Here is a 57,671-nt window from a genome sequence, read left to right as displayed (position 1 = left end):
TCTTCGCGCCGCGGGCGACCGCGTGCTCGTAGGTCTCCAGGACCAGGACGCCGGCGCCCTCGCCGAGCAGGAAGCCGTCGCGGTCGACGTCCCACGGACGCGACGCGCGCTCCGGGTCGTCGTTGCGCTTGCTGAGCGCCATCATCTGGCCGAACGCGGCCAGCGGCAGCCCGGCGATCGACCCCTCGGCGCCACCGGCGACGACGATGTCGGCGCGGCCGAGCCGGATCTGGTCGGCGGCCAGCGAGATCGCCTCGTTGCTGGAGGCGCAGGCCGAGACCGGGGTCTGGACACCGGCGAGCGCGCCGAGCTCGAGGCCGACGTTCGCGGCGGCGGAGTTCGGCATCAGCATCGGGATCGCCAGCGGCGAGACCCGGCGCGGGCCGTTGCGCAGCGCGTCGTAGTTGGTCAGCGTGGTGAGCAGGCCGCCGATCCCGGTCGCGATCGCGACGCCCAGGCGGGTCTTGTCCAGCTCGACGTCGGCCAGGCCGGAGTCCTTCCAGGCCTCCCGGGCGGCGACCACGGCGAACTGCGCGTTGCGGTCCAGGCGGCGGGCCTTGACCCGCTCGATGATCTCGGTCGGCTCGACCGCGGCCGGCGCCGCGATCTTCACCGGCAGTTCCTCGACCCAGTCGGCGGTCAGCAGCTTGGCGCCGGACCGGCCGGCCAGCAGGCCTTCCCAGGTACTGGCGACGTCGCCCCCGACCGGGGTCGTCGCTCCGAGCCCGGTGATCACGACTCGGGTCTTCGACATGGTTACCTCATCCTTCGGCGAGAGAACTGGGTGCGGGACGCCGGCGTACGGGCTCGGCGGTGGTGCGAGGGAGCCGGCCGGCGCTCACCGGACCCCGCGAGGGGCCGGTGAGCGCACACGGCCAGCACGATCGAGAAGGACTCGATCAGCCGTTCTGGGCGCGCTCGATGAACGCGACCGCGTCGCCGACGGTCTTCAGGTTCTTGACCTCGTCGTCGGGGATCTTCACGCTGAACTTCTCCTCGGCGGCCACCACGACCTCCACCATGGAGAGCGAGTCGACGTCGAGGTCGTCGGTGAAGGACTTGTCCAGCTGGACGTCCTCGACCGGGATCCCCGCGATCTCGTTGACGATCTCGGCGAGGTTGCTGCGGATCTCTTCGGTGCTGGCCATCTGTGTGGTTTCCCTTTCGGATTCTGCTACTGCTGGTACGCCGGGACCGGGGCCCCGGACATCTGAGGGGTACTACGGGATCCGGATCACCTGGCCGGCGTAGACCAGCCCGGCTCCGAAGCCGATGATGAGCGCCAGGTCGCCGCTCTTCGCCTCGCCACTCTCGCGCATCGCGCTGATCGCGAGCGGGATCGACGCGGCCGAGGTGTTGCCCTGGCGCTCGATGTCGCGGGCCACCTTGACGTGGTCGGGCAGCTTCAGCGAGCGGTGCATCGCGTCGGTGATCCGCATGTTGGCCTGGTGCGGCACGAACAGGTCCAGGTCGTCGGCGGTCACGCCGGCCACGTCCAGCGCCTGCTGCGCGGTCTTGGCCATCTCGAACGCCGCCCACCGGAAGACCGGGTTGCCGTCCATCGTCAGGTGCGGCCAGTTGAAGCTGCCGGCCGCCTCCTGCCAGGACTCCTTCTGGCTGATCAGCTCGTGCTGCGTGCCGTCGGAGCCCCACACCACCGGGCCGATGCCGGCCTCGTCGGACGGGCCGATCACGGCCGCACCGGCGCCGTCGGCGAAGATGAACGCCGTACTGCGGTCGGTCCGGTCGGTGATGTCGCTGAGCCGCTCGACGCCGATCGCCAGCACGTACTTCGCGCTGCCGCCGCGGACCAGGTCGCTGGCCATCGCGACGCCGTAGCAGAAGCCTGCGCAGGCGGCCGAGATGTCGAACGCAGCGGCGGTCGGGGCGCCGACCTCGACCGCGATCCGGGTCGCGATCGCCGGGGTCTGGTACAGGTGCGTGACGGTGGCGACCACGACGCAGCCGATCTGGGCCGGGTCGATCCCGGAGTCGCGCAGCGCCTCCTTGGCGGCCTCGACCGACATCATCAGCACGGTCTCGTCCGGCTCGGCCCAGCGCCGCTCGCGGATCCCGGACCGGGTCCGGATCCACTCGTCGCTGGAGTCGATCTGCTCCAGGATCACCGAGTTCGGCACGACCGTGCGCGGCCGGTACGAGCCGAGGCCCAGGACGGCGGTGTGCTGCGCACCCTGAACGGTGCTGATCGTGCCGGTCATGTCAGTTCCCTCCGCTGGGGTGCAACCGGACCAGCGGCTGACCGGGGGCGACCGGGTCGCCCTCCTCGACCAGCCACTCCACCACGATGCCGCCGTGCGGCGCGCGGACCTCGAGCTCGTCGCGCAGGCTCTTCACCGTCGCCACCACCTCGCCGGCCTCGACCGCGTCGCCGGTCTCCCGCTTGACCTGCGCCTCACGGGTGAAGGTGCCCTTCATCGGCGCGACCAGCAGCCGCCAGGTCGGCGAGGCGTCGATCTCCGACGGGCTGCCGTGCTTGTCGACGAACGCGCGCGCGTCGTCGAGCTGGTCCGGCGTCTTCAGCGCGAACGTCTCGACACCCTTCAGCGCCCGCTTCGCGATCCCGGTCAGCGTGCCGGCCGGGGTCATCTCCAGGATGCCGGTGACCTGCAGGTCGGCCATCGTCTGCATGCACAGGTCCCAGCGGACCGGCGCGTTGACCTGCTGGACCAGCCGCTGCAGCACGTCGCGGCCGTCGTGCACGACCTGGCCGTCGCGGTTCGAGATCAGCCGCGTCCGCGGGTCGTGCGTGGTGATCGAGTTGGCGTACCCGGCCAGGGTCTGGACAGCGGGCTCCATGTGCCGGGTGTGGAAGGCGCCGGCCACCGACAGCGGGATCAGCCGGGCCTTGGCCGGCGGGTCCGCGGCCAGCGCGGCCAGCTCCTCGACGGTGCCCGCGGCAACGATCTGACCGGGGCCGTTGTCGTTGGCCGGGGTCAGCCCGTACTGGTCGAGCTTGGCCAGGATCTCGTCCCGGTCACCGCCCAGGACGGCGGTCATCGACGTCGGGGTCAGCGCGGCCGCCGAGGCCATCGCCTTGCCGCGCTCGCGGACCAGGACCATCGCCTGCTCGGCGCTGATCACGCCGGCGCCGACCGCCGCGGCGATCTCGCCGACGCTGTGCCCGGCCAGCGCGCCCATCTTCTGGAACGCGTCACCGGGGTGCGGGAAGACGGCCAGCGCGGCCAGCATGCTGGAGGCGACCAGCAGCGGCTGCGCGATCGCGGTGTCGCGGATGGTGTCCGCGTCGGCCTTGGTGCCGTAGTGGGCGAGGTCGAGACCGGCGACCGCGGACAGCCAGTGCAGCCGGTTCTCGAAGACTGGGTCCTCCAGCCACGGCTCGAGGAAACCTGGGGCTTGAGCGCCCTGACCGGGCGCGACGATGACGAGCACGTGACAACTCTCCCTGAGCCGAGCCGTTCGTGGGCTACAAAGCAGCACGAATTCTACTGCCTGGACTTTGTGGAGATCCTACAAAACGTGCGAACCGGGCTCGGGGTTGAGCAGGCGGCCCAGTGCCAGTGCGACACGTAACGTGAAAGCGTCGCGGGGGTTGCCCGGCGCGTAGCCCGTGATCTCGCCCACACGCTTCAGCCGGTACCGGACAGTATTGGCGTGGATGAACATCGTCCGGGCGGTCGCCTCGATCGATCCGCCGGAGTCGAGGTACGCGCTGACGGTGTCGAGCAGGACCCCGTCGCCCAACGTGAGCGGGCCGTAGACGTCGGTCGCGAGCTGGCGGCGGGCGTGACCGTCACCGGACAAGGAGCGCTCGGGCAACAGCTCGTCGGCCTGCACCGGCCGCGGAGCGCCCGGCCAGGCAGGTGCGGCGCGGAGCCCGGCGACGGCCGCCCGCGCCGACGTGACCGCCGACATCAGGTCCTTGACAACCGGCCCGACGACGATCGGGCCGGGTCCGAACCAGCCGGCCAGATTTTGTACGATCTCCACAGGTTTACTCGTACCACCGAGTACCACGACCAGCCGGTCGCCCTGCATCGCGCACAACGCGTCCGCGCCGGCCTCCCGCGCCGCCGCCCGCACGGAGTCCGCGACGTTCGCCGTACCGGACTCACCTTCGAGCGCGCGCCCCACCACGACGGCGACCTCGGACGACCCACTGGCCCCGGTCCACCCGAGCGCCGAAGCCCGCGACCTGACCGACTCGTCGGCCTCCCCACGAATGACCGAGTCGACCACCAGCGCTTCCAGCCGAGCGTCCCACGCCCCCCGCATCTCAGCGGCCTGCGCGTAAACGGTCGCCGCCGCGAACGCCACCTCCCGCGCATACCGCTGCATCGCCTCCCGCACCGCCGGCACATCATCCTCCGGCAGCAGATCCCCGATGGTGTTCTCGATCATCTCGATCGTCGTCCGCAGCAACTCCACGGTCTGATGCAGGCTGATCACCCGCGTGAACTCCCGCGGCGCCGACCCGAACATCCGCGTCGGCATCGAAGAGTTCGCCTCCGGATCCCGAAACCAGTCCACGAACGCCGTGATCCCCGACTGCGCCACCAGCCCGATCCACGACCGATCCTGAGCCGAAAGCGTCCGAAACCAGGGCAGCTCCTCGTCCATGGCAGCCATCGCCGCAGTGGCCAGAGCCCCGGTCGCCCCTTGCAACCGCTCAGCCCGCGCTGTGTGCCCCTTCACCTTCGCCACGCCCCGACGATAACCGCCGCCCGCACGGGCTGACCCGCGGCCACCACCCGACGACTAGGCAATCCCGCCGCCCGACATGAAGCCCCCACCCGGCCCACGGACCCAACGCGACGATCAGGCGCAACCGTGCCGCCCGACACGCAGCCGCCACCCGACCCCAACGCGACGATCAGGCGCAACCGTGCCGCCCGACACGCAGCCGCCACCCGGCCCACGGACCCAACGCGACGATCAGGCGCAACCGTGCCGCCCGACACGCAGCCGCCACCCGGCCTACGGACCCAACTCGACGATCAGGTGCAAGCCCGCCGCCGCGACACGGAACCGCCATCCGGCCCACCCGGCGAACCGCCGCCCACTCACCGCCGAGCATCCGACACCCACCACTGACCATCCCCCGCCGGTCGCCTCGCCGCCCGGCGTGTCGACGGCGTGCCGCCGCCGCACTGCTGGTTGGACAGTGGTGCAGGTCGCGAGTCCCCGGGTTCCACCTGCGCCAGACACCGCGCTGCCCGACGTCCTCCGCCTGCGCCAGACACTGCGCAGCTCCACGTCCTCAGGCTGCCGCCCAGCGCCGCCCCCCGAGGCCCCTCACGACACGGCGATCAGGCGGACGCCCACCACCCACCACCCTCCGCCGGTCGCGTCGCCGACCGGCGTGTCGACGGGGTGTCGCCGCTGTGCTGCTGGTTAGTGGATGCTGCACGTCGCGAACCTTCGGGACTCCGCCTGCGACAGGTGGCGCAGCGCGCAACACCTGTCGCGCCAGGCCGACACCGTCGGCCGCACCCGCGCCCGCCACACCGTGCCTTCGCCGCGCCCACGTTCCCAACGCACCCGCGCCACCTCTTGCGCCGCAACGCCGCTCCACACGACGCCCCTACCTCGCGACGCCACGCCGCGCCCGCGCGCCCACGCGGCGCCCACCGCGCCATGCGACGCCCACACCGTGCACGCGCGGCACCCCGCGCGACGCCTGCACCACGCCACGCCCACACCACCCCATGCCCACGACGCGCGCCACCCGACGCCCACGGCGCGCCACCCCACGCCCGCGCCGTGCCACGCCGCCAGACCACGCGACGCCCGCACACGCCACGCGCACTACCCACAAGACGCCCGCACCACACCACGCGACACCCGCACCACGCCACGCGACCCCACACCGCGGTGCGTCCGGGTGCGCCAGTTCACCGCGCTCTGCCCCGCGGGCAACCTCGCCGTGCTTCGCGCTCTCGCGCTCAAGCGCGCCGTGCCCGGCGCTCGACTGGTGTGGCTCGCGCGACGCGGCGGACATCCACCACTCACCAACCACCACCCGGCACCCCGCCGACCGGCGTGTCGGCGGCGTGTCGGCCGCTGTGCGGCTGGTTGGTCAGTGATGCAGGTCCGCGAGTTGCTGCACTGCGGGGTGGCCGCCCGTGCTGCAGGTCTGCTGCTTGGTGTGGTGCGGGGTCGCCGCCCGCTGGCACGCAGCCGATCTGCAGCACTGATCAACGCCACCTGGCATGCAGTAGAGCGCGTGTCGACCGGCGTGTCGCACGCTGCACGCGCGGTTGATCAGTGGTGCAGGTCGGCAAGGTGGTGCGGTGCGGGGTGGCCGGCCCGTGGATTGGCGTCGAACCGGTCGCCGCGTGGGTTGGCGTCGGTGTGGTAGAAACCGCCTGCCACATGGGCCATCTCGACCTGCTGCCGGCCGCCGCCCAAGCGCAGGCGCCGGCGCCTCGGGGTGGGCTGGTTGCGCGGGAATGGTCCGTGGGACCCGCCATGATGGGGGGATGAGTGACAAGGCTGGGGTGGTGGCGGCGGTTGAGGCGCTGCGGGCGATCGGGTACTTCCTGGAGCGGGACCGGCAGCCGACTCATCGGGTGAAGGCTTACCGGCGGGCGGCGGACACGATCGAGGCGTTGCCGGCGTCGGAGGTGCGGGCGCGGAAGCGGGCGGGGACGTTGACCGAGTTGCCGGGGATCGGGCCGAAGACCGAGGCGGTGATTCTCGAGGCGATGGACGGGGCGGTGCCGTCGTACCTGACGAAGCTGGAGCAGGGCGCGTCGGCGTTGACCGAGGAGGGGACGGCGATGCGGACGGCGTTGAAGGCCGATCTGCATCTGCATTCGGACTGGTCCGACGGTGGCAGCCCGATCGAGGAGATGGCGCGGACTGCCGCGCGGCTCGGGCACTCGTACATCGCGCTCACTGACCACTCGCCGCGGCTGACGGTCGCGAACGGGCTGTCGCGGGAGCGGCGGTTGCAGCAGCTCGACGTGGTCGCGGAGATCAACAAGAAGCTCGCCGACGAGTACGACGGGTTCCGGATCCTGAACGGGATCGAGGTCGACATTCTCGACGACGGTTCGCTGGACTGCGACACCGAGATCCTGGCTCGCCTCGACGTCGTCGTCGCGAGCGTGCACTCCAAGCTCCGGATGGCGTCCGAGCCGATGACCGAGCGGATGGTGAAGGCGATCGCCAACCCGCACGTCGACATCCTCGGCCACTGCACCGGGCGCCTGGTCACCGGCGGGCGGGGGACCCGCCCGGAGTCGGACTTCGACGCCGAGGTGGTGTTCGAGGCGTGCCGCCAGTTCGGTACGGCGGTGGAGATCAACTCGCGGCCCGAGCGGCTCGATCCGCCGCGGCGGTTGCTGACGCTGGCGGTCGAAACGGGGTGTCAGTTCTCGATCGACACCGATGCGCACGCGCCCGGGCAGCTTGATTGGCAGCCGTACGGGTGTGAGCGCGCGGAGGAGTGCGGGGTCGAGCCGGAGAACGTGGTGAACACCTGGGACATGGATCAGTTGTTGGAGTGGACGAACAGCTGAGGACCGCCCGGACGCCGGTTGGGTCGCCGGTGCGCACGAGGCGCAACGTGCGGGCGGCCGGAAGATCCGGTTGGTGACTCGACGTATCGGTGATGAGCTGCGGGCGAGTGTGGCTAGCCGGTCAGGGCGATCGTTCGGTCGACGAGTTCGTCGATGGTGATGCGGTCGAAGCCTCGGACGGCTGAGCGGACCACGCCGTTGCCTGCGGTCGCCAGCTCTTCTGGGATCGCCGCCGCGCCGTGGAGGGCGCCGAAGACCGAGCCGACCGTCGCGCCGTTGGAGTCGGTGTCGCGGCCCGCGCCAACGCACAGCGCGAGCGTGCGGACGTAGTCGCCGCCGCCCCAGAGCAGCGCCGTCGTGATGATCGCCGCGTTGTTGATCGTGTGGACCCAGTTGTACGGGAGGGTCTCGTCGATCCAGTCGAGGGCGTCGTCCGACGTACAGCCCTGTTCGTGCAGGTCGAGGAGGGCGCGCTGACTGTCGGCCAGGCGGGAGCGTGGCGGGATGACGGTCAGCGCGGTGCCGAGCGCGTCGGTGATCGAGTCGGCGACGAGCGCTTGGGCGACGAGGGCGGCGGCCCACTGGGCGCCGTACAGGCCGTTCGCCGTGTGCGACAGGCTCGCGTCGACCAGCGCCAGGCGGGCGGCTTCGGTCGGGTTGCCGGGGTTGGTGTAGCCGTAGGCGTCGACGCGGATGAGGGCGCCGATCCACTCGCGGTACGGGTTTCGGGTGGTCGCCGTGTCCGGTGGGCGGAGGCCGTGGACGAGATTGCGGTACGCCGCGCGCTCGGCGGTGTACGTCTGCGTGAACGGCATCCGGTCGAGCCACTCGCGGGCGACGTCCTCGGTGTGCAGCTCGCGGCCGTAGGTCTCGAGCAGGTGGAGGCCGAGCATCGTCCAGTCGAGGTCGTCGTCGCGCGGTACGGCGGTGAAGCGGCCGGCGGAGGCCTCGACGGCGGACGGGTGGAGAGTGATGCCGGGCGGGGGTGCGGCGACGTACGGGACGAAGCCGGTGAGGGGCCAGTCGCCGGCGGCCTCGAGGTAGGTGCGGACGTCGGCGCGACTGAGGCCTTCGACGGGTTTGCCCATGGTGTTGCCGACGCACCGGCCGAGCCAGGCGCCACGGATCTTGTCGGCCAGAGCCTGGGGCGAGTGCGCGCGACTTGGCGCCTCCACCATTTGGAACGCGCCTGCGGCGTCGCCCGACCTGGCTGGGCCGCGCTCGGCGGGCTCGTCCTGTACGGCGGCATCGAGGGCCAGTGCGCCTGCGGCCTCGCCCGTGCTGGCCGATGCCCGCGCGGCCTCGCCCGGGCTGGCCGGGGTCAGCAGCGTGGGTTCTGGTTCTTCGTGCGGCCAGTCCGGGTCCCGGCGCAGGGCTGCTAGATCCGCTTCGATGGCCGCCAGTTGAGTGAGGTCTCCTGCGGCCGCGGCGAGGCGGGCTCTCGCCTGGAGGTCGCCTACGGGGTAGCCGGCGCTCGCCAGTTGTTCGGCTTCGTCGGGGACGAGGTCGCGGAGATCGAGGGCGTCGTGCACGGGGGCCTCCGGGGTTGGGTGTGCCTACCGGATCACGCCTGGGGTGCTGGAGTCCATACTCGTGGCATGAGCGACTTGGAGAAGGATCCGGCCGAGGTCGTCTGCGAAGGGGCCGTGGCCGAGGGGCCGGTGCTGGAGCTGCTGGAGCCGCGGCAGGTGGTGCTCGGGCGGACGACGAAGGTCCGCCGGCTGCTGCCGAACAAGAATCGCCGGATGGTCGGCGCCTGGTGCTTCGCCGACCACTACGGGCCCGACGACCTGACCAAGCGGGTCGACTCGTACGACGTACCGGGGGAGCGCGGCATGCTCGTGCCGCCGCACCCGCACACCAGCCTGCAGACGGTGAGCTGGTTGTTCGAGGGCGAGATCGAGCACCGCGACTCGGCCGGCTCGCACGCGATGGTCCGCCCGGGTGAGCTGAACATCATGACCTCCGGCCCGGGGATCGCCCACTCGGAGATCTCGTTGCCCTCGGCACCTCCGACGCTGCACGGCGCGCAGCTCTGGGTCGCCCTGCCCGAGTCGGCGCGGAACACGGTCACCCCGACCTTCAACGCGTACGCCGACCTGCCGGTGCTCAAGCTCGACGGGGCCCGCGGCCAGGTGATGATCGGGACCGTCGCGGGCGTCACGTCGCCGGCGCCGGCGTACACGCCGCTCGTCGGCGCTGATCTGACGATCGAGCCTGGGCGGACGGTGAGCGTTCCGCTGACGCCGGAGTTCGAGTACGCCGTCCTGGTGGTCGACGGGTCGGTGAGTGCGGGAGAGGTCGCGCCGGGCTTCGGCGAGATGGCGTACTTCGGGACCGGCCGGGAGGCGATCGACCTGACGGCGTCGGTCGACGGCGCCCGGTTGCTGCTGCTCGGCGGTGAGCCGTTCGAGGAGCAGCTGGTGATGTGGTGGAACTTCATCGGGCGCTCGCATGAGGAGGTCGTTGCTGCGCGCAATGATTGGATGGCTTCGGTCGAGGCTGGTGGGTCGGCGCGGTTCCCTGTAGTTCCGGGCTATGACGGCGACCCGCTCCCTGCGCCGCCGCTGCCGGGTACCCGGCTCAAGCCGCGACCCCGGGCCCGCTGAGCCCACGGCTCGCTCACGGCCGGCCCGCGTCGGGTCGGCCTTGATGCGGCTGGCCCACCGCGGGTCGGCGGTGAGGCGGCTGGCACACCGCAGGTCGGCGGTGATGCGGCCGGGCGGGTCGTCTGTGGCTGAGGCCGCAGCGGCCGGGAGTTTGTGGACCAGTGGGATCACCGTCTGCCCGTCGCTGTTGCTCGGCTCGGCCGCGAGGTCCGCGCGTTGAGCGGTTGAGGTGTGGGCGGGGTTGGGGTGCTGTGCGGTTGGGGGTGTGCGGGAGGTTGGGGTGCTGAGCGGTCGGGGGTGTGCGGGAGGTGGCGTGCTGAGCGGTCGGGGGATCTGCGGAGGGTTCGCGCGCTGAGCGGCTGGAGATGTGGGCGAGGTTGGCGTGCTGTGCGGCTTGGGACGTGCGGGAGGTGGCGTGCTGAGCGGCTGGGGGTGTGGGCGAGGTTGGTGTGCTGAGCAGTAGTTCACCTTCATGACGCCGCCACGCGTTCCTGCCGGGCGCCGCTCACCCGGCGCCGGTAGTGCGCCCAGGTCAGCACTAGCAACGCCGGGCCCCACAGGTTCAACGGCGCGTACGACGCGATCATCAGCACCGCCGCTGCGTCGCTGCTGAACGGTAGCCAGTCTCCGCTGAACGCGTCGCGGAAGCCGAAAGTCCAGATCCCGATCAGCGCCAGGCTCCCCAGGACTGCGGGCACGATCGCGGCGTACGGGGCCACTCGGCGCCCGCCGATCCACGGGATCCAGGCGGGAACGACCTCACCCCATCGTCGCACCAGCCCGAACGCTGTTAGCGCGACAGCCTCCGAGAACAGGGTCAGGCACACGATGTACACGTGCTCGCCCCAGCCGTACAGCTGCGCGGGGCGGCCGGCGTCGTCCAGCATGCCCATCGAGAAGCCGGCGACCAGCCCGAGGCGCCACAGCCCGGACGGCAGTACGAGGAACGGGATCGCGTGCGCCAGCCACTCGGCCCACCGCGGCACAGGCCTTTCGGTCGCGCGGGAATCAGCAGCCCGGCTCACCACAGCCCGTCCGGCTGGACGCTCCACAGGTCTCTCGCTCATGCTGCAAGATTGCAAGGCGAAAGCCGCGAAAACCTCACCCACGTGGGGGATTCGGCTCCCCCGTGAGAGTGAACGGCGCCGCGACCGCGACTCAGCGCCGAGCGTGCCGCCGGATCCACGGCGACAAGAAGTACAGCACCACCGCGAACACGATCGTCACCACCGCCAGCCCACCGAAGTACGCCGTGTCCGACGCCCCCTCGGTCGCCTGCACCAGCTGCGCCGTGATCGCCTGCCCCGCGGCCGGCGCGAGGAACCACAGCGCCATCATCTGGCTCAGGAACGCCTTCGGCGCGAGCACGGTCGTCGCCGCGAGCCCGACGGGGGACAGGAACAGCTCGCCCAGCGTCTGTACGACGTACACGAGCACCAGCCACAGCGGCGAAGCCAGCCCGTCACCCGTCACGGCCGAGGCCACGGCCATGATCGCGAACGAGATCCCCGCCAGCAGCAGCCCGGTCGCGAACTTCTGCCCGATCCCCGGTCCACGGTCGCCGAGCTTGATCCAGACCGCGGCGAACACCGGCGCGAGCACGATGATCGAGAACGGGTTCACCGACTGGAAGAACTCCGGCGAGATCGAGATCCCGACCAGCTCCAGCGACGTCCGGTCGGCCGCGAACGTGGTCAGCGTCGTCGCGGCCTGCTCGAAGAGCATGAAGAACAGCATCGCCGCGACGAACAGCGGGATGTACGCCCGGACCTGCTGCTTCTCGGTCGGCGTCACCAGCGGGCTGCGCAGCAGCATCGTGAAGTACGCGATCGGCGCCAGGAAGCACAGGTACGAGATCGCGTCGACGACCGGCTTCGGCCCGATCCCGCCGGAGAGCCAGGCCGACACCGCGAACACGACCACCAGCAGCGCGACGACGGCGCCGGTGACGCGCAGCATCGCCGGCCGGTCCTCGGCGGTGAGCGGGTTCGGCGGCGCGTCGCCGCGGCCGTGCAGCGTGCGCCGCCCGAGCACGTAGGCGACCAGCGCCAGCGTCATCCCGACCGCGGCCGCCGCGAACGCGACGTGGAACCCGAACTCGCGGCGCAGGAAGCCGACCACGAACGGCGCGCTGAACGAGCCGATGTTGATCCCCATGTAGAAGATCGAGAACGCCGAGTCCCGCCGCTCGTCACCGTCCTCGTAGAGCGTCCCGACCATCGTCGACACGTTCGGCTTCAGCAGACCGGTGCCCAGGGCAACGAGCGCGATCCCGGCGTACGCGAGTCCCTCGACCGGTACGGCGAGCAGGATGTGCCCCGAGACGATCACCGCGCCGCCGTACAGCACCGTCCGGCGCGCGCCGAAGACCCGGTCGGCGAACCAGCCGCCGAGCACCGACAGCAGGTAGACCGAGGCGCCGTAGATCGACACGACCGCCTCGCCCAGCGACTGCCCGAGGCCGAGCCCGTGCGCCTGGTCGGTCAGGTAGAGCAGCAGGATCGCGCGCATCCCGTAGTAGCTGAACCGTTCCCACAGCTCGGTGGTGAACAGCGTCATCAGCCCACGCGGGTGCCCGAAGAAGGTCTTCTCCTGCTGCGTTTCCGACACGCTCGACTACTCCCCGTAGATCGACGACAGATCGACTCGACGGTAGACGGTGCCCGAACGGACGGGCCACCCGGGCCGTGTCAGAGCGTGATCCAGTACCGCCGCGTGAGTCCCAGCCACGTCTCCCGGACGTCCTCCAGTACCCCGCCGTTGCGCTCGATCGTCCGGGCCGACGCAGCGTTGTCGTCGTCGCAGGTCACCAGCACCCGCTCCATCCCACGCTCCCGCGCCCGCTCGAGCACAGCCCCCAGCGCCCACGTCGCCAGACCGCGCTGACGCGCCGACGGCCGTACGCCGTACCCGATGTGCCCGCCGCCGTCGAGCAGCTTCTCGTTCAGCCGGAACCGCAGCGTGATCGCGCCGGCGTACTTGCCGTCGTCAACGATCCACCAGTACGCCGCCGGCACCCGCCCCGGCGCGAGCTCGCGCGTCTCGTCGCTCTCCAGCCGCAGCCGCTCGACCCACGCCCCGAACCCCTCGACGCTGCCGACATCGTCGGACTCGTGCACACCGGAACCGTGCTGCGCATCAGCTCCCCACTCAGCAGACGACTCCAACCAGGAGTCCCGCAACGCAACGGTCGGCGCGATCAGCTCAGGCATGCCGCAAAGCCTAGTTCCGCACCCACCACACCCTCACCAGGTTTTCACAGCAGATCCCGCTCCCGAGCGGAGGCGACCGCCGCCGTCCGCGAAGGCACCGACAGCTTCGTGAAGATGTTCGACAGATGCCGCGCGACGGTCTTCTCACTCAGCACCAACTGCTGAGCGATGGCCGTGTTGCTGTTGCCCGCAGCCACCAACCGCAGCACCTCGACCTCCCGAGGCGTCAACCCACCAGCGTTCGGCCGGTGCAGCAACCGGCCCGCATCCTCACGACACCCAGCAGCCCCCAGCGAACTGAACGCCTGGAACGCAGCCCCCAACTCAGCCGCAGCAGAGTCCTCGTCACGCATCAACCGAAACGCCCGACCGACCAGCACCCGAGCCCGCGCCACCTCGTACGGCGCCTGCAGCTCACCCCACACCTCGACAGCCAGCCGAGCCTGCGGCAGCGCCCGCTCCGGATCCCCAGCGGCCAGCGCGACCAGCCCAGCGCTGTACGCCGCCATCGCACGCAGCCCGCTGCAGCCGAAAGCAGCAGCGATCTCCGACAGCTCGGTGCACGCCAGCTCAGCATCGTCCAGACACCCACCGGCTACCAGGATCTCGACTCCAGCAGGCAGCAGCCGCGACCGCTGCACCGGTCCAGGCGTCTCAGCAAGCAGCCGGCGGATCGCAGCGAGCGCTGCCGGCGTACGGCCGCGCGCCAGCCACAGCAGCGCCAGCCCGGGCTGCGGCTCGTAGCCATAGCCCGAGGACTGCTCGTAGGCGGTCTCAGCGAGCACCAGCTCACCCCTGATCCGCAGCACGTCCCCGCGCTCGCTCAAAGCGAGTCCTGCGGCGATCTGCGAGTGCAGCGCGGCGTACCGGCGGCAGGCCCGGTCGAACTCCTCCAGCGCCTCAGCAAAGGCTCCACGCAGCCGCAGGATCTGGCCGCGGTGCACCGCGCACTGGCCGGTGTAGGGGACCAGCCCGGGCTGGCTGTCGCACCACCTGGTCAGCGCGCTGGTCCAGGCCGACGCCCGCCCGAAGTCCAGCACCTCCTGGCAGGCCTCGATCATCGCGCAGTAGACCATCCCGCCGATGACCGGCGACAGCTCACCGGCGGCCACCGTGACCATCGCCTCGTCGAGCAGCGCGAGCCCCTCCGGGACCTGGCCGGCGAAGATCATCAGCCGGCCCTGGCAGACCAGACCCTGCGCCAGCAGGTCGTCGCTGCCGAACTGCCGGCCCAGCGCGGTCAGCTCGGTCGCCACCCGCAGCGCGCCGGGGAAGTCCTGCCGCTCGAGGTGCCGGAAGAACTCGTGGATCAGCAGGTACCCGCGCTCGACCAGGTCATCGGGCTGCTCGGCCAGCAGCCGCTGCGCCCGCGCGATCCACCCGCTGCCGACCGCCGCCTCGCGCCGCAGGTCGAAGACCAGCCCGAGCCAGAACGCGAACCGGATCGCCCACAGCGTCTCCCCGCTGCTGATCCCGGCCTGGTAGCCGCGCTGGAGGGCCCGGATGCAGGCGTCGTCGTCCCCGGCCAGGTACGCCGCGGTGCCGAGCGCCATCAGGTCGTCCGGCCCGAGCTCGCCGCGACCGAGGTCGTCGACGGTCGCCAGCCGGTCGTACGCGATCGCCCAGTCCCGGCGCTCGAAGGCCTTCCGGGCCCGCTCCAGATCGTCGACGATCCCCATCGCGTATCCGCCCCCTCCTGCCGAGAGTACGCGCGTGGAGCCTCAGGCGGCAGCCGCCGTACGCCGTACGCCGGAGCGCGCGACGATCTGCTTCGCGACGTACTCCGCGTCCCGCCCGACCCCCGGCAGCGTCATCGAGGTGAACGCGAACTGGAACGACAGCCCGCAGAAGAACAGGCCGGGCGCCGACGGCGTCACGCCGCGCGACTCCTCGGGCCAGCCGTCCGCGCCGATCACCGGCAGGTCGATCCAGTCGAACACCTGCCGGAACCCGGTGCACCAGACCACGTTCGCGACGTCGAGCACCCGTCCGTCGGCGAGCACCGGCAGCCCGTCCTGGACGCCGACGACCCGCTCGGGAACCCGCTCGACTCCGCGCTCGAGCAGGTCCTCGCGCTTCACCCGCAGCATCGGGCCGCCGTGGAAACGGATCTCGCTGAGCGCCTTGCGGCCCATCGGCGTCCGCCGGGTCAGCACGTGCGTCCCGACGAACACGAACACCGGGAAGAACAGCCGTGCGCCCTTCTTCTCCAGCCGGACCGGGATCTGCCCGGGGTCGCGGCCGCAGAGGATCGTCGGGTGCGTCGGCGCCACCTCGAACGCGACGTCGGTGCCCGAGTGCGACCCGCCGACCACGAGCACCGGCCCGTCCTTGAGCTGGTTCGGCCGCCGGTACTCGCTCGAGTGCAGCTGCCGGATCGCCGGGTCCAGGTCGACCGCGAAGTCCGGGAGGTACGGCGTCCGGCCGAAGGTGCCGGTGGCAACGACGACGTTGTCGGCCAGGATCCGGCGGTCGCCGGTGGTGACGGCGAAGCCGCCGTCGGCCGGCTCCAGCCGGTCGACCGTCGTACCGGTCCGGACCGGGAGGTCGAAGCGCTCGGCGTACGACTCCAGGTAGTCGGCGACCTCGTCCTTGCCGGGGTACGACCAGCCGGCGCCGGGGAAGCGCAGGCCCGGCAGGCCGTCGTACCGCCTGGGCGTGTAGAGCCGCAGGGAGTCCCACTGGGCCCGCCAGTTGTCGCCGATCCGCGCGTTCGCGTCCAGTACGACGAACTGCCGCCCGCGCCTGCGCAGGTGGTACCCGGTCGCCAGGCCGGCCTGCCCGGCGCCGATGACGACCGTCTCGATCCGTTCGGTGAACATCGCCCTGTCCCCTCGTCGTGGCTGATGCTCCGACGCTAGGGACGCGGCCCGGGCGGCCGCGTCGGGCGATTTACCCAACCCGGCGGGCGGCGGGCGTACATATGCAAAGGGCCGCCCACCGAAAACGGTGGACGGCCCGGGCAGGGCACCGGTCAGGCGCCGGCGCCCTCCTGCTGCACTCCGGCGACCGCGGTCGGGTCGTCGATCCGGTACTTGCGGGCGGCCTCGGCGGCCACCTCGCGCTTCACGTCACCGCGCTTGGCGAGGATCTCCAGCGTCGCCACCACCACCGACTCGGCGTCGACGTGGAAGTGCCGGCGCGCCGCCGCGCGGGTGTCGGCCAGACCCCAGCCGTCGGTACCGAGCGAGGTGTAGTCGTTCGGGACCCAGCGCGAGATCTGGTCCTGGACCTGGCGCATGAAGTCGCTGACCGCGACCACCGGGCCCTTGGTGTCCTTCAGCTGCTCGGTGACGAACGGCACCCGCTCGTCCTCGTCGGGGTGGAGCAGGTTGTGCTCCTCCGCGGCGATCGCGTCGCGGCGCAGCTCGTTCCACGAGGTCACCGACCAGACGTCGGCGGCCACCGAGTACTCCTCGGCGAGGATCTGCTGGGCCTTGCGGACCCACGGCAGCGCCACGCCGGAGGCGAGCAGCTGGACCCGCGGCGCGTCGGCCTCGGCCTGGCCCTCGCTGAAGCGGTACATGCCCTTGAGCAGCGCCGCGACGTCGAGGTTCTCCGGCTCGGCCGGCTGCGCGACCGGCTCGTTGTAGACGGTCAGGTAGTAGAAGACGTCCTCGCCGTACGGCTTGTCCTTGTCCAGGCCGTAGCCGTACATCCGGCGCAGCCCGTCCTTGACGATGTGCGCGACCTCGTAGGCGAACCCGGGGTCGTAGTGCACGGCCGCCGGGTTCGTCGAGGCGAGCAGCGGGGAGTGCCCGTCGGCGTGCTGCAGACCTTCGCCGGTCAGCGTCGTACGGCCGGCCGTCGCACCGACCAGGAAGCCCCGGCCGAGCTGGTCGCCGAGCGCCCAGAGCGAGTCACCGGTGCGCTGGAACCCGAACATCGAGTAGAAGATGTAGAACGGGATCATCGGCTCGCCGTGCGTCGCGTACGCCGTCGCGGCCGCGATCATCGAGCCCATCGCGCCGGCCTCGCTGATGCCCTCGTGCAGCAGCTGGCCCTGGGCCGACTCCTTGTACGACAGCAGCAGCGCGCGGTCCACCGACTCGTACTGCTGCCCGTGCGGCGAGTAGATCTTCGCCGTCGGGAACATCGAGTCCATGCCGAAGGTGCGGTACTCGTCCGGCGCGATCGGGACGATCCGGTCGCCGATCTCCGGGTCCTTCATCAGGTCGCGGAAGAGCCGGACCAGCGCCATCGTGGTGGCCACCGGGGTCTTCTCGTTGCCCTTGCTGAGCGGCGCGTAGACCTTGTCGCCGGGCAGCGTCAGCGTCTTCGGCTTGACCCGGCGCTCGGGCAGGAAGCCGCCGAGCTGGCGCCGCCGCTCCATCATGTACTGGTACTCCGGCGAGTCCGTGCCGGGGTGGAAGTACGGCGGGTTGTAGGCGTCCTCGAGGTCCTTGTCCTCGATCGGCAGGTAGAGCCGGTCGCGGAAGATCTTCAGGTCGTCCGAGGTCAGCTTCTTCATCTGGTGGGTCGCGTTGCGGCCCTCCAGCGCCTCGATCGTCCAGCCCTTGATGGTCTGGGCCAGGATGACGGTCGGCTGGCCGACGTGCTCCTTGGCGCTCTTGAACGCGGCGTACACCTTGCGGTAGTCGTGACCGCCGCGGGGGAGCTTGCGCAGGTCGTCGTCGGACAGGCCGCTGACCATCTGCTGCAGCCGCTGGTCGCCGCCGAAGAAGTTGTTCCGGATGTACTCGCCGGACTCGACCGAGTAGGTCTGGAACTGGCCGTCCGGGGTGGTGTTCATCTTGTTCACCAGCGCGCCGTCGTGGTCCTGCGCGAGCAGCGCGTCCCACTCCCGGCCCCAGATCACCTTGATCACGTTCCAGCCGGCGCCGCGGAAGAACGCCTCCAGCTCCTGGATGACCTTGCCGTTGCCACGGACCGGGCCGTCCAGCTGCTGCAGGTTGCAGTTGATCACGAAGGTGAGGTTGTCGAGCTCCTCGCGGGCGGCCAGGCCGATCGCGCCGAGCGACTCCGGCTCACCCATCTCGCCGTCGCCCAGGAACGTCCAGACGTGCTGGTCGCTGGTGTCCTTGATGCCGCGGTTGTGCAGGTACCGGTTGAACCGGGCCTGGTAGATCGAGTCCAGCGCCGCCAGACCCATCGAGACCGTCGGGTACTCCCAGAAGTCCGGCATCAGGCGCGGGTGCGGGTACGACGACAGGCCCTGGTGCGGACCGCGGGAGACCTCCTGGCGGAACCCGTCAAGCTGGTCGGCGGTGAGCCGGCCCTCGAGGAACGCCCGGGCGTACATGCCGGGGGAGGCGTGACCCTGGATGAAGATCTGGTCGCCACCGCCCGGGTGGTCCTTGCCGCGGAAGAAGTGGTTGAAACCGACCTCGTACAGGCTCGCCGCGGACTGGTAGGTGGCGATGTGGCCGCCGACCTCCAGGCCCTTGCGGTTGGCCTTGGAGACCATCACCGCGGCGTTCCACCGGATGAAGGCCCGGATCCGGCGCTCGATGTGCTCGTCACCGGGGAACCACGGCTCGCGCTCGGGCGGGATCGAGTTGATGTAGTCGGTGCTCCGCAGAGCCGGTACGCCGACCTGTCGCTCCCGGGCCCGCTCGATCAGCTTGAGCATCAGGTAGCGCGCTCGCGCCTTGCCACGCTCGTCCAGCACGGCGTCGAGCGATTCGACCCACTCACGAGTTTCGTCGGGGTCGATGTCGGGGAGCTGGGTCGGCATCCCCTCGGTGATGATGGCTGGTGGTTCGTGTCCGGAAGCCACGGTGTCCTGCCGTTCTGTCTAGTCGATCCTGCCAAGCACTAGTCGGTACTCCTAGCAATCCTGTCACCTGTTCGGAATGCGTTCTACTTTGCGTCCCCCCGAGTGTGGAAAACCGCCTCCGGAGCCCGGTGGGAGCGGACACGCTCGGTCCACGGCACGCGGATACCGGACACGTCACGGAACCCTCGTGCATACTTGCGCGACGCGGTAGGCCACGATGGACTACTGCTACTGACGCCTACCCCCGGTCCCCGGGGACGACGGAGGAGGACACGTGAGCGCGACCGCGGACCACGCGGACGGCAAGAGCGGCGAGCCGAACATGGCGAGCCGGCTCGGCCTGGAGAGCGGCTGGGTCGTCCAGGAACTCGGCTACGACGACGACTGCGACGACGACCTGCGCGACGCGATCCAGGCCACGACCGGCGAGGAGTTCGTCGGCGAGGACACCGATGACGTCGTGGACGTCGTACTGCTCTGGTTCCGGGACGGTGACGGCGACCTGGTCGACGCACTGTTCGACGTCCTGACCGACCTGAAGGCCGGCGGCGTGGTGTGGCTGATGACGCCGAAGGTGGGCCGGGACGGCTACGTCGACGCCAGCGACATCGCCGAGGCGGCCCCGACCGCCGGGCTGTCCACGACCAGCAGCCTGACGGTGACCGACGACTGGTCCGCCACCAAACTGGTGATGCCGAAGTCGCCACGGGTCAAGAAGTGAGCCCCGCTGCCGTCCCCCAGGTCGGCAGCGCGGCACCGGACTTCACCGCACGCACGCAGCACGGCGAGCCGTTCCGCCTCAGCTCCCTCAGGGGCGGGCGGCCGGTGGTCGTCGTGTTCTACCCGTACGCCTTCAGCCGGGTCTGCACGAGCGAGCTGGAGGCGCTGCGGGACCGCTCCGACCTGCTCGCCGCGGCGGACTTCGTCGCGGTCTCCTGCGACCCGATGTTCACCCTCCGCGCGTACGCCGAGTCGGCGGGGCTGGAGTTCGCGCTGCTCAGCGACTTCTGGCCGCACGGGGCGGTGGCGTCGGCGTACGGGGTGTTCGACGCCGAGCGCGGATGCGCGCTGCGCGGGACCTTCGTGATCGATCCCGCGGGGATCGTGCGCTGGTCGGTGGTCAACGACGTACCGGACGCGCGGGACCCCGGCGACTACGCCCGCGCGTTGGCGGAACTGGTCCCCGGACTCGGGTAAAGTACGTCGCTCCCGGGTGCTTAGCTCAGCGGTAGAGCGCTTCCCTTACAAGGAAGATGTCGGGGGTTCGATCCCCTCAGCACCCACCCTTCCCGTACGCCGTGGCGGCTTCCTGCCAGTTGGCGGTTCGGCCGTATCCGATCGGCCCGACGCTCGTTGTCTTCTCTGTCAGCGGCCGAACGATTTCTTAACTTTCGGCTGTTGAGAACTGACTCCTCCAGCCCACCCACCGGCTGGTAGGGTTCACGGCTGTCGGTCGGCACGTTGAGGCAACGCCGCCCGGCCGCAACGGGGCTGTTCTGTCGGTGAGAGCGAGACGGGTCTGCCCTGAGCCCGGCTCCGTCCAGTTGGGGAGGCGCGTGTCCGTGGGTCGCCGACTTGGCCCCGCTGAGGTCCACACCCGTCCCCAGCAGCTGTTCAACCTTTCCCCGAACCCGACCGCCTGCCGCACCACTGGTTCGCGCGCGGCCGCGAGGCCGCTCCGCCCGGGGGCGACGGCCCCCTCTCACTCCGCTTTCCCTGACCCGCACCCGACCGCCCACGTCCGGCAGGCGTACGTCGTACCGGGTTTGACGACTGCTGCCCCGGAGCAGGCTGACCTGGTGGTGGCTTCGGCGTGGTGAGGAACGGCGCGGACCGACCGGCGATCAGCACCGGGCCGGCCCTGATGATCCCGGCCGGGTACCCCCGTGACCTGCCCAGCGCGCTCCTGCGCGCCGCCCGCGACTTCGGCACCGCCGGCGTCGTCGAGATCGGCCCCGACGGCCGCGAGACCCGCCTCGACTTCCCGACCCTGCTCGAGCTCGCCGCCCGGATCCTGGCCGGCCTGCGCGCCAACGGCGTCCGCGCCGGCGACCCCGCCGTCGTGCACTGCACCGAACCGGTCGGTTTCTTCGCCGCCTTCTGGGCCTGCACCCTCGGCGGCATCCGCCCGCTGCTCATCTCGCCCTCACCCGCCGGCGACCGCTCCGAGGAGGGCCGCGAGCGCCTCCGCAAGGTCACCGACCTGCTCGGCTGGACCGTCCTGATCGGCCGCCCGAGCGACCTCCCCGACGACCTCGGCCTGCCCGTCCTCGACCCCGACGCCCTGGCCGGCCACGAACCGACATCGGACTTCCACCGCCCGGCGGCCGATGACGTCGCCGTACTGATGATGTCGTCCGGCAGTGCCACCGGTACGCCGAAGCTCACCCAGCTGACCCACCGCGGCCTCGTCGAGTTCGCCGCCGGTACGCCGGCGATGCTGCCGGTCCGCCCCGGCCAGGTCACGCTCAACTGGCTCCCGCTCGACCAGAGCGGCGCGTTCCTGCTCTACCACCTGCTGCCCGTCTTCACCGGCTGCACCAACATCCACGTCAACACCGGCTGGATCCTGCAGAACCCGCTGCGCTGGCTCGACCTGATGGACACCCACCGGGCCAACCACTCCTGGTCCCCGAACTTCGGCTACCGCCTCGTCACCACCGCCATCGCCGGCGAACCGGACCGGCACTGGGACCTGTCCGCCCTGCGCAGCCTGGTCAGCGGCGGCGAGCAGATCACCGTCCCGGTGATGAGCGAGTTCCTGCGCCTGACGAACCGCTTCGGCGTCGTACCGGAGACCTTCGTCGCGGCCTGGGGGATGACCGAGACCGTCACCGGCATCACCTTCGCCCGCCCCGGCCTCACCCCGAACGTGCACCGCGTCCGCATCCCCCCGACCGGCGTCGTCGAGTGGGTCGACCAGCACACCCCCTCCGGCAAGGTCGCCGTCGCCCGCCCCGGCAAGCCGCGCGTCGACGCCCCCGGCGTACTGAACCTGCTGTCGGTCGGCGCACCGGCCCCCGGTACGACGGTCCGCATCGTCGGCCCGAACGGCGCCGTCCTCCCCGAAGGCCGCATCGGCCAGCTCCAGGTCGCCTCCGCCCGCGTGACTCCTGGCTACCTGGGCAACCCCGACGCCGACCGCGCCGCCTTCCCCGTCGGCAACTGGCCCGCCCGCAAGTGGCTCGCTACCGGCGACCAGGCCTTCATCGCCGGCGGCCAGGTCGTCATCACCGGCCGCGACAGCGAACGCATCGTCCTCAACGGCGAAAACCACTACGCCCACGAGATCGAGGCCGTCGCCGCGTCGGTGCCCGGCGCCCCCCAAGGCTTGATCGCCGCCTGCGGCATCGCCGACAGCACCACCGGCACCGACCGCCTGATGGTCTTCTACGCCGACGTCCCCGAAACTGCGACCGCAGACCTCGCCGCCGCGATCGGCGAAACCATCTTCACCCGCCTGGCCCTGACCGCCCAGGTAGTCCCCGTCCCCCTCCACCAATTCCCCACCACCCCCGGCGGCAAGATCCTCCGCCCCCTCCTCAAACAACGCTGGATCGAAAACAGCTTCGACCACTCCCGGCCGCTCCGCCCTGCTGCGCTTGCCGATCCCCTCGATCGCGCGGCTGAGCCGCCGACGTTCGAGGAGGACCCGTCGGAGCGGACCATGGAGCTCCCGGTCGTGCGCCTGGCGTGGCGGCGGGAGATCAAGGACTCGATCCCGAAGCCGCCCGAGCGCCCGACGCTGGGGGCGAACCGGGATGCTCCGCCGTACGACGAGCTGTCGGCTGCGCCCTCCGATGATTTGGACGCGGCTCCCGCGAAGCCGTCGCCCGCTGACGCGCTCAAGACCAGCTCCGAGGAACCGACATCCGCTGACGCCCTGCCGTCCCCGGAGGCTGCCCCCTCGACGGCGAGTGACGCCCTCACACCCGACGCCGAGCTCGCGCCGTCCGACGCTCTCACGCCCGACGCCGAGCTCGCGCCGTCCGACGCTCTCACGCCCGACGCCGAGCTCGCGCCGTCCGACGCTCTCACGCCCGACGCCGAGCTCGCGGCATCCGACGCCCTCAGGCTCGACGCCGAGCTCGCGCCGTCCGAGGCTCTGTTGTCCCCTGACGCAGACACCACGTCCGCAGCCTCGGACGCGCTCACGTCCGCAGACGCCGCGTCTCTCCCGTCGCCGGACGATGCGCTCGAGCCTCCTACTCCCGCTGACGGCACGACGTCGTTCCCCGACGCCCGCTCGGCGGACGCGTCGACCGGCCTGTCTCCCGACGCCACGTCGGCCCCGGAAGCCGCCGCGGAGACCTTGGCACCCTCCGGCGCCGAGCATGCGCCAGCTGATGGCGAGCCGGCCTCCGTCGACGCCGAGATCTCATCCGCAACCGACGAGAAGTCCACCGACGAGCCGCGCACGGAAGCGCAGCCCTCAGATGCCTCTCAGCCGGAGTCGGGAACCGCAGTCGACGCTTCTCAGCCGGAGCAGGCAACCGCAGCCGACGCCCTGCTCACCGCCAGCGCCCTCGAAGCCGAGCCGGCATCAGCTGACGAACTCACGCCCGAGCACCAGCCGAATGCCGCGGACGAGCCCGGACGATCCGCTGCGGACAAGCCCGCACGATCCGCCGAAGACAAGCCCGAACGGTCCGCCGAGGCGCCAAGCGCAGACCGAACGGCCGAAGCAGACCCGCAGCCGACCGACGCAGAGCAGACTCAGTCCGACGCGGCCATCGCCGAAGCGCTCGCGGCCGACGCACCCGCGGCCGACGAGACTGAGGCTGGCGCAGCCTCGGCCGTCGTACCTGAGACTGACGCACCCTCGGCCGACACGTTGACATCGGCGCAGGCATCCGACGCCAGCGACCAGCCAGTCAGCGTGTCCACTGAGGACCGAAGCGCAGCCGCTTCCGACGCTCGCTCACCTAACGGGCAGGCTGCAGCAGCTACGGACGTCCCCTCGCCCGACGTACAGACGCCCGACGCCGAGTCGGCGGCCCCGAAGCAGGCCGACGCGCCCCAGCCCGACGCCCTGCCGACCAGCGCCGTACCAGCTGATGCGGCCCCAGCCGTCGCGGCAGCAACGAGCGAGCTCCCCACCGGCGCGACGCCTGCCGACCCTGGCGAAGCAGACGCGGTTGCGACAAACGAGCTGTCAGCTGACGCGACACCAGCTGACGCGGAGCTGGCCGACGCGGGCGCTACGGGTGTGCTCCCGACCGACACGGCGGCTGCTGACGCGAGCGAGGCGGACGCGGCGGCGACGGGCGAGCTGCCAAGTGACGCGGCACCGGCTGACGCGGACCTCGCCGATGCGAGCGCAACGGGCATGCTCCCGACCGACACAGCAACTGCTGACGCGAGCGATGCTGACGCGGCGGCGACGGACGAGTCGCCAACTGACGCGGTCCCGGCTGACGTCGGCGAGGCCGACGCGATGGCGACGAGCGAGGCCTCGGCCGCCGAGCAACAGCTCGATGCTGCGGTGACATACGAGGTGGCGATCGACGCACCCGCCGACCGTTCCGGAGCCACCCCGAGCTCGGCTGATGAGCAGTTGGACGAGGCGTCGACCGACGGGCCGTCGAAGGACGCGGCGGCTGAGTCCGACGCCGACGGTGACGCGTCGGCTGACCCGCAGGCTGCGGACGTGACGTCGGCAGATGCAGCCGCAGACGAGGGCGACACATCCGCCGTACAGACTGATGAAGCGGACTCCGACTCAACCGTCGACGAGTCCGCCGCTCCGGATGCGCAGGCGGCGACCGAGGAGGCCGGCGAGGCTGCGGTTGCGTCGAACGGCGCTGGCGAGCCGGGCGTCGAGACGGACGCCCCGGCAAATGCCGACGAGGCGGCCGATCAGCCGGCGGTCGGTGGTGACCAGGCTGCCGAGGCTGGAAAGCAGACGGTTCGCGACGACGCTGCGGTTCGAGTTGCCGGTGATGAGCTGTCCACCGACGCCGAAGCACAGGACCTCGCCGAGTCGATCGGTGCAGACGCGCAGCGGCCTGCCGACGAGGACGCGCGGGCCGACATCGACGAGCCGACCGACGAAGCCGAACAGGCCGACACCGACGAGCCGACCGGTGAGGCGCAGGCTCTGGGCGACGACCCGGTCGGCGACGGTACGGCGGTGCGTGCCGACGAGTCGGACGATGTAGCGGCTGCAGGCGACGCGGCCGAGGTAGACGCGCAGGCTGACGCCGTCGAGCCGACCAACGAAGCCGAACAGGCTGATGTCGACGACCCGGCCGGTGAGACGCAGGATCGAGTCGACGGATCGTCCGGCGATGGTGCGGCGGTGCGTGCCGACGAGTCGAACGGTGCAGCTGCCGCTGGCGACGCGGCGGCCGAGGTAGACGCTCAGGCCGCCGATGATGCGGCGCCTGCGGCAGCAGAAGACGAGGAGACGACGGAGGAGTCGCTGTCGGCAGCTGCCGAGGACGACACGGCACCGGCAGAAGCCGATGCGTCGTCGCCCGAGGACGCCGTGGGGTCTGGCGCGACCGAGCCTGCCGGAAGCACCGAGGAGGCCGCCGAGGCTCGAAAGTCTGCGGAAGTGGAGCAGGCTAGTGAAGCTGAGCTGGCCGGTAACGCTGAGCAGGCCAGTGAGGCTGAGCAGGTCTCGGAAGCAGTGCAGACCGGCGAGGCCGGGCGGGCCGTTGAAGGTGCGCAGACCGGTGAGGCCGAGCAGGACGCTGAGGCTGGGCTGGTCGGGGAAGCTGAGCAGGTTGCCGAGGCTCAGCAGGTGTCTGAGGCTGGGGGGACCGTCGAACCCGAAGATACCCCGAAGGATGCTGAAGCCGAGTCGATTGCTCGAGCCAGCGACGGTGAGCAGGCTGCTGAGGCTGAGCAGGCTTCAGAGGCTGCCGAGGTTGAGCGGACTGCCGAGGGCGGCGACGCTGAGCGGGCCGGTGACGCGGAGCAGGACGCTAGTGCGCCTGAGGTCGCGGAGCTGGCGGCGGAGTCGGTAGACGCTCCGGCGGATGACGAGGGCTCGGCGGCGGTTGAGGGCGACAGCGCCACGGCGGCCGAGGCTGGTCAACTGGGCGAGAGCGAGCCGGCTGGTGACGCAGAGCGGGCCAGCGAGGCGGGAGTCGGGCTCGTCGCCGAGGCGGCTGCCGAGAACGCGGCTGAGGTCACCGGCGATGAGTCGGCCGACGCCGCCGTACCGGCCGACGGTGACGTGCCGGCCGACGGTGACGTGCCGCGCGCGGGCGTCGGACCGGCGGCTGGCGAGGTCCCGGGCGTTGGCGAGTCGGTGGCCGATGCCGGGGCTTCTGAGGAGATCGCGGCAGTTGCTAGCACCTCGGACGAGGAAGCGGCAGCTGCCGGCGCCTCGGAGGAGGGCGTGGCGATTGCTAGTGCCTCCGCGGGGCTTGCGGCTGCGCCGGTGCTTCCTTCTCGGCGGGCGGGAGACGACGACCAGCAGGCGGGCGATGGCCAGCCGACGGGCGCCGCGGATGTTTCTGTTGCGGAGTTGGTGCCTGCGGCGGCGGTGAAGAGCCCGGCTCACGCGGGGCGCGGTGCGGCGGCGGGTGTGGTTGTGGAGCCCGTGGCTGTGGTGGGGTTGGCTGCTCGGCTTCCCGGCGCGGGCGGGTTGGACCAGTTCTGGGACAACCTCGTCAACGGCGTCGAGAGTCTGCGGCGCTTTTCGCCGGAGGAGCTTGGCGACGCTGAGGCGTTTGGGGATGACGAGCTCGTCGCGGTCAGTGGTGCGCTGGATGACGTGGAGTCGTTCGATGCTGCCTTCTTCGGGCTCAGCGCTCGTGAGGCCGAGCTGACCGATCCGGCGCAGCGGTTGTTCCTCGAGGTTTGTCAGCAGGCGCTGGAGCACGGTGGGCACGCGGGGTCGACGGACCGGATCGGGGTGTTCGCCGGGTCGGGGATGAACCTGTACGGCGCGCAGCCAGGCGAGAATCTGGCGACTCGCGTGGCCTACCGGCTCGGGCTGACGGGGCCGGCGATCGGCGTACAGGCGGCTTGGTCGTCGTCGTTGATCGCGGTGCATCTGGCTTGTCAGGCGTTGCGGAGTGGGGATGCCGATCTCGCGCTCGCCGGAGCGGCCGCGGTTCATGTGCCTCAGGCAACGGGCTATCACGCGAGTGCGGGGTCGATCCTTTCGCCGTCGGGGCATCTGCGGGCGTTCGACGCCGACGCGGACGGGACCGTGGGGGGCAACGGCGTCGCCGCCGTGCTGTTGAAGCGGTTGGACCAGGCGATCGCCGACGGCGACACCGTGTACGCCGTGATTCGTGGGTCCGCCGTCAGTGAAGGGGACCAGGTCGAGCTGGTCGAGCGGGCGCTGGAGAAGTCGGGTGTCCCGGCCGAGTCGATCAGTTACGTCGAGGCTAGTGCGGCCGGTACGCCGGACGCCGACGCGGCCGAGTTCCTTGCCCTGAGCAATGCCTTGCGCAAGCACACGGACAAGGTCGGGTTCTGCACGATCGGGTCGGTGAAGCCCAACATCGGGCACCTGGCCAGCGCGGCCGGGATGGCCGGGCTGATCAAGACCATCCTGATGCTGCAGCACCGCACGCTCGTCCCGACGATCAACTACGACCGGCCGAACCCGAAGCTGCAGCTGTCGGGCAGCCCGTTCGTGATCGGCACGCAGGTCGGCGACTGGAAGTCCGGTACGCCGCTGCGCGCGGGCGTCAGCGCGATAGATGCCCGGGGCACCAGTGCGCACGTGATCCTGGAGGAGGCGCCGCGGCAGATCCGGCGCGGCGACGACGGCCCGGTCGTGCTGGCGCTGTCCGCGCCGGACCCGGACGGGCTGAGCGATCTCGCGGAGCTGTACCGCGCCGACTTCGAGGCCGGGACCGGGCACCGCCTGATCGACCTCGCCGGTACGGCGGCGCTCGGGCGGCCCGCGCACCGGCACCGGATCGCGATCGCCGGGTCCTCGGAGCAGGAGCTCGCGGAGGCGCTCGGTTCGGCGATCCCGGCGGAGGTGCCGCGCGGCGGGCCCGGCCCGCTCGGGTACGCGTTCACGGGGCAGGGTGCTGCCAGACGTGGCATGGCGTCAGGTCTTGCAGCACGGTTCCCGGTGTTCCGGTCGGTGCTCGACGAGTGCGACAAGGTGTACGCCGACGAGTTCGGCGGGAGCCTGCTCGAGCTGCTGCTCACCCCGGCGACCGGGACCGAAGGCGTGTGGCCGACGGAGACCGCGCAGCCGGCGCTGTTCGCGTTCGAGCTGGCGCTCGCGCGGCTGTGGGAGTCGTTCGGCGTACGGCCCGCGCTCGTCGTCGGGCACAGCGTCGGCGAGTACGCCGCGCTCTGCGTCGCCGGCGCTTTGTCGACCGCGGACGGCGTCCGGCTGACCGCGAAGCGCGGCGAGCTGATGCAGCGCGGAACGGTGCCGGGGGCAATGGTTGCCGTGCGCGCCGATGCCGATCGGGTTCGGGAGCTGGCCAAGACGCCTGGTGTGGAGGTTGCTGCGGGCAACGGTCCGCAGTCGTTCGTGCTGGCGGGGTCCGAGGTGATCGTCGGGCAGCTGGCCGAGCAGCTCGACCGGTTGCAGGTGTCGTGGCAACGACTCGACGTCGACCGGGCGTTCCACAGCTCGCTGGTCGACCCGATCCTTGCCGACTTCGCCGAGTTCGTTGCCACGGTCAAGCTTCGGCCGCTGCGGACGCCGATGGTGTCGTCGTGGTCGGGCGAGCTGCTGGAGAGCGGGACGAAGCTCGACGAGGACTATCTGGTTGGTCAGCTGCGGCAGCCGGTGCTGTTCGGCGATGCCGTCGAGGCGCTGACCGCGGCGGGGTGCCGGCGGTTCCTGGAGCTCGGGCCGGACGCCGTACTGTCGCCGGCCGGGCGGCGGATCGCGCCGAACAGCACGTGGATTCCTGCGCAGCGGCTTGGGCAGGATCCGGTCCTGGCGACGATGAACGGGCTTGCTGAGCTGTACCTGCAGGGGACCGAGATCAACTGGGCGAAGGTGTACGCCGATGGTGGGCGGGTGCCGTTGCCGACGTACCCGTTCCGGAAGGTGCATCACCCGGTCGATGTGTTCGCGCGGGCGGAGTCGGCGAAGGCCGCGCCGGTCGAGGAACCGGCCGATGAGCCGCGGTTGGTCGAGCGGACGAGTGGTGCGCTGAAGCGGATCCCGTTGGACCCGCCGGCGGCGAAGGCCGAGGCGGTTCCTGCGGAGCCGGAGGCTGCGGAGGAGGAGTCGCCGTTCGCGATCCCGGCGGATGATGTCGATCGGGTCAGCGTTGTGCCGGTGGAGACAGCTGTAGTCCAAGACGAGCGCGCGGCTGAGCAGCAGCCCGAAGGTGCTGCGGCTGGGGACAAGTCGGCGGCGGCGCAGCAACCCATGACCGTTACAGGTGAGCAGCCCGCGGCTGCGGCGGAGTCCGGGTACGCCGCCGCGGCGGACCCCGAGGTTGTCGCCGAGCGGTACCGGGAGTCCCTGGATCTGGTGCTCGACCTGACCAGCGAGCAGCTCGGCCTCGACCCGTACGACGTCACCGTCGACCACTCGTTCAAGGAGCTCGGGGCCGATCCGGCGCTGATGCAGCGGGTTGTCGACGAGGTGCACCGCAAGTTCGACGTCGAGGTGAAGGCGACGGCGCTGTTCGAGGACCTGATCACGCCGCACAAGCTCGCGTCGGCGGTCGCCGCGAAGACGCCGCCGTCGGCGTTCACCGCGAAGGCCAAGCCGGTCACGCTGAAGCCGCCGCGGATCAAGGTGCTGCCCGAGGTCCCGAAGAAGCCGGAGCCGAACTCGCGGACCGCGCTGGCGGTGCTCGGTTCGGGCCTCGCCGAGCTGGCGGCGCGAGTCGATGCGGCTGCCGCGGCGACCAGCGAGGCTGATCTGCCGGGCTCGGGGATGGCGGCGCTGATGTCGCAGCAGCTGCGGGTTGCCAGCCAGCTGGTCGACGGCGTCACGAAGCTGATGCACGAGCAGCTGGCGCTGCTGGGCGACGTGCCCCAGCCCGCAGCCGAAGCGAAAGCGGCCGCAGAGACGGTTGAGTCCTCCAGCTCACCCCAGGTCGAAGAGAGCGACGCGGCGACGATCGAAGCCGAGCGTGCTCGTCAGCGCGCCGCGATCGAGTACTGGCAAACCGCGTTGAGCGGCGCCCAGCCGCTGGTTCTGCCCGCTGACAGGGCGCGCCCCGAGGCCGCAGCCGGTACGGCGTCGCTCGTGCACGAGCTCGACCCCGGTCTCGGCGAGGCCGTCTTCGCGTTCAGCCGGCAGCGGCGGCTCAGCCCGTTGATGACGATGCTCGCCGCCGTCGGTACCGTGCTCGGCCGGTTCGCCGCGCAGGACGACATCACCATCGGCGCGGCCGCGCTCCGCAGCCAGGAGCCGACCCCGTTGCCGCTGCGGATCGATCTGTCCGGCGAGCCCGATCTCGGTGAGCTCGCGCAAAGGGTGCGTGAGGCAACGACCGGCGCGTTCGACCACGCCGGCGCCGACCTCGCCGTACTCGAGCAGGACCCGCTCTACCAGGTCCTGGTCGTCTTCGAGCCGACCACCGACGAGCTGCCGAGCGGTCTCGATCTCCGGCTCACGCTCGCCAACCACGCGCAGGGCATCACCTGTACGGCGGACTACCGCTCCGGCCTGTTCGACGAGTCGACGATCAAGCGGTTGCTCGACTACCTCGAGGCTGTCCTGCGCCGCGCGCTCACCCAGCCGGCCGCGTCGCTGCCCGAGCTGATGCTGCCGATCGAGTCCGACCGGCTCGCGCTGCGCGAGCTCGAAGGCGCGGCCCCGGCGAGCGGGCCAGTCGGGCGCGTTCGCCGCAACGCGGTCGTCAGCGGCGAGCTGAGCGGGCTGCACACACTGTTCGAGCAGCAGGTCGCCCGTACGCCGGACGCGGTCGCGCTGATCCACGGCGAGCGCGAGATCTCGTACGCCGAGCTTGACCGGCGTGCGAACGCGGTCGCGTGGCAGCTCGTCGACCTCGGCGTGAAGCCTGGGCAGCTGGTCGCCGTACGGGTCGCGCGGGGCGCCGAACTCGTGGTCGGCGTACTGGCGGTGTTGAAGTCCGGAGCTGCTTACCTGCCGTTGGATCCGGGCGTCCCGGAGGGTCGCTGGGCGTTCATGACCGCCGACGCCGGGGCGGTGGCGCTGGTCGGTGACGATGCCGCGCTGGCCGACCGGCTCGGGCTGCGGCTGGTGCCGGTTGTTGCCTCGGGCGACGACGTACGGGCCGGGCAGGCGCCGCCGGTGAAGGCCGCGGCCGATGACGTTGCCTACTGCATCTACACGTCAGGCTCGACCGGGAACCCGAAGGGCGTCGCCGTACCGCATCGCGGGCCGGTGAACCTGATCCGGCACTACCTGCGGTCGCGGTCGTCGCTGCGGACGCTGCAGTGGACGTCGTTCGGGTTCGACGTGCACGTGCAGGAGATGTTCACGGCGCTCGCGTCGGGCGCGGCGCTGGTGCTGATCGGCGAGGACGACCGGTACGACCCGGACGCGGTCGTTGCCGCGCTCACCGAGTACGGGATCGAGCGGCTGTTCATGACGTTCACGCCGCTGACCGCGCTGCTCGCGACAATGGACGAGATGCCGGAGCTGCCGGCGCTGCGGGAGATCGTCGCCGGTGGTGAGGCGATGGTGCTGACGCACGGGATCCGTGACTTCCTGGCGGCGCACCCGGAGTGCGTGCTCTACAACGAGTACGGGCCGACGGAGGCTTCGGTGGTGACGACGATCCACCAGGTCGATCCGGCCGAGGACCGGCCGTCGATCGGGCGGCCGATCGACGGGGTCGTCGTACGGCTGCTGGACGAGGCGCTGCGGCCGGTGCCGGTCGGGGCGGTCGGGGAGATCCATCTCGGTGGGGTGGCCGTTGCCCAGGGCTACATCGGGCGGCCGGACGAGACGCTGACGTCGTTCGTCGCGGATCCGTCGACGCCGGGGAGCCGGCTGTACCGGACGCGCGATCTCGGGCGGTGGCGGCCGGACGGGACGCTCGACTACCTTGGGCGGGTCGACGACCAGGTGAAGATCCGCGGGCACCGGGTCGAGCCGGGCGAGACCGAGCATGTGCTGGCCGATCTCGACGGGGTGATCGACGCGGTGGTTGTCGCGTGCGTGAATCCGGCGGGGGACACGTGCCTGATCGGGTACGTCGTACTCGAGGACGAGGACCCGGCGGTGCTCGCGCGGCTGATGCTGGAGCTGACCAAGGAGTTGCCGATCTACCTGGTGCCGGCGGACCTGATCCCGATCGAGGAGCTCCCGCTGGACGCCGCCGGCAAGCTCGACCGCCGCCAGCTGCCCGAGCCGGAGTGGCTCCACGACTGAGGGACACACCCCACAGCAAAGCCCGCCCGGCGTACGCCGGGCGGGCTTCGAAACACCTGGACTTCGGTTCTGCACCCCGGACGGGGGATGGATCCCGGTGACAGCCCTCCCGCAGTCACCGGCCCACCGTCCGCGGTGCAGAACCCGCGTTGATCCTCATCCCTCCTGAGGATCGATCGCACTCGCGGCCCGGCGGCGGAGCAGTGCGTAGGCACTGATCACGCAGATGAGCAGCGAGTAGACGGCCCAGACGGATCCGACGTTGCCGAGCTCGTCCCCGTTCCCACGGGATCCGAGGGCGACGACGGCGGTGACCGCGACCAGCGCGATCAGTGGGCCGGTCCAGCCCAGCACGCCCATCCGCACCGGACGCTCGGACTCGGACGGGTCGTCCGGATCGTGTGCGGCGGAGATGGCGCGTCCCCGCAGGGACTCGTGCAGGGCCGCGACGCCGCACGAGGCGGCGACGTTCAGCAGCAGCAGGCGGTCGGCGACGTCGGCGACCGGTACGCCGGCGACGGTGCCGTACAGGACGGCGTACACGTCGACCGGGACCGTCGCGGCGGCGGCGCCGACGACGACCAGCTGGAACAGGCGCGGGCGGCGTACCGAGGCCCGCAGACGGCCGTGCGCGCTGGTGGTGACGACCACCAGCGCGGTGAAGAAGAGTGCGAAGACGACGAGTACGGCAGCGTCCATCAAGAGCGGTTCCTCTGCTCGAGCGTTGCCCCGGACAACGCTGGTGGACGTGCGTACGAATGGTCTGCTGCCCGCGTGCGCGGCGGAGAGTCGCCTCTCCGCCGCACTCGCAAGCGGTCAATCCCTGGCATGCAGGCCCCCCTGATTGCCCTTGGATGACGTGCCCCCACCCCATCCATCCGTTGCATCGGGTGGACAGGGGTCGCCGTTACAGACTTTTCGGCATTGGGTAAAAATTGCACAAAATTGCGCGGGAGATCCCTTTCCGCGCGGTGCAAATGTGTGTACGACGTGCGGCCGGTGCGGCCGCGATCACCGTGAGCTTTCTGTCGGGTTGTCCGACAAAGTTCAACTACTCAGGTGGTCGCCCAGGCGAGCCGGGCCGCGCCCAGCAGACCGGCGTTCGCGAGCTGCGCCGGCTCGACGGTGAGGTCGGTGACGAACGGCAGCTGCGCGAGCCGCTTCACCCAGCGCGTGACCGGGTCGAACAGCACCGGCCCGGCCTTCGCGACACCGCCGCCGATCACGACGGTGGTCAGGTCGACGGTCACCGCGGTCGCGACGATGCCTGCGGCAAGGGCCTGGGCGCCGTCGTCGAAGACCGCGAGCGCGATCTCGTCCCCGGCCGCGGCGTCCGCCGACAGTACGGCGGCGTCGACCTGCTCGCCCGTCCGCCAGCCGCGCCGCTGCGCGCGGGCGACCATCCGCGGGCCGCTCGCGTACGTCTCGACGCACCCGTACGAACCGCACGCGCACGCCTCGCCGTCCAGGTCGACCACCATGTGCCCGAGGTGCGCCGCGTTGCCGGACTGGCCGAGCAGCGGCTTGCCGTCGACGACGATCCCGGCGCCGACACCGGTCGAGACGACGATGCCGAGCAGCGTGTCGACCGCACGGCCCGCGCCGGTCCACGACTCACCGAGCGCGAAGCAGTGCCCGTCGACGCCCAGCTCGACCGGTACGTCGCCGACCAGCGCGCGGACCCGGTCGACGAGCGGGAAGTTGCGCCAGCCGGTGATGTTCACCGGGGAGACCAGCCCGTGGGTCAGGTCGAGCGGCCCCGCCGACCCGATCCCGACCGCGACCGGCGTCGTACCGCCGCTGACCCGCCCGACCAGCTCCGCGAGCGCGCCGAACACCTGGTCGGCGTCGCCGGGCGGCGTGAGGATCCGGTCCTCGGTGAGAATCGTCCCGTCGGCGGCCACCAGCGCGGCGGCCATCTTGGTACCGCCGATGTCGATGCCGAGAACGGTCGCGGACTCGTCGGTCATGGGCGGGTGATCTGCACTGTCACGGTGATCGGACTCCGGTCGGTGGCGGTCAGGTCGAGAGACAACGTTATCCGCAAGTGGCTGATACAGCGAGAGGTAACTGTGGCTAATCACGCATCACCACGCCACACAGTGCGCAGAATCGGCCCCGGAACACACTGAACGTCACTGACAACGATGGCCTTTGAGAGGACAAAAAAGCTCCCCGCCGTACGACGGGGAGCAATTTTGCGGGAAGGGATCAGGTCAGGTTGAGGCCCGGCTGACCGGCTTCGACGGTGAACGATGCGCGCGTGGAGACCGGCGCACCCGGCGTACTGACGTACGGAATCACCTTGAAGTCCGCCTGCAGCGTCTCGCGGGTCAGGCGCGTCTTGACGTAGCCGCGCTGGTTGTTGAGGAGCTTGATGTGCGGGTTCTCGTCGAGCTGGAGCTGGCCGCCGGCGGGGAAGTCCTGGCCGTCGCCGCCGGAGGTGATGGATGTGGTGACCAGCTCGACGCCGACCGGGCGCGACGAAGGATCGCGGAAGTCGGCGAGCAGGTCGTTGGCGTAGTGCTTGTGGACGTCGCCGGTCAGTACGACGGGGTTGGTGACGTGCCGCTGCCGGAAGCCGTCGAGGATGCGCTGCCGTGAGGCGACGTACCCGTCCCAGGCGTCCATGCTGTAGCTGACGCCCGGCCCGGCGGTGAAGTCGCGGGCGCCGAAGAAGACCTGCTGACCGATGATGTCCCAGGTCGCCGACGAGCGGCCGAGGCCGTCGAGCAGCCACTTCTCCTGCGCTGGGCCGGTGATCGAGCGGGCCGGGTCGAGCGCCGCCGGGCAGTCCGAGGTGGTGTCGTTGCAGGCCTGGTCGCTGCGGTACTGGCGGGTGTCGAGCATGTGGAACGACGCCAGCCGGCCCCACTGGATCCGCCGGTAGATCTGCATGTCGATCCCGCGCGGGATCGAGCTGCGGCGCAGCGGCATCATCTCGTAGTACGCCCGGTACGCCGCCGCGCGCCGCTCCAGGAAGCCGGCCTGCCCGGCCGGCGACGGGATCTCGTCGGCGTAGTTGTTCTCCAGCTCGTGGTCGTCCCAGACCACGACCCACGGCGCGACCGCGTGCGCGGCCTGCAGGTCGGGGTCGGTCCGGTACTGCGCGTGCCGGACCCGGTAGTCGGCCAGCGTCCAGATCTCCTTGGCCGGCGAGTGCGCGCGAGCGCCGGTGCCGCCCGCGCCCTCGTAGATGTAGTCGCCCAGGTGCAGTACCAGCGACGGGTGGTCCTCGGTCAGCCGCCGGTACGCCGTGAAGTAGCCGCCGGAGTAGTTCGAGCAGGACACGAACGCCATGTCGAGCGGGCTTCCGTACGTGCCCGGCAGCGGCGTCGTCAGGGTGCGGCCGATCTCCGAGACGTGGCGCTCGCAGCGGAACCGGTAGTAGTACTCGCGGCCGGGCAGCAGCCCGCGGACCTCGACGTGCACGGCGTGCGCCGACTCCGGCGTGGCCGAGACGACACCGGACCGTACGACGCGACGCATCGCCGGGTCGAGGGCGACCTGCCACTGCACCTGGTAGCGGCGCGACGGCATGCCACCCATGCCGTCGGCGGCCAGCGGGTCGAGGGCGAGGCGGGTCCAGAGGACGACGCTCTGGTAGTCCGGGTCGCCGGAAGCGATCCCGAGGGTGAACGGGTCGGGGAGAGGCTGGTGAGAGGACGGGCCGGTGACGGGCATCGGCGAGCCGGCGGCCGGCAGCGATCCGGCTGCGGCGACGGCGGTCGCGCCGGCGGCGGTGGCCACCAGCAGCTTGCGACGGGTGATCGGTGTGACGGGCATGGCGGAGCTCCGTAACTGATCGGTGGGCGGATTCCCATCCACCCTTGTGGGCGGCTCCGAACCCGAGATGACGCTGGGAGGTGACCTTGGTGAACTCACGTGGCGTGAGACATCCCCGGGTGCATTGGCATCGCATGGGTTGGCGCGAGAGGGTTGCGCTATGAGTGACCAACTGGAACGCGACGCCGCCGGCGCCCTGATCGTCGGCTTCACCGGTACCACCGCCCCCGACGACCTGCGCCGCGCGATCGCGAACGGCCTCGGCGCGGTGATCCTGTTCACCCGCAACGTCGTCGACGCCGACCAGGTGACCGCGCTGACCACCGCGCTGCGCGCCGAGCGCCCGGACCTGCTGATCGCGATCGACCACGAGGGCGGCGAGTTCAGCCACCTCGCCCCGGCCAACCCGTGGCCGCTGTCGTCGCCGCGCGCGCTCGGCGAGCTCGACGACGCCGACCTGACCCGGGCCTCGGCGCGCGACGCCGCCGCGACGCTCGCGGCGCTCGGCATCGACGTGATGCTCGCGCCGTCGGTCGACGTGAACAGCAACCCGGCAAACCCGATCATCTCCACCCGCTCCTTCGGTACGTCGGCCGGCGTCGTCTCGCGGCACGGCGTCGCCTTCGTCCAGGGCGTCCGCGACGCCGGGATCGCCGCCTGCCCGAAGCACTTCCCGGGCCACGGCGACGTCACCGTCGACTCGCACCTGGCGCTGCCGCGGGTGGACCGCTCGATCGAGCAGGTGCACGCGGTCGAGCTGGCGCCGTTCCAGGCGACGATCGCGGCCGGCGCCGACCTGATCATGAGTGCGCACATCGTCTTCTCGGCGTACGACGACCAGCCGGCCACGCTGTCGCGGCGGATCCTGCAGGGGCTGCTCCGCGACGAGCTCGGGTTCACCGGCGTGATCACCACCGACGCGCTCGAGATGCAGGCGATCACCAGCACCCGGTCGATCGAGCAGGCCGCGGTCGAGTCGATCCGGGCCGGCGCGGACCTGGCCATGATCGCGATCGGCGAGGCCGACCCGCGGGCGCTGACCGCGGAGATCGTCGGTGCCGTCGGCAACGGAACGCTGGAGGCCGCGCGGGTCACCGAGGCGGCTCAGCGGGTCCGCGATCTCGCCGCCGACCTGGCCGCGCGGACCCGGCTGCCCGGGCTGGACGGCGCGCCGACGCGCGAGGTCGCGGCGCGGACGGTGACCGGTCAGGAGTTCCCGGCGCTCGGCGGTTCGCCGTACGTGGTGGATCTGACGCAGGGGCTGCACCCGGCGTGGAACCCGTACTTCAGCGGGCTGCCCGAGGTGTTCGCGCGGATCGCTCCCGACTCGGACGGCGTCGTACTGCGTGGCGCGGACGCGGAGGCGCTCGGCGAGGCGCAGGCGGCGGCGATCGGGCGGCCGCTGGTCGTGGCGGTGCAGGACGCGGTCCGGACGCCGTGGATGCGGGCGGCGCTGCAGCTGCTGATCGAGAGCCACGAGGGCGACGTGTTCGTGCTCTGCACGGGGATCCCGGAGGATCGCGCGCTGGTGCCGGCGAACGTGCCGACGGCGGTCACCTACGGGCGGAACCTGGTCGTGCTGGAGGCGGTGACGCAGGTCCTGACTCGCCGACCGTAAATCCTATATCCTATCGCTCACCCGATCTCTGAGGAGTCAGCGATGGCGATCCAGCCCTGGTTCGAGCAGGCCAAGCTCGGCATCTTCCTGCACTACGGTATCTACGCCGTGAACGGGATCGCCGAGTCCTGGTCCTTCTTCAACGGCGAGATCAGCCACGAGGACTACCTCAAGCAGCTCGACGGGTTCACGGCGTCGAAGTTCGACGCCGGGGCCTGGGCCGAGCTGTTCGAGGCGGCCGGTGCCCGGTACGCCGTCCTGACGTCGAAGCACCACGACGGCGTCGCGCTCTACGACACCGCGGCGAACGACCTGTCAACGGTGAAGGCGACGCCGGCCCGGCGCGACATCGTGCGCGAGTACGTCGACGCGCTGCGCGAGCACGGGCTGCGCGTGGGGCTCTACTTCAGCCATCTCGACTGGACGCACCCCGACTACGCGTCGGTGCGTCCGGCCGGGATGCCCGCGGACGAGCGGGGCAATCCGTACGCCGTACCGGCCGCTGGCGAGGAGGACCCGGCGGCGTGGGAGCGGTTCCTCGCGTTCCACCGGACTCAGCTGACCGAGATCATGGATCGGTTCGCGCCCGACCTGCTGTGGTTCGACGGGGACTGGGAGCGCGATCCGGAGCAGTGGCGGATGGACGAGGTGCGCGACCTGATCGCCGCGAAGCTGCCCGCGACGGTGGTGAACGGGCGGATGCGCGGCGGGTTCGGTGACTACGCGACGCCGGAGCAGGGCGTGCCGATCGTGCCGCCGGCCGGGCCGTGGGAGCTGTGCGTCACGATCAACGACTCGTGGGGTTATCAGCACAATGATCACCACTACAAGTCGGTGCGGCAGCTGATCCGGCTGTTCGCGGAGACGATCGGTGGCGGTGGGAACCTGCTGCTCGACGTCGGTCCGCGCGAGGACGGGACGATTCCGGAGGAGCAGGTCACGCGGCTGCGGGAGCTGGGGGACTGGATCCGGCGGCACGAGCGGGCTGTGTTCGGGACGACGCGTGGTCTGCCGAATGGTGCGTTCTACGGAGCGTCGACGGTGTCGGCTGATCGGCGGAAGGTGTACCTGTTCACGTTCGACCGCCCGAACGAGTACCTGGCTGTTCGGGGGATTCGAAACAAGGTGCGCAAGGCAACGATCGTCGGCTCGGGGGTGGAGCTTCGGACGGACCGCCAGGGTGGCGGGATCGAGGGGGCGGCGGGCTGGACGTACCTGTACGTCGACTCGGACACGGCCCTGGATCGCGACTGCACGGTCGTCGAGCTGGAACTGGAAGGCGAGCTCGACGTCGCCGAGCACCACACCCGCGACTGATCGCACGAGACCGCTCTCGCTCCACTCCCGCCTCGCCCGCTCTCCCTTCTGACCCAGATCTCCCGCCCGCAGGGCGGGGGATCTGGGTCAGAAGCGGCGGGCGGTCAGCGTCAGATCCAGTGCGTTCTGCTCCACGTAGTTCAGCGCGTGCCGTACGGCGCCTACGGACACGATCGTGTCGCCCAGCGAAGACGTCACCACGCGCGGCGGCGTACTGGTGAACGTCGCGACCAGCTCCTCGATCGACGGCAGTAAAGGCTTCGCCGCCTCGGCGACGGCGCCGCCGATGACCACCAGCGCGGGGTTGAACAGCACCCCGAGCGTCGCGATCACGCGAGCGGTGCGCTGGCCGACGACCTCCAGGATCTCCTTCGCCACCTGATCACCCTGCGCGGCGGCGGTGAAAACCTGCTCGGCCGTCACCGGGTTCGAGCCGCTCAGCTCACGCAGTACGGTCTCGACCGCCGGATCCCCGAGCGCCTCCGCGGCCGCCTCGCGGGCGATCCGCGCGATCCCGTGCGTGTCCCCGACGCCCTCGACGAGCTTGAGGTACACCATCTCGCCGGCGCCCCCGCGACTCCCGTGCAGCAGCCGCCCGGAGTCCATCAGCCCGGACCCGAACCGCTCACCCGCCAGCAGTACGACGAGGTCGTCGACGCCCTGCCCCTGACCGCGCCAGTGCTCCCCGAGGACGGCCAGGTTCGCATCGTTCTCCAGCAGCGCCGGCCAGCCGTGCTGCTTGGTCAGCCGCGCCGTCAGCGCCGGATCGAAGCGTCGCCAGAACTCGTCGTCGGCCAGGATGTTGCCGGTCCGGTCGACCGGCGCCGCGACACCGACCCCGGCCGCGATCACCTGGTCGTCGTCGACCCCGGCATCCGCCATCGCGTCGACGACCGCCTCGTTCACCAGGTCGGTCCGCTCGGCCGGCTCCTTCACCGCGGCGAACGAGCGCCCGGCCTTGGCCACGGTCTCGCCGCGCAGGTTCGCCACCACGACCGTCGTCTTCGCCGCGCCCACGTCGATGCCGAGCACGAACCCCGCGCCGCTGTTGAACTCGAAGCGCCGCGACGGGCGCCCGACCGCGCTCTCGTCGCGGACCGGGTCGAGCTCGAGCACCCAGCCCATCCCGATCAGGTCGTTGCAGACCGCGTGCACGGTCGCGCGGGTCAGCCCGGTCGCCTCGATCAGTCCTGTTCCGGTCATCACCCCGGCGGTGGAGAGCACGCCGAGTAGCTTGCTCGCGTTGACCCTGCGCAGCAGCGGCGGAGTCGCCGCCGACGTCTTCGGCATATCCCTCTTGACCTCCTCGTGGAACGGCACGCACAATACTACAGATTCTAAATTTAAAGTCTATATAAACCAAGCACTCAGAGTGAGGCTCTCGTGACTACTACTGCAACCGATGCCGACTGGTGGCGGCAGGCGGTCGTCTACCAGGTCTACCCGCGCAGCTTCGCCGACTCCGACGGGGACGGCATCGGTGACCTGCAGGGCATCATCAGCCGGGTGCCGTACCTGACGTCGCTCGGTATCGACGCGGTCTGGCTGAGCCCGTTCTACCCGTCCGCCCTGGCCGACGGCGGGTACGACGTCGACGACTACCGCGACGTCGACCCGCGGCTCGGCACGCTCGCCGACTTCGACGAACTGGTCGGCACCCTGCACGAGGCCGGGATCAAGCTGATCGTCGACATCGTGCCGAACCACAGCTCCGACCGGCACGAGTGGTTCCAGGAGGCGCTGGCCGCGCCGAAGGGCTCGCCCGAGCGCGACCGGTACATCTTCCGCGAGGGCGACGGCGACCAGCCGCCCTCGGACTGGGACTCGGTCTTCGGCGGATCCGCGTGGGCGCAGATCCACGACGGCCAGTGGTACCTGCACCTGTTCGCGGCCGAGCAGCCCGACCTGAACTGGGACAACGCCGACGTCCGCGAGGACTTCCTGAAGACGCTGCGGTTCTGGTCGGACCGGGGCGTCGACGGGTTCCGCGTCGACGTCGCGCACGCGCTGAAGAAGGACCTGACCGAGCCGCTGCCGTCGAAGACCACGCTGCCCCGGCAGTCGGAGTCCAACGGCGTGCACCCGCTGTGGGACCGCGACGACGTGCACGACATCTACGTCGAGTGGCGCCAGGTGCTGAACGAGTACGACCCGCCGAAGTCCGCGGTCGCCGAGGCGTTCGTACCGGCCGCCCGCCGGGCGCGGTACGCGAGCGCGGCCGGCCTCGGGCAGGCGTTCAACTTCGACCTGCTGCAGGCCGACTGGGACTTCGACCGGTTCCGGCAGGTGATCAAGGAGAACCTGGCGCTCGCCGAGCAGAACGGGTCATCCTCGACGTGGGTGTTCTCCAACCACGACGTCGTCCGGCATGCGACGCGGTACGGGCTGCCGAAGGACCCCGACGGCGCCTGGCAGGACGGCAAGGCGTGGCTGCTGAGCAACGGCACCGAGCCGACCGTCGACGTCGAGCAGGGCCTGCGGCGCGCACGGGCCGCCGTACTGCTGATGCTGGCGCTGCCTGGTTCGGCGTACCTGTACCAAGGTGAGGAGCTCGGCCTGCAGGAGGTCGGCGAACTGCCGGCGGCGAACCTGCAGGACCCGGCGTACTTCCGCTCCAAGGGCGCCGAGAAGGGCCGCGACGGCTGCCGCGTCCCGCTCCCGTGGACCGTCGGCGGCCTGTCGTTCGGCTTCGGCTCCGGCGGCTCCCACCTCCTCCAGCCGAAGTGGTTCGGCGGCTACTCGGTCGAGGCCCAGGAAGGCGACCCCGACTCGACGCTCAGCCTGTACCGCAAGGCCCTCGCCGTACGCCGAGGCCTGCAAACCGGCGAGGGCCTCGAGTGGGTCGACGCCGTCGAGTGGTCCCTGCACTTCCGCCGCCCCGGCGGCTGGCAGTCCATCACCAACTTCGGCGCCGCCCCGATCGAGCTGCCGGAGGGCGCGGTCGTCCTCTCCAGCGGCCCGCTGGAAGGCGAGAAGCTCCCGTCGGACACCACAGCCTGGCTGATCTGAAGAGCCCGCCCACCGGTGACGCTGGTGGGCTGGTAGACACGGACTCCCCACCCCGACCCCTTGGGGGTGGGGAGCCGAGCGAGGGTCGCGGGTTGGGCGGGGAGGTCGCCCGAGCGGAGCGAAGGCCCGGAGCGGGCGGGCTCCGCGGTCCTTCTGCCTCAACCGCTTGGGCTGGTGGTTGGCCGCCGCGTTCTCGCCGGACCACGTAGCTGCAACGTCCCGCCGCTGCCGGCGGAAGTGCGGAGGAGGCAGACCGGCTCGCCTAGCCGGATCGCGGCGCTGCGCGCTTCGAGCCCGAGGTGACGGGGAGGGCGTCGGCCGGAGCGAAGGCCCGGAGCGGGCGGGCTCCGCGGTCCTTCTGCCTCAACCGCTTGGGCTGGTGGTTGGCCGCCGCGTTCTCGCCGGACCAAGTAGATGCAACGTCCCGCCGCTGCCGGCCGAAGTGCGGAGAGCAGACAGGCCGGTGAGCTTCCCACCTCAACCCGCTGGGGGTGGGGGAGATCGCCGAGCGAAGCGAAGGCTCTGGGTGGGCAGGCCCTCCCTCCACCTCAACCCCTTGGCGGTTTGCGACGGCCCACCGCTGAGGTGGTCTGGCGGGTCGGCGGGGTGCGCTGACCCGGTCACCTTCAGCCCGGCGGCCCTGCGGTGGGCCGTGCGGCCCTGGGGCCACCGCAGGCGGGCGACGTGCAGCACTGACTAACCAGGCAGGTGGGCGGGGATCTCCGGAGCGCTGAGCGTGCGGGGTGTCGAGCGGTGGGGGTTGGTCAGTGGTGGGTGTCGGTCTCTGGGCGTCTCCGCGGTTCTGCGGTGTGGAGCGGATTGGTCCGTGGAGCGCCCTGCGGGGCACCGGGTGAGGCCAGGCGGCCGACGTGCAGCACCGTTCAAGGCTGTGTGGTGGGCGCCGGTTGGCGGATCTGCAGCACTCAGTAACCCCTCGTTGCAGCACGGGTAGCAGTTCGGGTGAGCGGGGGCGTGGGTGATGGCATGGGGTTGGTGAGTGGTGGGGGTCCGGCGCGGGTGACCCGTGCGGGAGGATGACTCCGTGGCGACGACGTTGGGTGATGTGAAGGCGGTTCTGGATCGGTTGTACGACCCCTCGTGGGCGGAGAGTTGGGACGCCGTCGGGCTGGTGACTGGGGATCCGGAGCAGCCGGTGCGGAAGGTGTTGTTTGCTGTTGATCCGATGCGGGCGGTGGTGGACGAGGCGATCGATGGTGGGTTCGATCTGATCGTCAGTCATCACCCGTTGTTGCTGCGTGGGGTGAACAGTGTCGCGACGACCACGCCCAAGGGGCGGGTGGTGCATGACCTGATTCGGAGTGGGACGGCGTTGATCGTCTGTCACACGAATGCGGACAACGCAAACCCTGGGGTGAGCGACGCGCTCGCGGCGGCGCTGAATCTGCAGAACACGCGGCCGTTGAAGGCGATGCCCGCGGAGGCGATGGACAAGATCGTCGTGTACGTGCCAGTCGACGAGACGCAGCGGATGATCGATGCGCTCGCGGCGGCGGGCGCCGGCCGGATCGGGGATTACGACCGGGCCGCCTGGTCGACGACCGGCGAGGGGACGTTCCGGCCGCTCGAAGGAGCAAACCCGACGATCGGTGCGGTGGGCGCGATCGAGGTGGTCGAGGAGTCCCGCGTCGAGATGATCCTGCCGCGCGGCCGAAGGCGCGCGGTGGTCGAGGCGATGTACGCCGCGCACTCGTACGAGGAGCCGGCGTACGACGTACTGGAGCTGGCCGCGATGCCGAGCCCGCGTGGCGGCGGCCGGATCGGGACGCTCGCCGAGCCGCTGACGCTGCGCGACTTCGCCGCGCAAGTAGACCGCGGCCTCCCGAAGACCGAACATGGCGTGCGTGTCTCAGGTGATCCCGACAGGATCATCGAGACCGTCGCGGTCTGCGGCGGCGCCGGCGACTCCGAGCTCGATCGCGTCCGCGCCTCGGGGGTCGACGCCTACGTGACCGCCGACCTCCGGCACCACCCGGCGACCGAGGCCCGCGCGTACGCCGACGGGCCGGCCTTGATCGACGTCGCACACTGGGCCAGCGAGTGGCCCTGGCTCGCCGACGCCGAACGACTCCTGAGCGCGGGGTTGGCAGAGCAGGGCAGTACCGTGGACACTCACATCTCGACGCTCCGCACGGATGCCTGGAACCTGCGCTTGTAGGGGCCGCCCGGAGAGCTGACAACTGAACGATCTAAGGAGCCGACCCTGAACGCCGAGCCCGCTGTCCAACGCCGGTTGCTGGACCTGCAGGATCTCGACCTGCAGCTGGATGTGGTCGCGACCAAGCGCAGGTCACTGCCCGAGCACCAGGCGCTCACCGACCTGGGGGCGGAGAAGTCCGTCGTCGACCGGGAGCTCGTCGCCGCCGACACCGAGGTGTCGGACCTGCGCCGCGAGCAGAAGAAGGCCGACAGCGACGTCGAGCAGGTCCGGCAGCGCAAGGCGCGCAACCAGCAGCGCCTCGACTCCGGCCAGGTCACGTCGCCGCGCGACCTGGAGAACCTGCAGCACGAGATCGGGTCGCTGGACCGCCGGATCTCCGACCTGGAGGACGCCGAGCTCGAGGTGATGGAGAAGCTGGAGGCGGCCGAGGTCGTCCAGGCCGATCTCCAGGGCCGCGCGGAGGCGTTCGCCGGCCGCCAGTCCGAGCTCGAGGGCACCCGCGACGCCGCGCTGAAGGAGCTCGACGAGCAGCGCGCGACGCTGGGCGACCAGCGGTCCGGTGTCGCGGCCGAGCTGCCCGACGACCTGGTGAAGCAGTACCAGCGGCTGCGCGAGCACAACGGTGGCATCGGCGCCGCGCCGCTCGTCGGCAAGCGCTGCATGGGCTGCCGGATGGAGCTGGCGCCGTCCGACCTGGCCAAGATCAAGGCGGCCGCTGCCGACGTCGTACTGCGCTGTGAGGAGTGCGGCCGGATCCTGGTCCGTACGCCGGAGAGCACGGTATGACCTGGACGCACGTCGTCGTCGAGGCCGACGGTGGTTCCCGGGGCAACCCGGGCCCGGCCTCGTACGGCGCGCTGGTGCGCGACCCGGCGACCGGGCAGGTGATCGCGCAGGCCGGGGTGACGATCGGGGTCGCGACCAACAACGTCGCGGAGTACAGCGGGCTGATCGCCGGGCTGGAGCTGGCCGCGGAGTACGCGCCGAACGCCTCGATCGAGGTCCGGATGGACTCCAAGCTGGTGATCGAGCAGATGGCCGGGCGCTGGAAGGTCAAGCACCCGGACATGAAGCCGCTGGCGGCGAAGGCGCAGTCGCTGGCGCCGTTCGGGACCGAGTGGACCTGGGTGCCGCGGGCGCAGAACGCGGCCGCGGACGCGCTGGCGAACATGGCGCTGGACGGCAAGCCGGTCCCGCTGAAGCCGGCCGAGAGCTCGGCGGCGCCGGTGGTGACCGAGGTGTCGGAGCTCGGGAAGGCGATGCAGGGTTGGGGCGGCGTACAGGCCGAGCCGCCGACGCGGCTGATCTTCCTGCGGCACGGCGAGACGCCGCACACGGTGGACAAGCGGTTCTCGGGGTCCGGTGGGGACGACCCGGGGCTGAGTGAGGTGGGGCGTCAGCAGGCCGAGGCGGCGGCGCGCTACATCGCCGGGCCGGCCGGCGGCGGCGTGCCGGCTGGAGCCGAGGCCGGGCTCGGGCCGATCGACGCCGTCATCTCCTCCCCGCTGCTGCGGACGCGGCAGACGGCGGCCGCGGTCGCCGAGCGGCTCGGGCTCGACGTCGAAGTACGCGACGGCTGGGTCGAGTGTTCGTTCGGCGACTGGGACGGGCACACCTTCGCCGAGGTGCAGGAGAAGTGGCCGGACGCGCTGAACGCCTGGCTCGGTTCGACCACGGTCGCGCCGCCCGGCGGCGAGTCGTTCGACACGTGCGCGCGCCGGGCGCGGTCGGCGCGGGACGCGGTGCTGTCGTCGTACCCGGGCAAGACCGTCGTCGTCGTGACGCACGTGACGCCGATCAAGCTGATGGTGCGCGGCGTGCTGCAGGCGCCGATGGCGTCGCTGTTCCGGATGGAGCTGAAGCCCGCGACGGTCACCGAGATCAACTGGTACGCCGACGGCCTGGCCTCCTTGCGCAGCTTCAATGTCGTGCCTCCCCTCGGCAGCTAGTCTGAGGACCCCCGGCCGCATCGTCGCGGCCGGGTCGTCGAGGACGGAGTGGTCGAGTGCCGTTGCAGAAGGTGCATTTCGCCGAGGACGTGCCCGAGGTGCTCCGGGCTTCGCTGCAGACGATCCGGCGTGAGCTGGAGGTGCCGGCGGAGTTCCCGCCCGAGGTGGTCGCGGCGGCGCTGGCCGCGCGCGACAACCCGCGGCTGCCGTCGCTCGACCGCACGGACATCGAGTTCGTGACCATCGACCCGCCCGAGTCGATGGACCTCGACCAGGCGCTGCACATCGAGCGCGCCGGCGACGGCTACACCGTGCACTACGCGATCGCGGACGTCGCGGCGTTCGTGCAGCCCGGCGACCCGATCGACGTCGAGGCGCGCAAGCGCGGCGAGACGCTCTACGCGCCCGACAAGCGCACGCCGTTGCACCCGCCGGAGCTGTCCGAGGGCGCCGCGTCGCTTTTGGCGGACGCCGTACGGCCTGCGCTGCTGTGGACGATCACGGTCGACGCGTCCGGCGAGGGGACCGACGTGGTCTGCGAGCGGGCGCTGGTGAAGTCGCGCGCGAAGCTGAACTACGCCGGCGTACAGAAGGACCTCGATGCCGGTACGGCGTCGGAGTCGCTGCAGCTGCTGCGCGAGGTCGGCAAGCTGCGCGAGCAGCGCGAGCTGGAGCGCGGCGGGGTCAACCTGCCGATCCCGGACCAGGAGGTCGTCACGGCCGACGGCCAGTGGTCGCTGGAGTTCCGCGCGCCGCTGCCGGTCGAGGGGTGGAACGCGCAGATCTCGCTGCTCACCGGGATGGCCGCCGCGCACCTCATGATGTACGGCGAGATCGGGATCCTGCGGACGCTGCCGGAGTCGCACGACGACCTGCGCCGCAAGCTGGAGAACACCGCGAAGGCGCTCGGGATCGACTGGCCGGTCGGTACGTCGTACGCGGAGTTCATCCACGGGCTCGACCCGAAGGTGCCGGCGCATGCCGCGATGCTTGCCGCGTGCACCGTTCTCTTCCGGGGTGCGGGTTACACGGCCTTCTCCGGTGGGGTTCCTGAGCAGCCGGAGCACGCGGCGATGAAGTCGGAGTACGCGCACGTGACCGCGCCGCTGCGCCGGCTGGTCGATCGGTGGACCGGGGAGATCTGCGTCGCGCTGTGCGCGGACCAGCCGGTGCCTTCCTGGGTTCTGGAGTCGATGGACGAGATCCCGAAGATCATGGAGGAGTGCGACCGGAAGGCGCACGCGTACGAGCGCGCGATCGTGTCGATGGTCGAGGCCGGGCTGGTCGCCGACCAGGTCGGCGCGGAGTTCGACGGGGTCGTCGTCGATGTCGACGAGCGGGATCCGAAGCGGGGCGTCGTGACGTTGTCGACGCTCGCGGTCGAGGGCAAGGTGACGAGTGCGTCGCCGCTGCCGTTGGGGCAGGCCGTGCGGGTGAAGCTGGTCGAGGCCGACATCACCAAGCGGACGATCGCGTTCGAGCTAGCGGGTTAGTTGTTGCTCGACCGCCCTGGTGGTGCGGTCGAGATCGCCGGTGGCGAGCAGATCGAGCAGCGCGCCCCGGAGAAGAGCCAGCACGGCGGTCCGCTGCGCTTGGGCATGCTTGCTCTCGGCATCGACTTGTGATGCCTTGAGCAACTCCAACCAGTCGTCGACGGTGCTCCGCGCGTAGTCGCCCCACGGGCCGTCGGGGGAGACCAGCGAGCGGCCGTACGCCTCGACCCAGAGATTCATCAGCGGACGCCGCTCAGGTGCGGACAACCAGGTCCACAGCTCGCGGGCGATCACGTCGAGCCCAGGCTGCGTCGCAGAACCGCCCTCGTCGCGCCGGGCCCGGTCGTCCGGGCGCTGCCCGTCGCCGTACCGAAGCTGCCGCAGCAAGTCCAGCTCGTCGCTCCGCGCTCTCGCCAGCAGCGCCCGGATCAGCCCGTCCTTGCTGCCGAACAAGAACAGCAGCACCCGCGGACTCGACCCGATCGCCGTCGCCAGCGGACGCAGCGACAGATCGGCGAGCCCGTGGGTGAGCGAGTAGCTGTAGGCGAGCTCCAGCAGCTCCCGCTCCCGCGCGGAGGGGGCTGGTTTCGTGGTCGGCACGCCGCTAGTATCGCCTACTGAAACACTCGTGTCAGTAGATCGGGGTGTGCCGATGTCCGAACCAGTGATCCGTCCCGCCGACCAGCCCGGCGACCTCGGCTGGGTCGTCCAGTTCCACGGCGAGCTGTACGCCGCCGAGTACGGCTGGGGCCAGCCCTTCGAGGCATTGGTCGCCCGCGTCGTCGCCGACTACGCCGAGACCGCCGACCCGGCCCGCGAAGCCGCCTGGATCGCCGAGCTCGACGGCGTCCGCGTCGGCTGCATCTTCTGCGTCCAGGGCCCCGACGACGCCACCGCCAAACTCCGCCTGCTCCTCCTCACCCCCGCCGCCCGAGACCACGGCCTCGGCAGCCGCCTCGTCGACACCTGCCTGGCCTTCGCCCGCACAGCCGGCTACAAACGCATGGTCCTCTGGACCAACGACCCCCTGAAAGCAGCCCGCCAGATCTACCTCAACCGAGGCTTCACCCTCACCAGCGAGGAACCCCACACCCTCTTCGGCGAGGGCCTCCTGAGCCAGTACTACGAACTAGACCTCAGCTGAGAAAAGAGGGCAAGAAACAAGGGCAAAGACAGGAAGATTTGAGTAGGAGGTGCCCCCTGAGGTGGGTGCCTGGGCTCACCTCAAGGGTGAGCTCGCGGGCACGGCGCCGGTCACCCCGCTGTCAGCGTGACGCTCATCGCCACGCGTCGTTCTCCCACGCGCGGTCCGCCTCGTAGTCCCCCGGAGGTTCAGGGTCCGGGCACTCGCGGCAGACATACCCTCGGGTTGGCCAACGGGTCTCGATGTCTGTCGGCGGCGTAGAGATTCGGAGCGACTCCCAGGGCGGCGGTGGCCGCGGAGGATCGCCGCTCGGGATGTTCTCCATCAGGTACAACAGCCACAGCCCGAAGAGGACCGCGATGACAATCCCCGCTGCCTTGAATCCTTGCACCATGTGTCGTCCTCCCGGCTCCGGCTGGTGCTAGTCGCCGACGCTGCCGGTCACTGCCAAGGACGCGATCTGGAGTTGCGGGACCGTCGTCTGGCCGCCGATCTGGGTGTCGTAGGTGAGGGAGCCGGTGACGGTGACGCGGGCGGTGAAGAGGTCGTCTTCGACCAGGTCGGTCAGGGCTGACTCGGTGCCGGTGAGGATGACGTTGCTCGGGTAGTCGACGAAGCCGTACGCCGGGCGGTGCTTGATGCCGTCGACGTTGGCGCGGAAGGTGTCGGTGCCGGTGGCGGCGTCGAACTGGGTGACTTCGCCGTGGATGATCAGGTTCTCACCGACGTGGTCGTCGGGGGACTTGGCGATCAGCTTCCACTGGCGGGCCGAGATCTTCTTGTAGACGATGGGTTTCGGCTTCGGTGGCGCCGCGGGCTTCGGTGCGGTGGTCGGCTTCGGTGGGACCACGGGCTTCGGCGGTACGACGGGCTTCGGTGGTGCCGTGGACTCCGGTGCGGTGGTTGGTTTCGGTGCTGTGGTCGGCTTGGGTGCGGTGGTCGCCGGCTGCGTCGGTGCAGCGGTTGGTGTGGTTGCCGGTGGTGCCGCGGGCAGGCCGTCGGTGACTTCGACGACCTGGGCGCTCGCCGGGTCCGGGCCGGCGGCGGGCTTGTTGAGCGCGCCCTGGATGCTGCTGAGGACGAACAGCACCGTCAGTCCAGCGGCGATGATCAGGACCACGGTGCGGGTGCGGAGTTTGCCCGGCGGCTGTTTCGGTCCGGCTGGCGGTTGTCCGGGCATGCCGGAGTACGGCTGTGACATGGTTCCCCCCTTGAATCCCCGAGCCCCCCTCGGGATCAGGAGTCACCGTAACGCTGCGTGTGGGTGGTGACAATGGGTGGCGGCCGATCAGCTGATCGGGACGAAGGTGATGCGGTTGCCGTCCGGGTCGTGGAGGTCGGGGCGGGGAGCGGCGACCTCGAGGGCGAGGTGGTTGACCGGGGTGGTGGACGGGGGCCAGGTCGCGCTCAGGGCGAGGGTGTCTTGGTCGAGGGTGAAGCGGCCGGCGTCGTGGGGGAGGCCGAGGTGGTCGGAGTAGAAGGTGGTGGCGGCTTCCAGGTCGGGGGCGTCGAGGGCGATGTGGGCGAGGCGGCGGGTTGCGCCGGTGGTGATGGGTGGGATGCGGAACTCCTCGGTGCGTTGGAGGAGTTCGACGCGGTTGCCGTTGGGGTCGGCGAGGAAGGCGAGGCGGCCTTGGCCGCTGCCGGCGACCTTGGGGGGTGAGAGTTCGGCGTAGCCGGCTTCGATCAGGCGGGCGTAGTCGGTGTCGAGGGCGTCGGTCATGAAGCCGATGTGGTTGAGGCCGTACGTCGCGTCGGGGGCCGGGTTGTTCGCGTGCAGGAGCTCGATCAGGCCGGTGCCGAGCTGGAGGTGGACGCGGGTGACCTGCGGGCCCGCCATGAAGAGATGGTCGACGATCTGGGCGCCGAGGGCTGTGTAGAAGTCGAGACTTGCGTCGAGGTCTTGGACGGGGCCGCCTACGTGGTTCAGCTCGTAGATCATCCCAGCATCTTGGCAAACGTTTACCGACGCCTGTCAAGGTGTTGCCCGGGGGTGTGGCCGAAGGTACGGCGGAAGGTGTCGATGAACGCGCTCGGGGTCGACCAGCCGCAGCGCAGAGCGACGGTGGTGACCGGGTGGTCCTCGGCGAGCAGGATCAGCGCGTGGTGGAGGCGGAGCTGGGTGCGCCACTGCGGGAAGGTCATCGCGAACTCGGAGCGGAAGAGGCGGGAGAGCGTGCGCTCGCCGGCCGGGACCGACGCCGCCAAGAGCGCGAGAGGTCGACGATCGGCGGGATCGGCGATGAGGATCGCGCAGACGACGGCCAAGCGCGGATCGGTTGCTGTAGGCAACTTCAAGGGCTGCTCGGAGGTGTGTTGGAGCTGGTCGAGCAGTACGGCGCGGAGGCGCGCGTTCGAAGGGGTCTCGGCGACAGACGACGTACAGGCGATGATCAGTTCGCGGAGAAGCGGGCCGACGGCAAGGACCGCGGGAGCGGTCAGGCCGAGCGGGTTCTCGGTGAGGCCGACCAGGTAGAGGTCCGTCCGCCCGTACGCGCGGTGCTGGTGGACCGTCCCGGCCGGGACCCAGATCGCCCGGTCGGCGGGCGCGATCCAGTGCCCCTGATCGGTCGCGACGGCGAGGACGCCACGGGCGGCGTACGCGATCTGGTGGTCGTCGTGCCGGTGCGCGTCGATGCCCGCGCCGGCGTCGAGGCGGCGCAGGACGGTCGGCGCGATCGGCAGGTGGCGGCTTGTCGACATCACTCGGCAGATTATCGGAAGCCGGACAGGCGCACACCCGGAAGACTCGGACCGTGAAGAGGCTCCCCACCGTCCTGCTCGCGACCGGGCACGGCAGCGTCGACCTGTACCAGGGGATCGTTCCGGTGCTCGTCCCGTTCCTGGTGCACGAGCGTGGCTACGACTACGTTGCGGTCTCCGGGTTCGTGCTCGCCGCGACGCTGCTGTCGTCGGTGGTGCAGCCCGCGTTCGGGCTGCTGACCGATCGGTGGTCGATGCCGTGGTTGCTTCCAGCAAGCATGCTCGTGACCGGGGCCGGTACGGCGGCGGTCGGGCTGACGAGCGACTACGTGCTGACGCTCGCGGTGATCGCGCTGACCGGCGTCGGCGTCGCGGCGTACCATCCGCAGGCCGCCCGTACGGCGCGCGCTGTCACCGGCGGCGGCCATGTCGGCATGAGCTGGTTCTCGCTCGGTGGGATCGTGGGGTTCGCGCTGGCGCCGGTGCTGGTCGCACCGTTGCTCGCGTACGGCGGGCTGCGGGCGACGCCGTTCCTGCTGGTGCCGTCGGTGCTCGGGATGCTGACGACGATCCCGTTGCTGCGGGCAACCAGCTCCACGCGGAGGTCCCGCTGCGCGGTGGCCGGGACGGACGACTGGCGGTCGTTCACGCAGCTGACGGGCGTCGTCGTACTGCGGTCGATCGTGTACGTCGGGCTGACGACGTTCGTCGGGCTGTTCATCGGGCAGCGGCTCGAGTTGTCCGCGACGGGAAGCTCGGCGGTGCTCGTGGTGCTGTTCGCGGGCGGGGTGATCGGCACGCTGCTCGGCGGACGGCTGGCGAATCGGTGGGGCAGGCTGCCGGTGATGCGTGTTGCGTACGCCGTCGCCGCGCTCGGGCTGGCGGGTCTGGCGTTCGTCCCCGGGCCGGTGATGCTCGCGTTCGTGGTGGTGACGGCGATCGCGCTCTCCGTGCCGTTCTCGCTCCACATCACGCTCGGCCAGGACTACCTGCCGACCCGAGTTGGTACGGCGAGCGGGGTGACGCTGGGGCTCGCGGTCAGCGCAGGAGGGTTGCTGGCGCCGGCGCTCGGGGCGCTGGCGAGAAGCACGTCACTTCAAACAGTTCTGGCTGTTCTGATCGTGCTTCCCGCCTTGGCGGCGTTACTGGCGAGGCAGCTCGCCGAGCCGAAGCAGATCAGATCAGCTGAGTGAAGATCTTCACGCTCGCCTGGCTGCCGACGAACGGGTTGTTCGCAGCCCACAGCAGGCCCGAGTTGCCTTCGGGCACGTTGAAGTTGCACATCACCCAGCCCCCGTCCGCGCCGCGGCGGTTGAAGCACTCGCGGTGCCAGCTCGCCGACGACTCGGTGTCGGAGATGGTGCCGGCCGCAGGCGCGCCGTTGGCCTTGGTGTCCTTCACCCACACCCGGTCGCCGTACTCCGCGAAGCACGCCTTCGCGCCGGTGACCGAGACGCACCAGACACCCAGCGAACCTTCCGGCGGTGCACTGCTCGGTACGCCGTCCGCGGCGAACGCCTCGATCGTCGTCAGTCCCATCACGAGCAGCGTCGCGGCGGGTACGCCGATCAGGGCGCGGGTCAGCCTCTTCATCTCAAGTCCTCACGGGGTTGCGCAAACGATTGACCCAGCAGTCAACCACGTGACCCGTTCATCAGCCGCAGGCCGGCCACTGCCACCACAGACGGTCAAGGGGAACGGGCCGGTCTGTAAGCCGGATTCTGTTGTCGGTGACCATCCATCTACGGCTGCCGTTGCCGGCAGTCTCCAGCGGCCTACCCGCGAGCTCGGGCGGGCAGCCCTCGAACGCTCGCGCGAACGCCGGTTGCCCGGCGTCCTTCTTGGCCTTGCTCCACGTGGGGTTTACCTAGCCTCCGCAGTCACCTGCCGAGCTGGTGGTCTCTTACACCACCGTTTCACCCTCACCCGCACCTGGACGAACCACGGGGTTCGTCCAGGCCGCTGGCGGTCTGTTCTCTGTGGCACTGTCCCGCGGGTTTCCCCGGGTGGGCGTTACCCACCACGCTGCCCTGTGGAGTCCGGACTTTCCTCGGCGCCCACCGGAGTGGACGACGCGGTCACCCGACCGACCCGTTCCGCCGATCAGGATACGGCCTCCGCGGAGATCTCGGGCCAGCGGCCGTCCGCCCCGCGTTCGTAGGTCCGTACGTCGACCACCGCGTCGAGGTTCAGCGGGCCGTAGATGTGCGGGAAGGTGGTGCCGCTGCCGTCCAGGTCCTCGTCGCAGAGCGCCGAGACGAGCCGCTCGGTGTCGATCACCAGCAGTCGCAGCGACTCCTCGACGTCGGCGTAGAAGTGGTTCGCGACGCCGGCGACCTGGTCGGGCCGCGACGCGTGGATGAAGGTCACGCCGTCGTCGTCGAGGGACACACCCCGGGTCGACATCCGGTAGGCGCCGGCGGCCTGGGCCGCCGACCACTCGTCGGCGAAAGCAAGGTGAAGGATCTTGGCCATGGGCAGAGGTTACCGAGCCCGGAAGTTCCGGAACCGGTGAGGGATTGACAGCGGAGCGTGAACCCAGAAAGATCCGATGTCTACCTCTGGTCCTCTCCGCCCCCAGGCCAGGGGTCCGCTCCTTCTCCAGGAGAGATCCGATGAACACCCTCCTGCGATCCCGCCTGCCCAAAATCCTGCTGGCGACGGCCCTGCTCGCCGGGCTGATCTCGACCGGTGGTTCCCCGCCCGCCGTCGCCGCACCGGGCTTCACCGCCTGGCAGAACGGGTCCTTCGTCGTCGACACCCCGAACCTGGTCCGCCGCTCCGACATCGTGCTCGGCCGGGCCAACGCGGTGCCGACCGAGTCGCTGCCGCTGGGCAACGGCGCCCTCGGGGCGGCGGTCTGGGCGGCCGGTGGGTTCACCGCGCAGCTCAACCGCACCGACACGTTCCCGAGCCGCAAGTCCCTCGGTCACGTCGTGATCCCGGGCCTGTCGAGGATGACCACCGCCGCCGACTTCACCGGCAAGCTCGACCTGTACGACGGAATGCTGCGCCAGTCCGGCGGCGGCATGACGCTGACCGCGTTCATCCGCGCCGACACCCAGCAGCTCGTCGTCGACGTCACCGGCGCCGACCCGAACGCCACCCAGACCGCCCAGGTCAAACTCTGGTCACCGCGTACGCCGACCGCCCGCGCCTCCGGCGCCGTGGCCGCGCTCGCCGAGACCTGGGTCGACAACCAGGGCGCCGGCGCGTCGGGCCGCACCTTCGGCTCGCTCGCGGGCATCACCGCCGGCGGCCGCAACGTCGTCGCGTCGGCGCCGAACAACCTCACCGGCCAGGTCGCCTTCCAGCCCAACGCCGACGGCTCGTTCCGGGTCGTCGTCGCGGCGCCGACCTGGACCGGCGGCGACTCGATCGCCACCACCAACGCCGTACTGAACGGAGCCGCCACGCGTCCGGCGTCCGAGGTCAGGAACCCGCATCTCCAGTGGTGGCACGACTACTGGCAACGAGCAGGCCTGATCAAGATCAGCTCCCCAGACGGCACCGGCGACTACGTCGAGAACCTGCGCACGATCTACCTGTACTCCGCTGCTGCGCAGAGCCGCGGCGTCCTGCCCGGATCGCAAGCAGGTGTCGCCGACCTGTTCACTTTCTCGCAGGACAAACGCGACTGGTACCCGTCGGGCTACTGGTTCTGGAACCTCAGGATGCAGGTCGCCGCGAACCTGTCCGCGGGACTGCCCGCGCTGAACGACCCGATGTTCCGCCTCTACAAGGACAACCAGGACGCGATCGCGACCTGGACCAGCCAGCGCATGCCCGGCCGCCAGGGCCTCTGCGTCCCGGAGACGATGCGGTTCAACGGCAACGGCACGTACGACGGCGGCACCAGCAACGCCTCCTGCGACTCGATCATCGCGCCGACGTACAACTCCTTGACCATCACCACCGGCGCCGAGATCGGCCTGTGGGTCTGGGAGCACTACCGGATGACCGACGACCGGGCGTTCCTGACCGCGCACTACCCACTGATCAAGGGCGCGGCGCAGTTCCTGCTCTCGCACGCGACGACCGGTGCCGACGGCAAGCTGCACACGTTCTCGAACGCGCACGAGACGCAGTGGGGCGTCACCGACCCGACCACCGACATCGCGGCGATGCAGGCGTTCTTCCCGGTCGCGGTCAAGGCGGCGCAGACCCTCGGCGTCGACAGCGCGCTGGTCGGTCAGCTCAACGCGGCGATCCCGAAGCTCCAGGCGCTGCCGCGGACCGACACGGCGACGCAGACCCAGCTGCTCACTCCCGCGCAGGACGCCAACGGTACGACGATGATCGGCCTGTCGACGCAACCGACGGCGGCCCGGCACAACAGCGAGAACATCGGGCTCGAGGCGGTCTGGCCGTACAACCTGATCGGCGACAGCGGGCCGCTGACCGCGGTCGGGCGGCGTACGTACACCTCGCGCAGCTATGTCAACGGCAACGATTGGAGCTACGACGCGCTGCACGCTGCCCGGCTCGGGCTGGCGACCGACATGAAGACCGCGCTGCTCGCCGCGATCCGGCAGTACCAGGTCTACCCGTCGGGGATGGCGAGTTTCACCGCGCAGCCGGCGTTCGAGCCGTACATCGAGCAGTCGGGCGTGCTCGCCGCGACGGTGCCCGAGGCGCTGGCCACGGACTACGACGGTTTGCTCCGGATCGCTCCCGCCTGGCCGACCGACTGGACCGGTGAAGGAACGGTTGCCATCGGCCACAAGTCGAGGGTGCACGTGCAGATCGCCAACGGCTCGCCGACGACGGTCGCGATCAGCTCGGGCGCCGCGCAGCAGCTGAACGTGAGAAGCCCGTGGCCCGGCCAGAGCGTGACAGTCCTGGACGGTCAGACCCGCGCCACCATCGTTGCAGCGCAGTCCAACGGCACCTTCACCATCCCGGCCCAGGCAGGCCGCACCTACCTGGTCGAGAAGACCGGCGCCACAGCGCAGCCGTTCCAACAGCTGTCCGGCACACCGGCCACCGCCGCCAGAAGATACGACCGGGCAACGATCGGCCTCACGAAAGGCACCGGTGCGGTAGCCCTCAAAGCACGGGCCAACGGCAAGTACGTCACCGCCGGCACCGGCACCCCGCTGATCGCGAACGCCGACACGATCGGCACCGCCCAGCAGTACGTCATGACCGACCTCGGCGGCGGCAACATCTCGCTGCGCGCCAAGGCCAACAACCTGCTCGTCGCCGCCGACGACGCCGGTGCCGGCCCGCTGCTCGCCAAGAACCAGAACGTCGGCTCCTGGGAGACCTTCCAGCTGATCCGCAACGGTGACGGCTCGGTCAGCCTCCGGGCGCAGGTCAACAACAAGCTCGTCTGCGCGGACAACGGCGGCGCCGCGCCCCTGATCGCCAACCGGGACGCGATCGGCCCCTGGGAACAGTTCGACCTGATCGAAGGAGTCGCGTGATGAGAAGAAGCCGAGTCGCCGTACTGGTCACGACGGCGCTGGTCGCAGCCCTGGGCCTGACCGCCCCGGCGGCCGAGGCCGGGTCGACCATCCCGGCCGCCGACTACCAGCAGGTGTCGCTGGCCAGTGGCGCCAACGAGCTCGGCGAGGCGATGTCGCTCGCCGTCATGCCGAACCGCTCGGTGATCCACACCGCGCGCGACGGCGCCGTACGGATCACCGACGTCAACGGTACGACGACGCTGGCCGGCCGGCTCAACGTCTACACCCACGACGAGGAGGGCCTGCAGGGCGTCGCGGTCGACCCGAACTTCGCGACCAACCGCTTCGTCTGGCTCTACTTCTCCCCACGGCTCAGTACGCCGGACGGCGACGCTCCGACCGACGGCACCCAGGCCGACTGGGACCGCTGGAAGGGCGAGCTGCACCTGTCGCGGTTCGTGCTGAAGACCGACAACACCCTCGACCTGGCCAGCGAGAAGGTCGTGCTCCGGGTCCCGAACGACCGCGGCCAGTGCTGCCACGTCGGCGGCGATCTCGATTTCGATGCCGCGGGCAACCTCTACCTGACCACCGGCGACGACAGCAACCCTTTCCAGTCCGACAGCTACACACCGATCGACGAGCGGACCAGCCGCAACCCGCAGTTCGACGCGCAGCGCACCTCGGGCAACACCAACGACCTGCGCGGCAAGCTGCTCCGGATCA

Annotated in this window: 38 protein-coding genes, 1 tRNA gene and 1 other RNA gene (2 of these 40 cut by a window edge); 17 read left to right on the top strand and 23 right to left on the bottom strand. The window is 70.7% G+C overall.

Going from position 1 to position 57,671, the window contains the following annotated elements; genetic code table 11:
• The 5 genes from ACZ6Z4_RS36575 to ACZ6Z4_RS36555 form a co-directional block, all read right to left on the bottom strand.
• Positions 1-754, bottom strand: the 5' portion of a protein-coding gene (locus ACZ6Z4_RS36575; protein WP_363674904.1) for a beta-ketoacyl-[acyl-carrier-protein] synthase family protein. It extends 482 nt beyond the left edge of the window; only the first 754 of its 1,236 coding nucleotides appear in the window; the start codon lies at positions 752-754; its stop codon lies beyond the left edge, outside the window.
• 145 nt (positions 755-899) lie between these two features.
• Complete coding sequence (locus ACZ6Z4_RS36570) at positions 900-1,148, bottom strand: acyl carrier protein (protein ID WP_077017127.1); 249 nt, start codon at positions 1,146-1,148, stop codon at positions 900-902.
• A gap of 72 nt (positions 1,149-1,220) precedes the next feature.
• Entirely contained in the window at positions 1,221-2,219 is a 999-nt protein-coding gene (locus ACZ6Z4_RS36565) for a beta-ketoacyl-ACP synthase III (RefSeq protein ID WP_465576129.1), read from the bottom strand.
• A 1-nt stretch (position 2,220) separates the two neighbouring features.
• Positions 2,221-3,411, bottom strand: a complete 1,191-nt coding sequence (locus ACZ6Z4_RS36560) for an acyltransferase domain-containing protein (protein WP_363674908.1) — start codon at positions 3,409-3,411, stop codon at positions 2,221-2,223.
• A 78-nt stretch (positions 3,412-3,489) separates the two neighbouring features.
• Positions 3,490-4,683 (bottom strand): PucR family transcriptional regulator, encoded by a 1,194-nt coding sequence (locus tag ACZ6Z4_RS36555; RefSeq protein WP_465576126.1) that lies wholly within the window; start codon positions 4,681-4,683, stop codon positions 3,490-3,492.
• Between the two features lie 1,778 nt (positions 4,684-6,461).
• Between ACZ6Z4_RS36555 and ACZ6Z4_RS36550 the strand changes: the two genes are divergently transcribed.
• Positions 6,462-7,505, top strand: coding sequence for a PHP domain-containing protein (locus ACZ6Z4_RS36550; protein WP_465576121.1), 1,044 nt, complete (start codon positions 6,462-6,464; stop codon positions 7,503-7,505).
• A gap of 113 nt (positions 7,506-7,618) precedes the next feature.
• Here the strand turns inward: ACZ6Z4_RS36550 and ACZ6Z4_RS36545 are convergent, their stop codons facing one another.
• Positions 7,619-9,037: an ADP-ribosylglycohydrolase family protein gene (locus ACZ6Z4_RS36545; RefSeq protein ID WP_465576118.1), complete on the bottom strand. Its 1,419-nt coding sequence runs from the start codon at positions 9,035-9,037 to the stop codon at positions 7,619-7,621.
• Between the two features lie 66 nt (positions 9,038-9,103).
• Here ACZ6Z4_RS36545 and ACZ6Z4_RS36540 point away from each other — a divergent pair, with 66 nt between their 5' ends.
• Positions 9,104-10,114, top strand: coding sequence for a pirin family protein (locus tag ACZ6Z4_RS36540; protein ID WP_465576115.1), 1,011 nt, complete (start codon positions 9,104-9,106; stop codon positions 10,112-10,114).
• 470 nt (positions 10,115-10,584) lie between these two features.
• On the opposite strand, the gene ACZ6Z4_RS36535 is transcribed toward ACZ6Z4_RS36540, so the two are convergent.
• From ACZ6Z4_RS36535 to aceE, 6 genes are all read right to left on the bottom strand, one after another.
• Complete coding sequence (locus ACZ6Z4_RS36535) at positions 10,585-11,181, bottom strand: hypothetical protein (protein ID WP_465576111.1); 597 nt, start codon at positions 11,179-11,181, stop codon at positions 10,585-10,587.
• A gap of 91 nt (positions 11,182-11,272) precedes the next feature.
• Positions 11,273-12,724 carry a peptide MFS transporter gene (locus ACZ6Z4_RS36530; RefSeq protein ID WP_465576108.1) on the bottom strand — a complete coding sequence of 484 codons (1,452 nt, stop codon included), beginning with the start codon at positions 12,722-12,724 and terminating at the stop codon, positions 11,273-11,275.
• Positions 12,725-12,804: 80 nt separating this feature from the next.
• Positions 12,805-13,326, bottom strand: coding sequence for a GNAT family N-acetyltransferase (locus ACZ6Z4_RS36525; RefSeq protein ID WP_465576105.1), 522 nt, complete (start codon positions 13,324-13,326; stop codon positions 12,805-12,807).
• A gap of 44 nt (positions 13,327-13,370) precedes the next feature.
• Positions 13,371-15,005: a helix-turn-helix transcriptional regulator gene (locus ACZ6Z4_RS36520; RefSeq protein ID WP_465576101.1), complete on the bottom strand. Its 1,635-nt coding sequence runs from the start codon at positions 15,003-15,005 to the stop codon at positions 13,371-13,373.
• Positions 15,006-15,047: 42 nt separating this feature from the next.
• The gene (locus ACZ6Z4_RS36515) at positions 15,048-16,148 is read right to left on the bottom strand and encodes a flavin-containing monooxygenase (protein ID WP_465576096.1); all 1,101 of its coding nucleotides are present in this window, start codon (positions 16,146-16,148) and stop codon (positions 15,048-15,050) included.
• A 152-nt stretch (positions 16,149-16,300) separates the two neighbouring features.
• Complete coding sequence (gene aceE / locus ACZ6Z4_RS36510; RefSeq protein ID WP_465576276.1) at positions 16,301-19,024, bottom strand: pyruvate dehydrogenase (acetyl-transferring), homodimeric type; 2,724 nt, start codon at positions 19,022-19,024, stop codon at positions 16,301-16,303.
• A 316-nt stretch (positions 19,025-19,340) separates the two neighbouring features.
• Between aceE and ACZ6Z4_RS36505 the strand changes: the two genes are divergently transcribed.
• The 4 genes from ACZ6Z4_RS36505 to ACZ6Z4_RS36490 all read left to right on the top strand — a co-directional run bounded on the left by ACZ6Z4_RS36505 (position 19,341) and on the right by ACZ6Z4_RS36490 (position 32,336).
• On the top strand, positions 19,341-19,787 hold the full coding sequence (locus ACZ6Z4_RS36505) for a DUF3052 domain-containing protein (protein ID WP_363674926.1): 447 nt from the start codon (positions 19,341-19,343) through the stop codon (positions 19,785-19,787).
• Positions 19,784-20,263 (top strand): peroxiredoxin, encoded by a 480-nt coding sequence (locus ACZ6Z4_RS36500; protein WP_465576091.1) that lies wholly within the window; start codon positions 19,784-19,786, stop codon positions 20,261-20,263. The genes ACZ6Z4_RS36505 and ACZ6Z4_RS36500 overlap by 4 nt, the downstream gene beginning before the upstream one ends.
• A 14-nt stretch (positions 20,264-20,277) precedes the next feature.
• A tRNA-Val gene (locus ACZ6Z4_RS36495) sits at positions 20,278-20,349 on the top strand.
• 533 nt (positions 20,350-20,882) lie between these two features.
• Positions 20,883-32,336: an amino acid adenylation domain-containing protein gene (locus ACZ6Z4_RS36490; protein WP_465576088.1), complete on the top strand. Its 11,454-nt coding sequence runs from the start codon at positions 20,883-20,885 to the stop codon at positions 32,334-32,336.
• A 156-nt stretch (positions 32,337-32,492) separates the two neighbouring features.
• Here ACZ6Z4_RS36490 and ACZ6Z4_RS36485 read toward each other — a convergent pair whose 3' ends face one another.
• From ACZ6Z4_RS36485 to ACZ6Z4_RS36475, 3 genes are all read right to left on the bottom strand, one after another.
• Positions 32,493-33,035: a hypothetical protein gene (locus tag ACZ6Z4_RS36485; RefSeq protein WP_465576085.1), complete on the bottom strand. Its 543-nt coding sequence runs from the start codon at positions 33,033-33,035 to the stop codon at positions 32,493-32,495.
• Positions 33,036-33,391: 356 nt separating this feature from the next.
• Positions 33,392-34,306 carry an ROK family protein gene (locus ACZ6Z4_RS36480; RefSeq protein WP_465576082.1) on the bottom strand — a complete coding sequence of 305 codons (915 nt, stop codon included), beginning with the start codon at positions 34,304-34,306 and terminating at the stop codon, positions 33,392-33,394.
• A gap of 241 nt (positions 34,307-34,547) precedes the next feature.
• Entirely contained in the window at positions 34,548-36,122 is a 1,575-nt protein-coding gene (locus ACZ6Z4_RS36475) for an alkaline phosphatase D family protein (protein WP_465576078.1), read from the bottom strand.
• 160 nt (positions 36,123-36,282) lie between these two features.
• On the opposite strand from ACZ6Z4_RS36475, the gene nagZ reads away from it, so the two are divergent.
• Positions 36,283-37,740, top strand: coding sequence for a beta-N-acetylhexosaminidase (nagZ, locus tag ACZ6Z4_RS36470; protein ID WP_465576073.1), 1,458 nt, complete (start codon positions 36,283-36,285; stop codon positions 37,738-37,740).
• A 42-nt stretch (positions 37,741-37,782) separates the two neighbouring features.
• On the top strand, positions 37,783-39,057 hold the full coding sequence (locus ACZ6Z4_RS36465; protein ID WP_465576070.1) for an alpha-L-fucosidase: 1,275 nt from the start codon (positions 37,783-37,785) through the stop codon (positions 39,055-39,057).
• Positions 39,058-39,144: 87 nt separating this feature from the next.
• Here ACZ6Z4_RS36465 and ACZ6Z4_RS36460 read toward each other — a convergent pair whose 3' ends face one another.
• Complete coding sequence (locus ACZ6Z4_RS36460; RefSeq protein ID WP_465576067.1) at positions 39,145-40,347, bottom strand: ROK family protein; 1,203 nt, start codon at positions 40,345-40,347, stop codon at positions 39,145-39,147.
• 93 nt (positions 40,348-40,440) lie between these two features.
• Here ACZ6Z4_RS36460 and ACZ6Z4_RS36455 point away from each other — a divergent pair, with 93 nt between their 5' ends.
• The 5 genes from ACZ6Z4_RS36455 (at position 40,441) to ACZ6Z4_RS36435 (ending at position 47,687) form a co-directional block, all read left to right on the top strand.
• Entirely contained in the window at positions 40,441-42,066 is a 1,626-nt protein-coding gene (locus tag ACZ6Z4_RS36455) for a glycoside hydrolase family 13 protein (RefSeq protein ID WP_465576061.1), read from the top strand.
• Positions 42,067-43,108: 1,042 nt separating this feature from the next.
• Positions 43,109-44,242, top strand: coding sequence for a Nif3-like dinuclear metal center hexameric protein (locus ACZ6Z4_RS36450; protein WP_465576057.1), 1,134 nt, complete (start codon positions 43,109-43,111; stop codon positions 44,240-44,242).
• Between the two features lie 75 nt (positions 44,243-44,317).
• On the top strand, positions 44,318-45,031 hold the full coding sequence (locus tag ACZ6Z4_RS36445; protein WP_465576052.1) for a zinc ribbon domain-containing protein: 714 nt from the start codon (positions 44,318-44,320) through the stop codon (positions 45,029-45,031).
• Positions 45,028-46,194, top strand: coding sequence for a bifunctional RNase H/acid phosphatase (locus ACZ6Z4_RS36440; RefSeq protein ID WP_465576047.1), 1,167 nt, complete (start codon positions 45,028-45,030; stop codon positions 46,192-46,194). The genes ACZ6Z4_RS36445 and ACZ6Z4_RS36440 overlap by 4 nt, the downstream gene beginning before the upstream one ends.
• A gap of 56 nt (positions 46,195-46,250) precedes the next feature.
• Positions 46,251-47,687: an RNB domain-containing ribonuclease gene (locus ACZ6Z4_RS36435; protein WP_465576041.1), complete on the top strand. Its 1,437-nt coding sequence runs from the start codon at positions 46,251-46,253 to the stop codon at positions 47,685-47,687.
• Here ACZ6Z4_RS36435 and ACZ6Z4_RS36430 read toward each other — a convergent pair.
• A complete protein-coding gene (locus ACZ6Z4_RS36430; protein WP_465576038.1) occupies positions 47,676-48,287 on the bottom strand; it encodes a TetR/AcrR family transcriptional regulator in 612 nt (203 codons plus the stop codon). The two genes, ACZ6Z4_RS36435 and ACZ6Z4_RS36430, sit on opposite strands and share 12 nt — an antisense overlap.
• A gap of 52 nt (positions 48,288-48,339) precedes the next feature.
• Between ACZ6Z4_RS36430 and ACZ6Z4_RS36425 the strand changes: the two genes are divergently transcribed.
• Positions 48,340-48,831: a GNAT family N-acetyltransferase gene (locus tag ACZ6Z4_RS36425; protein ID WP_465576034.1), complete on the top strand. Its 492-nt coding sequence runs from the start codon at positions 48,340-48,342 to the stop codon at positions 48,829-48,831.
• 421 nt (positions 48,832-49,252) lie between these two features.
• On the opposite strand, the gene ACZ6Z4_RS36420 is transcribed toward ACZ6Z4_RS36425, so the two are convergent.
• The 3 genes from ACZ6Z4_RS36420 to ACZ6Z4_RS36410 form a co-directional block, all read right to left on the bottom strand.
• A complete protein-coding gene (locus ACZ6Z4_RS36420; protein ID WP_465576031.1) occupies positions 49,253-50,032 on the bottom strand; it encodes a hypothetical protein in 780 nt (259 codons plus the stop codon).
• Between the two features lie 87 nt (positions 50,033-50,119).
• On the bottom strand, positions 50,120-50,773 hold the full coding sequence (locus tag ACZ6Z4_RS36415) for a VOC family protein (protein ID WP_465576028.1): 654 nt from the start codon (positions 50,771-50,773) through the stop codon (positions 50,120-50,122).
• Positions 50,774-50,793: 20 nt separating this feature from the next.
• Complete coding sequence (locus ACZ6Z4_RS36410; RefSeq protein WP_465576025.1) at positions 50,794-51,534, bottom strand: AraC family transcriptional regulator; 741 nt, start codon at positions 51,532-51,534, stop codon at positions 50,794-50,796.
• A gap of 53 nt (positions 51,535-51,587) precedes the next feature.
• Between ACZ6Z4_RS36410 and ACZ6Z4_RS36405 the strand changes: the two genes are divergently transcribed.
• Complete coding sequence (locus tag ACZ6Z4_RS36405) at positions 51,588-52,727, top strand: MFS transporter (protein WP_465576022.1); 1,140 nt, start codon at positions 51,588-51,590, stop codon at positions 52,725-52,727.
• On the opposite strand, the gene ACZ6Z4_RS36400 is transcribed toward ACZ6Z4_RS36405, so the two are convergent.
• From ACZ6Z4_RS36400 to ACZ6Z4_RS36390, 3 genes are all read right to left on the bottom strand, one after another.
• Entirely contained in the window at positions 52,711-53,127 is a 417-nt protein-coding gene (locus tag ACZ6Z4_RS36400; protein WP_465576019.1) for a hypothetical protein, read from the bottom strand. The genes ACZ6Z4_RS36405 and ACZ6Z4_RS36400 overlap by 17 nt on opposite strands.
• A gap of 101 nt (positions 53,128-53,228) precedes the next feature.
• Positions 53,229-53,628, bottom strand: an RNA gene (gene rnpB, locus ACZ6Z4_RS36395) — RNase P RNA component class A.
• A 9-nt stretch (positions 53,629-53,637) separates the two neighbouring features.
• Positions 53,638-54,009 carry a DUF952 domain-containing protein gene (locus ACZ6Z4_RS36390; RefSeq protein WP_465576014.1) on the bottom strand — a complete coding sequence of 124 codons (372 nt, stop codon included), beginning with the start codon at positions 54,007-54,009 and terminating at the stop codon, positions 53,638-53,640.
• A gap of 140 nt (positions 54,010-54,149) precedes the next feature.
• Here ACZ6Z4_RS36390 and ACZ6Z4_RS36385 point away from each other — a divergent pair, with 140 nt between their 5' ends.
• Both ACZ6Z4_RS36385 and ACZ6Z4_RS36380 read left to right on the top strand, forming a co-directional pair.
• Positions 54,150-56,963, top strand: a complete 2,814-nt coding sequence (locus tag ACZ6Z4_RS36385; RefSeq protein WP_465576007.1) for a fascin domain-containing protein — start codon at positions 54,150-54,152, stop codon at positions 56,961-56,963.
• Positions 56,963-57,671, top strand: the 5' portion of a protein-coding gene (locus ACZ6Z4_RS36380) for a carbohydrate-binding protein (protein ID WP_465576000.1). The gene runs 2,099 nt beyond the window's last position; only the first 709 of its 2,808 coding nucleotides appear in the window; the start codon lies at positions 56,963-56,965; its stop codon lies off the right edge, out of view. Before ACZ6Z4_RS36385 ends, ACZ6Z4_RS36380 begins: the two co-directional genes overlap by 1 nt.

The organism is Kribbella sp. NPDC104740 (assembly GCF_055583505.1).
Note: the sequence above shows the minus strand (reverse complement) of the source record. Positions and strands in the feature narration are given on the sequence as shown.

Excerpts from the sequence above, each read along its gene's own strand:
- ACZ6Z4_RS36390 (WP_465576014.1), bottom strand. The coding sequence starts at position 54,009 with ATGGCCAAGATCCTTCACCTTGCTTTCGCCGACGAGTGGTCGGCGGCC.
- ACZ6Z4_RS36420 (WP_465576031.1), bottom strand. The coding sequence starts at position 50,032 with ATGTCACAGCCGTACTCCGGCATGCCCGGACAACCGCCAGCCGGACCG.
- ACZ6Z4_RS36520 (WP_465576101.1), bottom strand. The coding sequence starts at position 15,005 with ATGGGGATCGTCGACGATCTGGAGCGGGCCCGGAAGGCCTTCGAGCGC.
- ACZ6Z4_RS36525 (WP_465576105.1), bottom strand. The coding sequence starts at position 13,326 with ATGCCTGAGCTGATCGCGCCGACCGTTGCGTTGCGGGACTCCTGGTTG.
- ACZ6Z4_RS36550 (WP_465576121.1), top strand. The coding sequence starts at position 6,462 with ATGAGTGACAAGGCTGGGGTGGTGGCGGCGGTTGAGGCGCTGCGGGCG.
- ACZ6Z4_RS36460 (WP_465576067.1), bottom strand. The coding sequence starts at position 40,347 with ATGCCGAAGACGTCGGCGGCGACTCCGCCGCTGCTGCGCAGGGTCAAC.
- ACZ6Z4_RS36535 (WP_465576111.1), bottom strand. The coding sequence starts at position 11,181 with ATGAGCGAGAGACCTGTGGAGCGTCCAGCCGGACGGGCTGTGGTGAGC.
- ACZ6Z4_RS36400 (WP_465576019.1), bottom strand. The coding sequence starts at position 53,127 with ATGAAGAGGCTGACCCGCGCCCTGATCGGCGTACCCGCCGCGACGCTG.
- ACZ6Z4_RS36415 (WP_465576028.1), bottom strand. The coding sequence starts at position 50,773 with ATGATCTACGAGCTGAACCACGTAGGCGGCCCCGTCCAAGACCTCGAC.
- aceE (WP_465576276.1), bottom strand. The coding sequence starts at position 19,024 with ATGCCGACCCAGCTCCCCGACATCGACCCCGACGAAACTCGTGAGTGG.
- ACZ6Z4_RS36485 (WP_465576085.1), bottom strand. The coding sequence starts at position 33,035 with ATGGACGCTGCCGTACTCGTCGTCTTCGCACTCTTCTTCACCGCGCTG.
- ACZ6Z4_RS36425 (WP_465576034.1), top strand. The coding sequence starts at position 48,340 with ATGTCCGAACCAGTGATCCGTCCCGCCGACCAGCCCGGCGACCTCGGC.
- ACZ6Z4_RS36480 (WP_465576082.1), bottom strand. The coding sequence starts at position 34,306 with ATGACCGACGAGTCCGCGACCGTTCTCGGCATCGACATCGGCGGTACC.
- nagZ (WP_465576073.1), top strand. The coding sequence starts at position 36,283 with ATGAGTGACCAACTGGAACGCGACGCCGCCGGCGCCCTGATCGTCGGC.
- ACZ6Z4_RS36385 (WP_465576007.1), top strand. The coding sequence starts at position 54,150 with ATGAACACCCTCCTGCGATCCCGCCTGCCCAAAATCCTGCTGGCGACG.
- ACZ6Z4_RS36515 (WP_465576096.1), bottom strand. The coding sequence starts at position 16,148 with ATGTTCACCGAACGGATCGAGACGGTCGTCATCGGCGCCGGGCAGGCC.
- ACZ6Z4_RS36570 (WP_077017127.1), bottom strand. The coding sequence starts at position 1,148 with ATGGCCAGCACCGAAGAGATCCGCAGCAACCTCGCCGAGATCGTCAAC.
- ACZ6Z4_RS36440 (WP_465576047.1), top strand. The coding sequence starts at position 45,028 with ATGACCTGGACGCACGTCGTCGTCGAGGCCGACGGTGGTTCCCGGGGC.
- ACZ6Z4_RS36565 (WP_465576129.1), bottom strand. The coding sequence starts at position 2,219 with ATGACCGGCACGATCAGCACCGTTCAGGGTGCGCAGCACACCGCCGTC.
- ACZ6Z4_RS36475 (WP_465576078.1), bottom strand. The coding sequence starts at position 36,122 with ATGCCCGTCACACCGATCACCCGTCGCAAGCTGCTGGTGGCCACCGCC.
- ACZ6Z4_RS36410 (WP_465576025.1), bottom strand. The coding sequence starts at position 51,534 with ATGTCGACAAGCCGCCACCTGCCGATCGCGCCGACCGTCCTGCGCCGC.
- ACZ6Z4_RS36465 (WP_465576070.1), top strand. The coding sequence starts at position 37,783 with ATGGCGATCCAGCCCTGGTTCGAGCAGGCCAAGCTCGGCATCTTCCTG.
- ACZ6Z4_RS36540 (WP_465576115.1), top strand. The coding sequence starts at position 9,104 with ATGAGCGACTTGGAGAAGGATCCGGCCGAGGTCGTCTGCGAAGGGGCC.